General features: G+C 46.1%; 56 protein-coding genes and 2 pseudogenes (1 of these 58 running past the window's edge). 53 read left to right on the forward strand and 5 right to left on the reverse strand.

The window, feature by feature from the left end; genetic code table 11:
* Positions 1-577: 577 nt before the first annotated feature.
* Together KGF34_RS02370 and KGF34_RS02375 are read left to right on the forward strand one after the other, a co-directional pair.
* Positions 578-1,087, forward strand: a complete 510-nt coding sequence (locus KGF34_RS02370) for a carboxymuconolactone decarboxylase family protein (RefSeq protein WP_354667450.1) — start codon at positions 578-580, stop codon at positions 1,085-1,087.
* Positions 1,088-1,359: 272 nt separating this feature from the next.
* Positions 1,360-1,968 carry a hypothetical protein gene (locus tag KGF34_RS02375; RefSeq protein ID WP_055147690.1) on the forward strand — a complete coding sequence of 203 codons (609 nt, stop codon included), beginning with the start codon at positions 1,360-1,362 and terminating at the stop codon, positions 1,966-1,968.
* A gap of 54 nt (positions 1,969-2,022) precedes the next feature.
* Here KGF34_RS02375 and KGF34_RS02380 read toward each other — a convergent pair whose 3' ends face one another.
* Positions 2,023-2,274 carry a helix-turn-helix transcriptional regulator gene (locus KGF34_RS02380; protein ID WP_015513363.1) on the reverse strand — a complete coding sequence of 84 codons (252 nt, stop codon included), beginning with the start codon at positions 2,272-2,274 and terminating at the stop codon, positions 2,023-2,025.
* A 72-nt stretch (positions 2,275-2,346) separates the two neighbouring features.
* On the opposite strand from KGF34_RS02380, the gene KGF34_RS02385 reads away from it, so the two are divergent.
* The 30 genes from KGF34_RS02385 to KGF34_RS02530 all read left to right on the forward strand — a co-directional run bounded on the left by KGF34_RS02385 (position 2,347) and on the right by KGF34_RS02530 (position 34,211).
* Positions 2,347-2,757: a hypothetical protein gene (locus KGF34_RS02385; protein WP_252559696.1), complete on the forward strand. Its 411-nt coding sequence runs from the start codon at positions 2,347-2,349 to the stop codon at positions 2,755-2,757.
* Positions 2,758-2,875: 118 nt separating this feature from the next.
* Entirely contained in the window at positions 2,876-3,646 is a 771-nt protein-coding gene (locus tag KGF34_RS02390; protein ID WP_015513364.1) for a phospholipase D-like domain-containing protein, read from the forward strand.
* A 13-nt stretch (positions 3,647-3,659) separates the two neighbouring features.
* On the forward strand, positions 3,660-4,439 hold the full coding sequence (locus KGF34_RS02395; protein WP_015513365.1) for a hypothetical protein: 780 nt from the start codon (positions 3,660-3,662) through the stop codon (positions 4,437-4,439).
* A 257-nt stretch (positions 4,440-4,696) separates the two neighbouring features.
* Positions 4,697-5,605, forward strand: a complete 909-nt coding sequence (locus KGF34_RS02400; protein ID WP_161208660.1) for a ParM/StbA family protein — start codon at positions 4,697-4,699, stop codon at positions 5,603-5,605.
* Positions 5,593-5,886: a hypothetical protein gene (locus KGF34_RS02405; RefSeq protein WP_006428275.1), complete on the forward strand. Its 294-nt coding sequence runs from the start codon at positions 5,593-5,595 to the stop codon at positions 5,884-5,886. The genes KGF34_RS02400 and KGF34_RS02405 overlap by 13 nt, the downstream gene beginning before the upstream one ends.
* A gap of 218 nt (positions 5,887-6,104) precedes the next feature.
* Positions 6,105-6,677 (forward strand): hypothetical protein, encoded by a 573-nt coding sequence (locus KGF34_RS02410; RefSeq protein ID WP_252559697.1) that lies wholly within the window; start codon positions 6,105-6,107, stop codon positions 6,675-6,677.
* A 33-nt stretch (positions 6,678-6,710) separates the two neighbouring features.
* The gene (gene dcm / locus KGF34_RS02415) at positions 6,711-8,054 is read left to right on the forward strand and encodes a DNA (cytosine-5-)-methyltransferase (RefSeq protein WP_008400060.1); all 1,344 of its coding nucleotides are present in this window, start codon (positions 6,711-6,713) and stop codon (positions 8,052-8,054) included.
* Entirely contained in the window at positions 8,051-9,010 is a 960-nt protein-coding gene (locus KGF34_RS02420; RefSeq protein ID WP_008400058.1) for an amidoligase family protein, read from the forward strand. Before dcm ends, KGF34_RS02420 begins: the two co-directional genes overlap by 4 nt.
* A gap of 55 nt (positions 9,011-9,065) precedes the next feature.
* Positions 9,066-15,425: a SpaA isopeptide-forming pilin-related protein gene (locus KGF34_RS02425; RefSeq protein ID WP_354667451.1), complete on the forward strand. Its 6,360-nt coding sequence runs from the start codon at positions 9,066-9,068 to the stop codon at positions 15,423-15,425.
* Position 15,426: 1 nt separating this feature from the next.
* A complete protein-coding gene (locus KGF34_RS02430; protein WP_279369976.1) occupies positions 15,427-15,924 on the forward strand; it encodes a gamma-glutamylcyclotransferase family protein in 498 nt (165 codons plus the stop codon).
* Positions 15,921-16,736 carry a class B sortase gene (locus KGF34_RS02435; RefSeq protein ID WP_252559698.1) on the forward strand — a complete coding sequence of 272 codons (816 nt, stop codon included), beginning with the start codon at positions 15,921-15,923 and terminating at the stop codon, positions 16,734-16,736. Before KGF34_RS02430 ends, KGF34_RS02435 begins: the two co-directional genes overlap by 4 nt.
* 255 nt (positions 16,737-16,991) lie before the next feature.
* On the forward strand, positions 16,992-18,152 hold the full coding sequence (gene metK, locus KGF34_RS02440) for a methionine adenosyltransferase (protein ID WP_252559699.1): 1,161 nt from the start codon (positions 16,992-16,994) through the stop codon (positions 18,150-18,152).
* Positions 18,152-19,123, forward strand: a complete 972-nt coding sequence (locus KGF34_RS02445) for a DUF3991 domain-containing protein (protein WP_252559700.1) — start codon at positions 18,152-18,154, stop codon at positions 19,121-19,123. The genes metK and KGF34_RS02445 overlap by 1 nt, the downstream gene beginning before the upstream one ends.
* A gap of 4 nt (positions 19,124-19,127) precedes the next feature.
* Entirely contained in the window at positions 19,128-19,901 is a 774-nt protein-coding gene (locus tag KGF34_RS02450; RefSeq protein WP_252559701.1) for a hypothetical protein, read from the forward strand.
* Positions 19,902-19,958: 57 nt separating this feature from the next.
* Positions 19,959-20,780, forward strand: coding sequence for a site-specific DNA-methyltransferase (locus tag KGF34_RS02455; protein WP_173706283.1), 822 nt, complete (start codon positions 19,959-19,961; stop codon positions 20,778-20,780).
* Between the two features lie 137 nt (positions 20,781-20,917).
* Positions 20,918-21,250 carry a hypothetical protein gene (locus KGF34_RS02460; protein WP_330597499.1) on the forward strand — a complete coding sequence of 111 codons (333 nt, stop codon included), beginning with the start codon at positions 20,918-20,920 and terminating at the stop codon, positions 21,248-21,250.
* A gap of 142 nt (positions 21,251-21,392) precedes the next feature.
* Positions 21,393-21,770 (forward strand): DUF3789 domain-containing protein, encoded by a 378-nt coding sequence (locus tag KGF34_RS02465; RefSeq protein WP_025577043.1) that lies wholly within the window; start codon positions 21,393-21,395, stop codon positions 21,768-21,770.
* Positions 21,771-21,896: 126 nt separating this feature from the next.
* On the forward strand, positions 21,897-22,202 hold the full coding sequence (gene mobC / locus KGF34_RS02470) for a plasmid mobilization relaxosome protein MobC (RefSeq protein WP_252559702.1): 306 nt from the start codon (positions 21,897-21,899) through the stop codon (positions 22,200-22,202).
* 6 nt (positions 22,203-22,208) lie between these two features.
* Positions 22,209-23,498, forward strand: coding sequence for a relaxase/mobilization nuclease domain-containing protein (locus tag KGF34_RS02475; protein ID WP_252559703.1), 1,290 nt, complete (start codon positions 22,209-22,211; stop codon positions 23,496-23,498).
* A 5-nt stretch (positions 23,499-23,503) separates the two neighbouring features.
* A complete protein-coding gene (locus KGF34_RS02480) occupies positions 23,504-24,340 on the forward strand; it encodes a PcfB family protein (protein WP_117638845.1) in 837 nt (278 codons plus the stop codon).
* Between the two features lie 3 nt (positions 24,341-24,343).
* Complete coding sequence (locus tag KGF34_RS02485; RefSeq protein ID WP_015513375.1) at positions 24,344-25,282, forward strand: ArdC-like ssDNA-binding domain-containing protein; 939 nt, start codon at positions 24,344-24,346, stop codon at positions 25,280-25,282.
* A gap of 96 nt (positions 25,283-25,378) precedes the next feature.
* On the forward strand, positions 25,379-25,693 hold the full coding sequence (locus KGF34_RS02490) for a hypothetical protein (RefSeq protein WP_015513376.1): 315 nt from the start codon (positions 25,379-25,381) through the stop codon (positions 25,691-25,693).
* A 30-nt stretch (positions 25,694-25,723) separates the two neighbouring features.
* Positions 25,724-25,975, forward strand: a complete 252-nt coding sequence (locus KGF34_RS02495) for a DUF4314 domain-containing protein (RefSeq protein ID WP_015513377.1) — start codon at positions 25,724-25,726, stop codon at positions 25,973-25,975.
* A 23-nt stretch (positions 25,976-25,998) separates the two neighbouring features.
* A complete protein-coding gene (locus KGF34_RS02500; protein ID WP_055159567.1) occupies positions 25,999-27,732 on the forward strand; it encodes a VirD4-like conjugal transfer protein, CD1115 family in 1,734 nt (577 codons plus the stop codon).
* Complete coding sequence (locus tag KGF34_RS02505) at positions 27,732-28,106, forward strand: glutamyl-tRNA amidotransferase (protein WP_252559704.1); 375 nt, start codon at positions 27,732-27,734, stop codon at positions 28,104-28,106. Before KGF34_RS02500 ends, KGF34_RS02505 begins: the two co-directional genes overlap by 1 nt.
* Before the next feature lie 74 nt (positions 28,107-28,180).
* The gene (locus KGF34_RS02510) at positions 28,181-29,020 is read left to right on the forward strand and encodes a hypothetical protein (RefSeq protein ID WP_252559705.1); all 840 of its coding nucleotides are present in this window, start codon (positions 28,181-28,183) and stop codon (positions 29,018-29,020) included.
* 12 nt (positions 29,021-29,032) lie between these two features.
* Complete coding sequence (locus tag KGF34_RS02515) at positions 29,033-29,470, forward strand: DUF4313 domain-containing protein (RefSeq protein ID WP_015513380.1); 438 nt, start codon at positions 29,033-29,035, stop codon at positions 29,468-29,470.
* 8 nt (positions 29,471-29,478) lie between these two features.
* A complete protein-coding gene (locus KGF34_RS02520; protein WP_015535752.1) occupies positions 29,479-29,913 on the forward strand; it encodes a PrgI family protein in 435 nt (144 codons plus the stop codon).
* A complete protein-coding gene (locus tag KGF34_RS02525) occupies positions 29,900-32,236 on the forward strand; it encodes a VirB4-like conjugal transfer ATPase, CD1110 family (RefSeq protein WP_008400035.1) in 2,337 nt (778 codons plus the stop codon). The genes KGF34_RS02520 and KGF34_RS02525 overlap by 14 nt, the downstream gene beginning before the upstream one ends.
* 31 nt (positions 32,237-32,267) lie before the next feature.
* Positions 32,268-34,211 (forward strand): lysozyme family protein, encoded by a 1,944-nt coding sequence (locus KGF34_RS02530; protein ID WP_252559706.1) that lies wholly within the window; start codon positions 32,268-32,270, stop codon positions 34,209-34,211.
* Between the two features lie 134 nt (positions 34,212-34,345).
* Here KGF34_RS02530 and KGF34_RS02535 read toward each other — a convergent pair whose 3' ends face one another.
* On the reverse strand, positions 34,346-34,702 hold the full coding sequence (locus KGF34_RS02535) for a helix-turn-helix transcriptional regulator (RefSeq protein ID WP_252559707.1): 357 nt from the start codon (positions 34,700-34,702) through the stop codon (positions 34,346-34,348).
* A 259-nt stretch (positions 34,703-34,961) separates the two neighbouring features.
* Positions 34,962-35,930 (reverse strand): AraC family transcriptional regulator, encoded by a 969-nt coding sequence (locus tag KGF34_RS02540; RefSeq protein WP_015513384.1) that lies wholly within the window; start codon positions 35,928-35,930, stop codon positions 34,962-34,964.
* A gap of 186 nt (positions 35,931-36,116) precedes the next feature.
* On the opposite strand from KGF34_RS02540, the gene KGF34_RS02545 reads away from it, so the two are divergent.
* The 16 genes and pseudogenes from KGF34_RS02545 to KGF34_RS02620 all read left to right on the forward strand — a co-directional run.
* The gene (locus KGF34_RS02545) at positions 36,117-36,728 is read left to right on the forward strand and encodes an MptD family putative ECF transporter S component (RefSeq protein WP_015513385.1); all 612 of its coding nucleotides are present in this window, start codon (positions 36,117-36,119) and stop codon (positions 36,726-36,728) included.
* A complete protein-coding gene (locus tag KGF34_RS02550) occupies positions 36,725-37,450 on the forward strand; it encodes an energy-coupling factor transporter transmembrane component T (protein WP_015513386.1) in 726 nt (241 codons plus the stop codon). The genes KGF34_RS02545 and KGF34_RS02550 overlap by 4 nt, the downstream gene beginning before the upstream one ends.
* Positions 37,447-38,919, forward strand: coding sequence for an energy-coupling factor ABC transporter ATP-binding protein (locus KGF34_RS02555; protein WP_252559708.1), 1,473 nt, complete (start codon positions 37,447-37,449; stop codon positions 38,917-38,919). Before KGF34_RS02550 ends, KGF34_RS02555 begins: the two co-directional genes overlap by 4 nt.
* A 3-nt stretch (positions 38,920-38,922) precedes the next feature.
* The gene (locus KGF34_RS02560; protein WP_015513387.1) at positions 38,923-40,686 is read left to right on the forward strand and encodes an ABC transporter ATP-binding protein; all 1,764 of its coding nucleotides are present in this window, start codon (positions 38,923-38,925) and stop codon (positions 40,684-40,686) included.
* Positions 40,679-42,388, forward strand: a complete 1,710-nt coding sequence (locus KGF34_RS02565) for an ABC transporter ATP-binding protein (protein ID WP_015513388.1) — start codon at positions 40,679-40,681, stop codon at positions 42,386-42,388. The genes KGF34_RS02560 and KGF34_RS02565 overlap by 8 nt, the downstream gene beginning before the upstream one ends.
* Before the next feature lie 548 nt (positions 42,389-42,936).
* Positions 42,937-43,377, forward strand: a complete 441-nt coding sequence (locus KGF34_RS02570) for an ECF-type sigma factor (protein WP_252559709.1) — start codon at positions 42,937-42,939, stop codon at positions 43,375-43,377.
* Positions 43,378-43,433: 56 nt separating this feature from the next.
* Positions 43,434-43,934 (forward strand): DUF3846 domain-containing protein, encoded by a 501-nt coding sequence (locus tag KGF34_RS02575; protein ID WP_252559710.1) that lies wholly within the window; start codon positions 43,434-43,436, stop codon positions 43,932-43,934.
* Positions 43,935-44,459: 525 nt separating this feature from the next.
* Complete coding sequence (locus tag KGF34_RS02580; RefSeq protein ID WP_147567601.1) at positions 44,460-45,185, forward strand: DUF4240 domain-containing protein; 726 nt, start codon at positions 44,460-44,462, stop codon at positions 45,183-45,185.
* Between the two features lie 21 nt (positions 45,186-45,206).
* Positions 45,207-47,183: an ATP-dependent DNA helicase gene (locus KGF34_RS02585; protein WP_055147730.1), complete on the forward strand. Its 1,977-nt coding sequence runs from the start codon at positions 45,207-45,209 to the stop codon at positions 47,181-47,183.
* A gap of 169 nt (positions 47,184-47,352) precedes the next feature.
* The gene (locus KGF34_RS02590) at positions 47,353-48,471 is read left to right on the forward strand and encodes a tyrosine-type recombinase/integrase (RefSeq protein ID WP_252559711.1); all 1,119 of its coding nucleotides are present in this window, start codon (positions 47,353-47,355) and stop codon (positions 48,469-48,471) included.
* 12 nt (positions 48,472-48,483) lie between these two features.
* A complete protein-coding gene (locus KGF34_RS02595) occupies positions 48,484-50,235 on the forward strand; it encodes a tyrosine-type recombinase/integrase (RefSeq protein ID WP_006428320.1) in 1,752 nt (583 codons plus the stop codon).
* Complete coding sequence (locus tag KGF34_RS02600; RefSeq protein ID WP_252559712.1) at positions 50,228-51,745, forward strand: tyrosine-type recombinase/integrase; 1,518 nt, start codon at positions 50,228-50,230, stop codon at positions 51,743-51,745. The genes KGF34_RS02595 and KGF34_RS02600 overlap by 8 nt, the downstream gene beginning before the upstream one ends.
* Positions 51,711-52,094: a DUF6262 family protein gene (locus KGF34_RS02605; protein ID WP_015533403.1), complete on the forward strand. Its 384-nt coding sequence runs from the start codon at positions 51,711-51,713 to the stop codon at positions 52,092-52,094. The genes KGF34_RS02600 and KGF34_RS02605 overlap by 35 nt, the downstream gene beginning before the upstream one ends.
* 286 nt (positions 52,095-52,380) lie before the next feature.
* Positions 52,381-52,803, forward strand: a complete 423-nt coding sequence (locus KGF34_RS02610; protein ID WP_015535738.1) for a cupin domain-containing protein — start codon at positions 52,381-52,383, stop codon at positions 52,801-52,803.
* A 24-nt stretch (positions 52,804-52,827) separates the two neighbouring features.
* Positions 52,828-53,154, forward strand: a pseudogene (locus KGF34_RS02615) (carboxymuconolactone decarboxylase family protein); the annotation flags it as partial.
* Positions 53,155-53,269: 115 nt separating this feature from the next.
* A pseudogene (locus KGF34_RS02620) lies at positions 53,270-53,542 on the forward strand (cupin domain-containing protein); the annotation flags it as partial.
* Positions 53,543-53,674: 132 nt separating this feature from the next.
* On the opposite strand, the gene KGF34_RS02625 reads toward KGF34_RS02620, so the two are convergent.
* Together KGF34_RS02625 and KGF34_RS02630 are read right to left on the reverse strand one after the other, a co-directional pair.
* Positions 53,675-54,124: a nucleoside deaminase gene (locus tag KGF34_RS02625; protein WP_195410262.1), complete on the reverse strand. Its 450-nt coding sequence runs from the start codon at positions 54,122-54,124 to the stop codon at positions 53,675-53,677.
* Positions 54,121-55,194 (reverse strand): type II CAAX endopeptidase family protein, encoded by a 1,074-nt coding sequence (locus KGF34_RS02630; protein ID WP_252559713.1) that lies wholly within the window; start codon positions 55,192-55,194, stop codon positions 54,121-54,123. The genes KGF34_RS02625 and KGF34_RS02630 overlap by 4 nt, the downstream gene beginning before the upstream one ends.
* A gap of 276 nt (positions 55,195-55,470) precedes the next feature.
* On the opposite strand from KGF34_RS02630, the gene infC reads away from it, so the two are divergent.
* The 5 genes in view from infC to dprA are tightly spaced (at most 60 nt apart) and all read left to right on the forward strand, a layout consistent with a single transcriptional unit that may run on beyond the window.
* Positions 55,471-55,989 (forward strand): translation initiation factor IF-3, encoded by a 519-nt coding sequence (infC, locus tag KGF34_RS02635; protein ID WP_252560198.1) that lies wholly within the window; start codon positions 55,471-55,473, stop codon positions 55,987-55,989.
* Positions 55,990-56,013: 24 nt separating this feature from the next.
* The gene (gene rpmI, locus KGF34_RS02640; protein ID WP_022234890.1) at positions 56,014-56,211 is read left to right on the forward strand and encodes a 50S ribosomal protein L35; all 198 of its coding nucleotides are present in this window, start codon (positions 56,014-56,016) and stop codon (positions 56,209-56,211) included.
* Between the two features lie 51 nt (positions 56,212-56,262).
* Positions 56,263-56,613 (forward strand): 50S ribosomal protein L20, encoded by a 351-nt coding sequence (rplT, locus tag KGF34_RS02645; protein ID WP_195410260.1) that lies wholly within the window; start codon positions 56,263-56,265, stop codon positions 56,611-56,613.
* A 60-nt stretch (positions 56,614-56,673) separates the two neighbouring features.
* The gene (locus tag KGF34_RS02650; RefSeq protein ID WP_252559714.1) at positions 56,674-57,456 is read left to right on the forward strand and encodes an RNA methyltransferase; all 783 of its coding nucleotides are present in this window, start codon (positions 56,674-56,676) and stop codon (positions 57,454-57,456) included.
* Positions 57,438-57,671: the beginning of a DNA-processing protein DprA gene (gene dprA / locus KGF34_RS02655; protein ID WP_252559715.1), read on the forward strand. It continues 1,131 nt past the right edge of the window; only the first 234 of its 1,365 coding nucleotides appear in the window; the start codon lies at positions 57,438-57,440; the stop codon falls past the right edge of the window. Before KGF34_RS02650 ends, dprA begins: the two co-directional genes overlap by 19 nt.

Here is a 57,671-nt window from a genome sequence, read left to right on the forward strand (position 1 = left end):
ATTGTTCGGCTGATTGCTTTATCAAGCAATTATAAAAGTTTGGTCGACCTTTTCAAAGGTCGTGGGTGTGGGCAAAGTCCACAAATACTTTCCGCTTACGCAATCTGACGATAGCCAAACAGCTTGCTGTTTGGCGGCTTGAACGCAACGGCATTAGCCTTTAAAAATGCGATAGCAACAAGAAAGCCATTCAATAAACAATAAATAAGCAAATTTTTTTCTAAAAGGCTACCGCCTGTTTTTTTAAACTCGGTGCAAGCACGCAAACAGCGTGGCTGTTTGCGCCTGATAAATTGTTATATCGGAAGACTTTTATGCGCACTGCCCAAACCCGCAATTTTTGAAAAAATTGAGTAAACTTTTTTGCTTTTGGGAGGATAATTTAGCGTTAGCTAAATTTCAATCCCCGACCGACACTCCGCTAAACCATAATTTCCCAATATTAAAAAACAGACCAAAAATTTTTATTTATCTCTTGACTTAAAGTCAGCTTTAAGTATTATAATACTGATAAAGAAGTGATAATTTTATATCGCTGTAAAATAATACTTTTTATTTTAAACTTGGAGGTATGATTATGGCTGTAAAACAAACCGCAGGCAGAGATTCGCTCGGAGAATTTGCACCTAAATTTGCAGAACTTAATGACGATGTACTTTTCGGTGAAGTATGGTCAAGAGAAGATAAACTTTCACTTCGTGACCGCTCACTCGTAACAGTAACCGCACTTATGGCACAGGGATTAACCGACTCATCCTTTAAATATCACCTTATGTCAGCAAAAAAGAACGGTATTACAAAAACGGAAATTGCAGAAATTCTCACACACGCCGCATTCTATGCCGGCTGGCCAAAGGCTTGGGCAGCATTCAGAATGGCTACCGAAGTATGGGCTGATGATGCGGAAGATTTGAGCGAAAAGGAAAAATATCAGCAGTCAATTCTTTTCCCGATTGGCGCACCTAATGACGCATTTGCAAAATATTTTATCGGTCAGAGCTATCTTGCACCGTTGTCTACAGCACAGGTCGGTATTTATAATGTAACTTTCGAGCCGAAGTGCCGTAAACTGGATTATGTAGCATAAGAGTGTATAGCGTGTCTGTAGTCTGATTTTTGCCATAAATAAGTACAGGATACACAGAGAATAGAAAAGAATGTGTATTCAGTTAAATAAGAAATAGATAGCTGGTATGAGAGAACAAGGAGTCTTTCATACCAGTTTTTTTGTGGGAAAAGGGATAGGTTGCACAGGATCTGCCAGGAGATTTCAGTAGGTTTGGTGAATAGCTTTCTCCCAGAAGTGTGGTATAGTCTTGTGCTTGGAACAGGAAAACTACACAGAAGGGAGACACCGATATGACAGCACAGCCAGATATCATCTGGAATGAGCAATGTTTGGGGATACGGATAGGAGAACAGGTTTGCACCTATCTGAAAAAGCATGATGCGGAATACCAGAGACTGCAAAATAAAATACTGGAACTTACAGAGAGGTATCCAGTAATAGAAACATTTATGGAGTCGAATCAGGCAATCAGTCTAACGACAGAAGAGCATAAGGCAGTGCATCAATATTTCCGACTGGAAAGCGAAAAGGAAATGATAGAAGAACAGTACCATTTTTATATGGGACAGGCTCAAATGATCTCCTATGGAGCAATGCTTGGAAAAATTAAAAAAGCAATATTGGGAAATGATGACGGTGACACAAAGAAACTGCTGGAGTTGCTGCTGGATACCTGGATTGATGAGGTTGAAGATCAGCTGAAAGAAAATACAGTGTACCAGGGAATGCTTGAAAAAATATCGAAATATGAAGAACAGGTTCAGACAATGGGATTATCAAAAGAAAAGCGAAAAACAATAGACAAATACGTTACTGAAGTTAGTGAGAGATGGATATTATATGCGGAATCTTTATATCAGGCTGGCATGCAGAAAATTCTGGAACTATTAAATTTGTAAAAAAGGGACGGATAAAATGGGGAAGCACGAAAGGAACTTCCCCATTTGTCACTTCTATTCATCTTTGCCATCAATGAGAAATATGTATGAAACCTGAAAGATTTCAGCAATGGCTTTTAATTCAAGATCAGTGACATAACGCTTGTTTGTTTCGATTCTGGTGATTACATTTTTATCCATATCGTAACCAGCTAACTGGAGTTTATAGGCAAGATCACGCTGAGACATATTGTGGGTCTTGCGAAGTTCAATCAATCGCTGGCTAATCAGATTCTTCTCACCAGACTGTGTCCTTGGCTTTGGCATCTTAAATCTCTTCCTCTCTGGTAAAAGGATGGCTTGTCTCACTTTTTGCACCATCTGTATTGATTTTAACGATTGGACAAGGTAGAATCGGTTGTAAAAGTGAGACAAGGAAAGAAGAGAAGGGAGAAATATATGGAGCAGGCAAAAATAGAGCAGCTTGCATTTTTATATCTATGCAGCGAGCATGATAAAAGGTTATTGCTGAAAAAAGAAAAAATGCCGTTAGCTGATTTTGACAGGTTGACCTACTTGATTTACCATTTAGGTTTTAAGGAATATCATATAAAAGTATGGATGGAATTTGCTGGGGACTTCCAAAAGGAATGGGATTGCCTGGAAGCACTTCAGGAAACAGGTGGGTGTGTTGGAAACATAGATAGTACAGAATCAGAAGTTAAACTCCATGAGATGTGGATTCAGGATTTTTGCAAAAGCACACCAAAAGAGATCGGAGAGTGGATACAAGACCTAGATTATAAATAAAAAATATGATATCATTAGTGGTAGAAATCGAATTTTGTTAGGAAATGATACAATAATGAGTAGTGATAAAGAAATTGCTCATAGCATTGCGATATATATAAAGCTATAGGGGGATGTTATGACAGAACAGCAGTATAAGGATTTATTGATAGCAACAGCAAAGATGAGTGATTATGAACATAAAGATGAGGTGGTGGAGGCGCTTAAAGTTGCTTCTGTTTCATTTCAAAAGGAATGGGCTTTTACATATCATTTGCCAGATCATCGTCAAGAGTATATTATTATTAGCGTTGTTCCAGATAAATTAATTGTCTTGAAAGAACATGAAGATTTTGTTGATGATTTGTGCAAACAGGTTTATGAACCAAACGATTATAATGAGTATAGCGGATTGGTATTAAAACCCGGAATACTTAATATTGCACCAGAAGAAGTAAGCCAAGAGATACTTTTTGATGATATACAAAATCGGATAATTGATGAAATTCGAGAAGCAAAGTTCTCAATTTGGATAGCAATGGCATGGTTCACCAATAAAAAAATATTTGATGAATTATTGAAAAAAAGAAATGAAGGGTTAGATGTAAAAATTATTATTGATAATAATCGTGTTAATAAGGAGAAACCTTCGTTCACTTTGGAAGATCACTTTGAGGTTTATCGGGTGGATGTGATGTCAGAGCGGTACAAAAATATAATGCATAGGAAGTTTTGTGTGATCGATTTAGAAGTTGCAATGCACGGTACTTTCAATTGGACAAACGCTGCAAACTATAATAAGGAACATTGGGATGTAGATCATAATAGAGAAACAGCAAAAACATTTGCAGAAGAATTTGTGAAAATGAGAAGAGATGCTGAATTGTCGATGTTGTGGCTTGATTTTTGAATGGAGTATGTTCATGGATTTAAAAGAATTTTATTTTCAAAATATAAAGGAATCCGAATACCATTATCGTTTTCTGGAATCTGTTAAAAAGGTAAATTATACATATAATATTTTTTGTGGTGAAGAGGAAACTCAGAATTATCAATTTGAGATTTATGATGTTGAAGAAGCAATAACTAAATTTAAAGAACTGTGTCAGCCAGATGTTGATTTTTCAGGTGAAAATAAATGTTGGTTTTATCTAATAACATATTATCTACATATGCTCGGTTATGAGATAAAAGAGTTTCCTAGAATACTAGCAAGACCCCCTGTTGATCCAACAGACTTTACATATAGAGATATTAGAAATCGAATTATTGCTCTAGGTGGAGATGATAATGGAACTGTTCGTTATGCGACTAGAAGAACCTTTGTAGCAGATCTGACATTTGAGCAAAAGTCTTGTAATATTGAGGTGAACGATTCTATAAATCAGAAATTTATTGAAATTTCTACTAGACAGGCATCTTTCAATAGTATGCATATAGATGAAAAAATTGCTGAGATTGCAAACCTTATTGAAAACCTGTTGAAACAAGATGGAAAATTTATCACACCAGAATATGAAGATGTATGTTGTGGCTTCATTGACGATACGATAGTAAAGAATTATAGAAAGAAAATGCAGTGCTTTAGACATTGCACAGATGAAGCAATAGAGGAAAGAAAGACATACTCCGAAGAACAAAAAAATTTCCTTGTTGATTATGGACTTACAATGGTAAAAGCTATTCATGAATTGGTGAAATAAAGAATAGTAACATAGGCAGCTAGTAGGAACATTTTAAAGCAGTATTTATGTGCTACAAGAACAGAAATAGAGAATCCAAATTATAAATTAATTAAAAGTGATAGCATACAGTTATGCATATTTGTTTGTAAATATACATAACTGTATTTTTTATTACGGGCAGGGCTCTTCGGGGTTCTGCCCTTTTTCTCTTTTTCCAGACCAAAAGACCACCTGCTGGAAAAGAACAAGAAAAACCAGAAAGGATGTGGTGACTTATCATTATAGGAATTGACCATGGATATTATGCCATAAAAACTCCCCATGTATGTTTCCCGACCGGACTGACCGGATACGATTACGAGCCGTATACCATGCAGAATGTCCTGCAGTACAATGGGAAATTTTATGTGTGTGGAACCGGGCGGCAGACGCTGGTGAGAAGTAAGACTTCCAATGACAATTATTATCTTTTGACAATGGCAGCCATTGCCCAGGAAATCCGCTATCGCCGGGGAGAGCGGAAAACAGATGTAGTTCTGGCAGCCGGTCTTCCACTGGCAAGTTTTGGCAGGGAGAAAAAAGGCTTCCGGGAATATCTGTTTCGGAAAGAGCAGCCTCTGCGTTTCCGGTACGAGGATGAGAGCTATGAGATCCGGATTCAGGATGTAAAACTGTTCCCACAGGGATACTCAGCCCTGGCTCTCCACCCGGAATGTGTTCGGGACGAGCCTTCTGTTCTTCTCGCAGATATCGGTGGCTGGACCGTAGACCTGATGCGGCTGGACAACAGTGTTCCAAATGCCGCTACCTGCCGCAGCCTGGAACTTGGTGTGATCCGGTGTGTGGATGAGATCACCGAGCAGGTACGCAGAAATACCGGACTGTCTGTAACGGATATTCAGATCGAACGTGTTCTGAACGGCCAGAGCTGCAGCATGGACCCGGCCGCAAAAGAAATCATTGTCCGGCAGGGAAGGCTCTACACGGAGAAAATACTGTCTGCAATTATGGAAGCCGGGTTCGATCTGAAGGCAATTCCGTCCGTGATCATGGGCGGCGGAGCCAGCATTCTGAAACGGCACGTGACACCGCAGGACGGGCTGTGTCGGCAGATTTACCTGACAGACGTACACGCCAATGCTTCCGGCTATGAGCGGATTGTGGGGCAGATGTGCGCGAAGTAAAGAGACCCGTTTTCTCGTTCCGCCTGAACCTTGATAACCCAGATCACAAAAAGGCATGGGAGATCCTGCAAAGTGTTCCAGATGGACAGAAGAGCAGCTATCTGGTTCAGGTGATCTTAAAAGATCAGGAAAACAATCAGCTGGAGAAAAGCATCCGGCAGGCAATCCGGGAAGAACTGGCAGGTGTTTCCATTTCTGGCTCCGGGGAGAGTGTTTCAAAAAAGGAAGAAATCCCGTCCCAGATGCTGGATTTTCTCTCCGGGCTTGAGGATGCATTCTGAAAAAGTCAAGTCTTTCCTGGTGATAAAATAGCCAAATTTCAAGCAGTCAAATTAGTATAAATCACGGATTTTTGAAAGGGGTGATGCCTATTGAATGTTATTGGATCTGCATCCTTTGGGAGCTTTTGAGAGCCTCATATTCGTTGGGTATTGTGAATAGCTTTCTGTCACGTTTTAGGGTATGTTGTATGTAGAAAAAAGAAAGGAGAACGAACACAATGGAGATGAAAAACATATGCGGAAAAATCCCGGTAGAGCTGCATGAAAAGCTAAAACTGGAAGTCGAAGAGTTAGGAATCAGCATACCAAAATACCTTGAAATGGTAATCGAAGAACACATGACAAGAAAAGGAGAAAAGACGAACATGGCAGATTTAAGAACAGTAGCAGTACAGGTAACCGAGGATTTATTTTCCAGACTGAAAGCAGTCCTCGCCAGGAATGGCATGAAACAGAAAGACTTCTTAATCGGGCTTATCGAAGATGCAATCGAAAAAGAAGAAGTCAAATGGAAAGCAGAGTCAGAGGAAGCCGAAGAAACAGAAATGGAAGATCCTGAGACTGCGAAATCAGAACCGGATGAAGAGTCAGTAGAACCTGAAGCAGAAGAGCCTGAGACAGAAGCACTGGAAGCTGAAGCAGACGGAGAAATGACAGAACCGGACGAAGCTGAAGCAGATGAAGAGCCGACAGAGCCAGAAAACGAAGAGCCAGCGGAAGCAGAGCCAACAGAACTGGAAACCGAAGAAGCAGAAGAATCTGAGCCAGAGGAAGCGGAATCAGAAGAATAGACATCACAAAACAGAAACCAAGAGACGGAAACGGTGCAGAGAAATCTGCACTGTTTTTTTCGCAGCGAAGGGAGGCTGATAGCCGGAACAATTCGATTTTTTGACCTGTTCAGTGGAATCGGAGGATTCCGAGAAGGGCTGCACAGGGCAGGGGGCTTCACCTGTGTCGGACACTGTGAAGCAGATGCATATGCAGACCACAACTACCGGGTGCTGTTTGATACGGAAGGAGAGTGGTTCTGCAATGACGCAAGAAATATTGAAACAGAACGAATGCCGGACTTTGATCTTTTATGTGCGGGATTTCCTTGCCAGGCATTCTCAATCGCTGGACGAAGGGAAGGATTTGCCGATGCAAGAGGAACCCTTTTCTTTGAAGTTGCCAGACTGGTTGCAGACAAACGACCTGCGTATTTTCTCCTTGAAAACGTACCCGGTCTGCTTTCGCATGACAAAGGGCGGACGTTTCACACCATCCTCAGTACGCTATCTGAACTGGGGTATCATGTCGAATGGAAAGTGCTTAACAGCAAGGATTTCGGAGTCCCCCAGTCAAGGAAGCGGGTGTATATTGTCGGATATCTTGATGGAAGATGTGCCGGAAAAATATTACCTTTCCCAAAAGCAAATGGAACAGCTCTTATACAAGTCCATGCTGGCAAACAGGGAGAAAGAGTCTACGCAGAAGAAGGACTGAGCTGCACGCTGACCAGCGGGGCTGGTGGTATGGGCGGCAAGACCGGATTATACGAAGTTGGTATCCCAATCAAGGAAAACACCCGAAAAGGATACAAGATGGCCTACGAGGGGGACAGCATCGATCTCGGATATCCGGGAATCAACAGTCGCAGGGGGAGAGTCGGGCATGAGATCGCCCATACCCTGACGACCGGAAACCAGCAGGGAACACTGCATTTTGTAGATATCTCCCCTCCGCCGCTGGTGACAGACGTTGCAAGATGTCTGAATACCAGACAGGATTCCAGCATCCATAACCACAGAGGCGAAAGTTCCGGGGTGCTGGTGGAAGAACCGCCAAGGGCAGTACTGACACCGGCCAAGGAAAAAGTCCGCCAGAATGGAAGAAGGATGAAAGAACCGGAAGAGCCAATGTTCACCATTACGGCAACTGACCGTCATGGAGTGATTTACCACGGCAGAATCCGCAGGCTGACGCCAAGGGAGTGTCTGCGGCTGCAGGGATATCGGGATGGTCAGATTTCCAAGATGGAAAAAGAAACATCGGATAACCAGCTTTACAAGCAGGCCGGTAATGGTGTCACTGTCAATGTCATTGAAGCAATAGGCAGAAATTTGAAAGCAGTAGATGAAGAGATCCAAAGCGGCTCACCTGTTCCAGAAGCGAAGGGTGGGTGAAGCAGATCGACCTAAAAGACCAGTATTTTGGTACAGAGATTGAGATGACAGGTATCAGCCGCTATGATGCGGCTGTTGCGATTGGAAGAATGTTCGGAACAGAGCCATATCATATCCGTTCTTACGATTCCTGGTGTGTAAAAGATTCAGATGGAAAAACGTGGAAATTTTCAAGAGACAGCAGTATCGACTGTGAAAGGCTGGCAAATGGTACTGTAATAGATGCCGATGGAGATTATTCGACAGAAATGGTATCCCCGAAATTGGAATATTCGGAAATGGGGAAACTCCAGGAAGTGGTGCGGTGTGTCAAAAACGCAGGTGCTTTTGTCAATTCATCCTGTGGCATGCATGTCCATGTGGACGCATCCAATCATACACCAAGGAGTCTGAAAAATGCACTGACGATCATGTACTGCAAAGAGGATATTCTGTTCAAAGCCTTAAATGTACAGACGAGAAGGGAAGATGAGTATTGCCAGAAAGTCCGTCCTATGGTATTGGAGAAGATCCGCCGGATGCCAAACAGCACCATCACGATGGAAAAATTCAAAAGGGCATGGTATGAGGGAAATGACGGAAGCTCCGAGCATTACAACTGGACAAGGTATTATGCCTTAAACCTACATGCTGTTTTTTCCAAGGGAACACTGGAATGGCGTTGTTTTGAAAGCACCCTCCATGCAGGAAAAGTCCGGTCGAATATCACACTGGCACTTGCCATATCCGCACAGGCGATCAACCAATCTTGTACCCATGCAAAAAAGACGGAGATCGGGGATAACCCGGCATTTACGTTCCGCACCTTTCTGCTCCGCCTCGGATTGATCGGGGACGAATACAAAAATGTGCGGAAGCATCTGCTTGCCAATCTGGACGGGGATAAGGCATGGCGGTATGACAAAAGTACCTATGCCTGTCTGCAGAATCCAAGACGGACAGATGATGCGAGATAACAGAATAATGAGAACAGACAGGCCGGGTGGAAACATCCGGCTGTTCTTATGCAAAATGAAGAAAAAGAAGAAAGAGGTAGAAAACATGAAGAGTAAATATCGATTCAGGCGAATCCTTTCAGGGGTGATGGCGGCAGTCACCATCTTATCCACGGTCATTTCACCGCTGACGGTGTATGCTTCGGAAGAGCCGAAAGCGGCGGAACCGCCAGCGTATGAATCCGTAAAGGATCAGCTGGATGAAAACGAAGTGGTAAAAGCCACCGATCTGGAGCTGGAAGTCGGACAGGACTTTGATGTTTCCACGGATTTTACAAATTTGGAAATCAAGGACGAAAGCAAAGTCAAAGTGACATTCCAGAAAGCAGAGAATGACGCCGGGGAGAACTTCAGCACCAGCCATGCAGACACTTACCATGCCGTTTATTATGTGGAGCCAGTCAACCAGAACCACCCGGTTTATCAGATTGGGAGAAACCTGATCGTAAAAGAGCCTGTGACAGCAGCTCAGAGTGAACCGCAGACAGAACAGGCAGTTACCGAAGAGGATACAGGTTCTGATGATGAGGAAGCTGCCTCGCAGGAAGAAACTGAGACAGTGCCTGTAGAGACAGAAATTGTTGAGCCGGAGACAGCTGAATCTGAAACAGAAGAACCGGAAGAAACAGAACCCGAATTTCAGGACGGACTTTCCGAATCCGAGTTTGATGCTGCATTAGAGGAATCCGAAACGGAAAATACAACCGATGAAGAATCCGGGCTGACACTCAGCGATGTTCTGGAGCAGGCAGGGGAACAGGATATTGACCTGATGGCAATGGAAGATGGGGAAACCGTTTCATTCAGCGCAGTCAATACCAGTACAAGAGCAACACAGGACGTAGATGTGACAAGAGGGGCTGCATACTATTATGCAGACTACGGTCTGGGTTCCTATGTAACTTATAAATATACCGTAAAATTTGGAAACGTGTCTGCAACTGCCTACTGTGTGCAGCCGTCCAAGGCAGGACCTGGGGATGGTGTCTATAAGATCACCAAACTGGGTGACAGCAAAGCACTGGCAAAAGTATGCTACTACGGCACAAAAGCATCCGGCGAAAATGGATTTTTCTCAGAGAAACATCCTGATTTTTCCGCTGGAAAACAGTTTATCATTGTCCATCTGGCTGCGTCTTATGCCAATAACAGTAGTGACGCTTTTTCCGGTACGAATGCAACCGGACAGGCTCTGGCAATGGAACTCTACAATTATTGCATGAGCCAGCCGGAGATACCGGAAGTGGACATGAGTTTCTCCAATGCAAATGTTACCGCATATATCAGCGGCAACAGCCAGAGAACAGAAGAGATCACCTTCAAGGCATCCGAACTGCAGACCATCACCATGAAGCTGCCGTCCGGTGTCAAACTGCATAATGTGACAACGGGAAAAACAAGCAGTGCAGGTGCATCCGTGGAGATCTGCGGCGGTACCAAATTCTACTTATCTGCACCGCTGACACAGGCAGTGAATGTCAAAGGGGAATGGTCTGTCACCATGAAGGGAAGCATCATCAAAGATTATTCCGCTTATAAGATCACAACCGGAAGCGAGACACAGGACCTTGCCCTGGTATTTGGCGAGGGTGTGACCGATGAGAAATATGTAGATTTTAAAGTATCATGGGTAAAACAGGCAACTCTGGAGATCGTAAAGAAAGACCGTAAGAGCAACAAAGCCATCGCAGGTGCAGTTTATGGCGTTTATAGTGACAAGGATGGAAAGAACCTGATCACAAAGATGCCGGCCACAGATGCCAACGGAGCTTCCAGCGTTACGATCACCAAAACACAGGATACCGTATACCTGAAAGAGATCTCCGTACCAAACGGATATCTGCTGGATACCAAAGCCTACGATGTGAAACTGGTCATCGGGGATACCGTAAAACAGACCGTTACCGATGCAGAGCAGATGGCAAGCCTGACCGTTTACAAATTAGGCGAAGTCCTGACCGGAGCAAAGGTGACCGATGATGGTGTTTCCTTTGTTTATACAGAGCAGAAACAAAAAGGCGCGGTTTACAACGTTTATGCTGCAGAGGAAATTGTATCCGCAGACGGAACAATCATCTACAAAAAAGATGCACTGGTTAAAGCCGGACTCACCACCGGGGATGACGGAAGTGCCACACTGGATAAGCTATATCTGGGGAAATATGTGGTAAAAGAAATGCAGGCACCACAAAATCTGGTATGCACTGGTGAAAGCCAGGAGATCACCCTTTCCTATGCCGGAAGTAATGTGGAAAAGGTCATGGGAAGCGTGACATTCAAAAATGACCGCCAGAAAGCAAGCGTGAGTGTATACAAACAGGATAAAGAAACCAGGAAATATCTTCCGGGCGGCACTTATGGTCTGTATGCCGGAAATGACATCAAAGCAGCGGACGGAACCATTGTGGTCAAGAAAGATACTCTCATTGAGAAAGCAGTGACCGGAACAGACGGAAAAGCCGTATATCAGGCAGACCTGCCAATCGCCAACAGCTACTACATGAAAGAGCTGGGTGCACCAGCTGGATATGTGAGAAACGGCGAGGATGTGTACTCCTTTACCTTCCAGTACACAACAGACAAAGAGGCAACGGTTTCTTTCAACCATACGTTCCAGAATGAGCGGATCAATGCGAAGATCAAACTGGTAAAAGAGGATTCCGAAACCGGAAAGACCGCACAGGGAGATGCAACACTTGAGGGTGCTGTTTACGGATTGTATGCCCGTGAAGATATCGTACATCCAGATGGACAGACAGGTGTTCTTTACCCGGCAGGAACACAGATTGCAACCCTGACTACGGATACAGAGGGAAATGCAGAAGTCGCAGACCTCTATCTCGGAAAGTATTACGTTAAAGAACTGACTCCGCCTGTCGGATATCTGGCAGACACGGAAGAACATGATCTGGAGTGTAATGACGAGGGAGATCTGGTTCAGACGGTAGAACGTACCGCAACTTCTCTGGAAGATGTGATCAAACAGCCGTTCCAGGTCATTAAAGCAGCCAACAATGGTAAGACCGATGCCGATCTGTTAAAAGGTGTGGGATTCAGTGCATATCTGGAGAGCAGCCTGAAGAAAAATAAGGACGGTTCCTATGACTTTGCATCTGCTACTCCGGTCGTGCTGACCGCAGACGGACAGACAGAAATGTTCACGGATGAGCGTGGATATGCATGCTCCATTCCGCTTGCATACGGAACCTACATTGTAAGGGAGACCACCACACCGCACAACTTCAAACCAGTCGATGACTTTAAGGTTGTGATCTCGGAAAACAATCCGGATCAGCCGCAGGTATGGCGTGTGCTTCTGGACGAAGAGTTTGAAGCAAAATTAAAGATCGTCAAAAAAGATGACGAGACAAAGAAATCGGTCCTGGTTCCGAATACCGAGTTTAAAGTATACAATCTGGATAACAAGAAATATGTGGAACAGGTGACCACCTACCCATCTACTACGGTACATAAATCTTATTTTACGGATGAGAATGGATACCTGATCCTGCCACAGAATCTGGCTTGTGGAAATTACCGCATCGAAGAAGTGATTGCACCGGATGGATACACCCACAGTGCCAATACCGTGGAAATCAAGGTAGACAGCGATACCGCATACCAGGAAGATCCGGTCAGCGGTGACCTGATCATCGAGGTGGAATTCGAGAACCACCCGGCAAAAGGCAGACTGACCATCCACAAGGAAGGAGAAGTAGTCAAAGGTTTTGACAAGGATTTCACCTATGAGGAAGCCAGCCTTGCAGGAGCCGTGTTTGAGGTTTATGCCGCAGAAGATATCTATACCGCAGACCATCAGAAAGATGAGAACGGCAACCGTTATCTGGAATATGCCAAAGACACACTGGTGGCAACGGTGACAACTGATGAAACCGGAAGTGCCGTAATCGAGAATCTTCCGCTCGGAACATACCGGGTAGAAGAGAAAAAAGCACCGGAAGGCTACACCTGGAATGCCAAAGGGGAAGAGGTAACCTTTACCTATGCCGGACAGGATACCCCGGTCGTAGACGAAGAAGTGACATTTAAAAATGAACGCCAGAAAGTAAGCATCACCGTGGAAAAACAGGACGCAGAAACCGGAAGCGTGGTAGCCGGAGCTGTATTTGGACTTTACAATAAGAAGGAAATCAAATCAGGCAACAAGGTCATCGTGAAAGCAGATACCTTATTACAGGAGATCACAAGCGATGAAAAAGGACAGGCACACTTTACCCTGGACCTGCCGCTTGGAACTTATTATGTAAAAGAGATTTCCGCACCGGACGGTTTTGTATCCTCTGATGAGGTACTGGAATTTGATGCCACCTATCAGGGACAAGACATCCAGACCATTAAACTGAAATCGATTAAGAAGAACCAGCCGACGACCATCGAGGTGACAAAATCCGATCTGACCACAGGCGTGGAGTTGAACGGAGCATCCCTTTCTGTTCTGGATGAGGATGGAAACGTGATCGACAGCTGGACTTCCGTAAAGGATGAGCCTCATGTGATCAAATATCTGACTGTTGGAAAAACCTATATCCTCCGTGAATCCCTTGCACCGCATGGTTATTTAAAGACTACGGATGTGAAATTCACCATCGAGGATACCGCAGAAATACAGAAAGTGGAAATGCAGGACCATGTACCGAAAGCACTGCTGATCGTAAACAAGAAGGGCGAATTCCTCGATAAGATCACCCTGCTGGATAACGTCAAAGGTGTTGTGGAACATTTCTTTGAGTACATTACAGGAAGCCTGACAGACGTTACCTTCGAAATCCGTGCTGCCGAAGATATCAAAGCAGCTGATGGCGTAAGCCCGGACTATTATTCCAAGGACGAACTGGTAGCAACTGTAACTACCGATACAAACGGTGTTGCAGAAGTATCTGACCTTCCGGTTGGAAAATATTATGTCAAAGAGGTAGGCACAGCATATGGTTATATCCTGGATGAAGAACCACGATATGTAGATCTTTCCTACCGCGATCAGGATACCCCGGTTGTCGTATACGATGAGGACTGGCAGAACAACCGCCAGAAGGTGAAAGTGAACGTCCTGAAGAAAGAAAAGGATACCGACCGTGTATTAAAAGGCGGCATCTTTGGATTGTACACTAGGAACGACATCCTGTCCGCATCTGGAAAGGTGCTGATGGAAGCAGATACCCTGATCGAGTTAAAAACAACAGATGTAGATGGAAAGATTTCCTTTATTGCAGACCTGCCGATTGACGGAACCTATTATGTGAAGGAGCTGTATGCACCGGATGGATTTGTCACCACCGGAGAAGAACAGGAATTTGTTTTTGAGTACCAGGGAGACAAAGAAGCAGAAGTGTCCTATGAGTTCGTATTTGAAGATGAGCCGACAACCGTGGAACTTTCCAAAACCGATCTGACCACAGGCGAGGAACTGCCGGGAGCCAGATTACAGCTGACGGATGAAAACGGGGCTGTTGTTGAGGAATGGACATCCACCAAGGAGCCGCACATCATCAAAGAACTGATTGTAGGAAAATCGTACACCCTGACAGAAACCAAGCCGGCCGATGGATATGCCACTGCGGAAAGCATCACATTCACCGTGGAGAATACTGTAGAGATCCAGAAACAGGTAATGGAAGATGATGTGACCAAAGTGGAGATCAGCAAAACGGATATTACCGGAGATACTGAGATCGAAGGAGCCAAACTGACCATCACAGATGAAAATGGCAATATCGTAGAAACCTGGACTTCCGGTAAAGAGCCGCATTATATCGAAAAACTTCCAATCGGTAAATACACCCTGAAAGAAGAGCAGGCTCCAAACGGTTATGTCGTTTCGGAAGAGATCACCTTCGAGGTGGCAGACACCACAGAGATCCAGAAGGTAGCCATGAAAGATGATACCGCAAAGGGACGTCTGATCATTGAGAAAACGGACAAGGATACCGGAGCTGCACTGAAAGGTGCGGAATTTGAATTGAGGGATGCCGATGGCAAAGTGGTAGAAACCCTGACCACTGATGAAAACGGTCATGCAACCAGCGGACTGCTTGCAATCGGAACTTATAAGGATGGCAAATTTGATAAGGCAGCCACTTATTATCTGGTTGAGACCAAAGCACCGGAAGGATATCAGCTGGATGAGACCAAGCATGAAGTGACATTTACTTATGTAGATGACAAAACCCCAGTGATTGAAGTCATCCAGAAAGTGACGAACGAGAAGCTGCCGGAGGACACCCCGTCTGTAAGTAACCCGAAAACAGGCGATGACACCAACCTCTGGATTCCGGCCCTGTGCCTGATCCTTTCCACAGGCGGTCTGATCGGCATGGGTGTGGCATCCAGAAGAAAGAAGAAAAAAGGGGGCAGATAGGCTGAAACAATTATATTTTGCGTATGGAAGCAACATGGATCTGGACCAGATGGCATATCGGTGCCCAAAGGCGGAGGTGGTAGAAACCGTCCGCCTGGAGGGGTATCGGCTGACCTTTGCAGCCGCAGGAAGCGGTCTTGCCACCATCTTCCCGGAAGAGGGAAGCCATGTGGACGGCGTCCTCTGGTCACTGACCGGGGACTGCGAAAAGAGCCTGGATCTTTATGAAGGCTATCCTGATTTTTACGACAAACAGGAAATCACCGTCAAGAATAAAGGCGGAAGAGAGATCAAAGCCATTGTCTATATCATGACAAAAGATTACATGCAGAACTTTAATCCGCCCGGACGGTCGTACCTGACTGGGATCTTAAAGGGCTGCAGACAGAACCAAATCCCGACAGAGCCGATCCTGAAAGCAGCAAGGAAACCGCCTGTGCCGGGAAAGACGCAGAAGAGTCAGCCAAAGAAGCAGAGAAAAGCCGGACAGGAACGATGAAGAAAAAACCAAAGACAGGAATCTTACAGAGGTTTTTCAAGATCATCTGCCTTGCAGTGACGCTGACAAGTGCCGGGTTTCTGATTTACCACATGGTATATCTTCCAATGGAGAACAAAAAGCTGGTGGCAGAGCTGAAAGGGAATTTCCCGGAGCCGGAAGCTCCGGGAGCCTCAGGCTCTGAAAAGAAAGACCAACCAGCTGGAAGAAAATGCCCGGTGGCTGCGGTAGACCTTGTTTCTCTTCGGGAACAATATCTGGATGTGCAGGGATGGCTGACAATACCGGACACCGGGATTGATTACCCAGTGCTTCAGTCCGAACAGGAGAATGGGGAGTTTTACCTGAAACGGAATTACAAAAAGGAATATGACATCAACGGAAGCCTGTTTTTACAGGCAGACTGCAAAGTGTCTGAAAGTCGGAACCTTATCATTTACGGTCACAACATGAACAGTGGGGCGATGTTCGGAAATCTGGACTTATATACAGATGAAACATATTATCAGGAGCATCCCTTTGCTTATCTTCAGACAGAGGATAGCATTCAGGAATACCAAATCGTCACAGTGCAGAAAGCAGACCGGGATCTGTTCCCGTTCCAGCAGCAACTCCCTGATGCGGAGGCCGTGCAGGAATACTTAAAAGCCGCCAAGCGGAGGGAAGTGTTCGAAACGGGGGATGATTACCTGAAGGGTATATGTGATAAGGTCTTAACGCTCATATCGTGTTCGTATGAATGGAGCGGTGCCAGGAACATCGTCCTTGCCGTGCCGGTTTCCGGGGCAGTGTGGAGTCAGAAGTGTTCGTAAGTACCCGAAAAGTGCAGAAAATGAGACAAATAATGACCGCACGGGCAGGGATGTGTTCAAAACAGAGAGATTATGTGAGGTTATGTATTGGGAGTATTTCAGCGAAAAGTGTCTGAAAGCCCCCGAAAAGTGCAGAATGTGAGACAGCTCACAACCAAGATCCGGCAGGAAGTGTTCCAAAAGGAGTGCTTTCTGCTGGATCTATTTACTTATGTGATAACGAGCTTTGACTCGTTAGAAAGGATGGTAACGATTATGAAACGATTTTATACAGCAGAATCCGTAACGGAAGGACATCCGGATAAGCTCTGCGACCTGATCGCAGACAGTATTCTGGATGCGTGTCTGAAAGAGGACGAAAATTCCAGGGTGGCCTGCGAGGTGCTGGCGACCAAAGGGAACATCATTGTGGCAGGAGAGATCACCAGTCGATATGAGCCACAGGTGTTTGAAATCGTCAGAAAAGTGCTGGAAAGTGCAGGCTATGAAGCGGAAGGAATCCACATGGATGCCCTCATTCACAAGCAGAGTCCCGACATTGCCGGGGCGGTGGAGCGATCCAGAGAACGAAGGGCAGGGACTGTTTCTGTTCAGAGCGGACTTGCCAGCGGAGCCGGGGATCAGGGCATCATGGTGGGATACGCCTGCGATGAGACACCGCAGCTCATGCCGATGCCAGTGGTTCTGGCGAACCGCATTGTGAGGGAACTGTCTGCAAGCCGCAGAAGCGGTTATATCATGGGAATCCTGCCAGACGGAAAGGCACAGGTGATCGTGGAATACGAAGATGACAGACCTGTCCGTCTGGATACGGTCGTTGTGTCCTGTCAGCATGAAAAGGAAAAATCTCTTCGGAAGCTGGAGCATGAGATCCGGGAGAAAGTGTTACGTCCGGCACTCCGTATGCTGCCACCGGATGAGGATACCAAGATCCTGATTAACCCATCGGGCAGATTTGTGTGCGGAGGTCTGGATGCAGACACCGGACTGACCGGAAGGAAACTAATGGTGGATACCTACGGCAGCTTGGTACCGCATGGCGGCGGTGCATTCTCCGGGAAGGATTGTTCCAAAGTTGACCGTTCCGGGGCATACATGGCCCGTTACATCGCCAAAAACATGGTAGCTGCCGGACTTGCCAGCCGATGCCAGGTGTCCCTTGCCTATGCCATCGGGGTTGCCCAGCCAGTCATGGTGCAGGTGGATACCTTTGGAACGGGAAAGATCTGTGCGGATGACTGCCTCGCCGCAGCGATCCCTCTGGTGTTCGGGCTTACCCCAAGCCAGATCTGTGACACCCTGCACCTGAAGCGGCCGATCTACCGACAGAGTGCGGTGTTCGGGCATTTTGGAAGAAAGGAATTCCCGTGGGAGAAAACGGATAAGGCAGAGCAGCTCCGGGATACCGTGATGTAATGCCGTGGATTCCGGAAGAAGAGATCAAACGGGCAAGGGAGATCACCGCCATTGAGTACCTGAAGAAATACCAGCCGAACCGCCTGAAAAAATCTTCAGCCAGAAATGAATGGGAGCTGACAGACCACGACAGCTTTAAAATCAACGAGCTCACCAGCCAGTGGCACTGGAAATCCAGAGATATCGGGGGCACCAGTGCTTTAAATTTCCTGATTCATGTAGACGGGTGTTCTTTTCTGGAGGCAGTGCAAATGCTGAAAGATGAGTATCCCACCTATATCCCTCCTCCAGTGGAAGCAAAGCCAAAGAAGCCATTTGTCCTGCCTACGGCCAGCCCGGACTGCCGCAGGGTGTTCCGCTATCTGAAAGAGCGGGGCATCAGTGGCGAGGTCTTACAGCGGTGTGTTCATTTGGGAATCTTATATGAGAGTCTGCCCTACCACAATGCCGTGTTTATAGGCCGGGATGAAAACCAGGTGGCAAGATATGCTTTCCTGCGTGGGATTTACGATGCCAGCGGAAAGTCTTTTAAGATGGAACAGGCCGGAAGTGAAAAGGCATACGCTTTTTGTGTTCCGGCGAAACCGGGATGCAGACGGGTTGCTGTTTATGAAGCCTGTGTGGATGTGCTTGCCCACATGACATTGGAACAGAGACAGGGAAGCCAGGATAAGTACCGTCTGGAGCTTGGCGGGATCAGCGCACCAAAAGAAGGGCAGAGCCAGCGGAGCATGAAAAAGCCGCAGGCATTGGAACATTTTCTGTCCCAGCACCCGGAGATCACCGAGATCGAAGTGTGTACCGACAATGACTTTGCCGGACGGTGGGCGTGTGAACATATCCGAAAAGCCTACGAGGGAAACTATCAGATCATCGAGAACCTGCCGGAGATCGAAGGGGCAGACTGGGCAGACATGGCAAAGATGGCTGCCCGTACACCAGAGAAACGGCAGAACAGAGAAGCGAGGTGATGCCTTGAAAGATAAAATAGAAGTGGAAATGCTGTCACCTCTGATGGCAGAGTTTATTCCGGACTATTCAGACATTGTGAATCTGGATGATGCGGAGCCATTGGAAGGACCTGACCTGGTGCAGTATCAGACATCCATAGCAGAAAAGGTTGACGAGATCAACCGGCTCGGTATGCCTGACAACCAGCCATGCAACCTGATCGATTATTTTGACCGAAACAAGGACATTAAGGAAAAAGTGGAACGCATTACAATGGCGGTAAAAGAACAGGAGGGTGTTTTATATGGCTGTGCAAACCTGACAATCCGGGAGAATCTGACCCCAGAGGAATACCGTGTGGTGGGGCAGTATCTGAGAGGCCAGTACAGCGATGGCTGGGGAGAAAGTCTGGAACAACGGGAGATAAAAGTAGACGGCGGCGAATTGTATCTGCATTTTTATGTTGGTGCCGGCTCGGATTTTCTGATTCAGATGAAAGCACCGGAAAACGGTGTGCAGGAAAAGCAGCCGGAACAAAAGCCGTCCCATCCGAAGCTGAAACTCTTAGGGCATGACGGAAATATTTTCTCAATCCTTGGCGATGCCTCAAGATTGCTCAGATGTGCCGGGATGTCCGAACAGGCCAACGAGATGGCAGACCGTGTCCACAAGAGTGGCAATTATTATGAAGCACTGGGAATCATCAGCGAATATGTGGAAACCGAACTGTCGGATCACCGTGAACAGCCCAGAACACAGAGAAAAGAAACACCGAAAAAAGAGGATACCTGCCGATGAGCAGTTCCATAAAGAAAAGCACTTCCAGAGAAATCTGGAAAATAAGCGACCGAAAGGATGATGCCTATGGGAAATACCCTGAAACTTGAAGATCTTTTAAAACCGGACTGTGTGCCGGATGAGTCTGCCGGAGGGGAGAACTGGCGTATCCTGCATGGAGATACCTTAAAACTGGTCAAAGGATTCCAGCCGGGGATCTTTGATGCAGTTATAACCGATCCGCCCTATGCGTCCGGGGGAACCAAGCAGAACGAACGCAACCGCACTACCAACCAGAAATACAGCAGCATGAAAGCAGAAAATGCCCTGCCGGATTTTGATGGGGATAATAAAGACCAGCGTTCCTGGACCCACTGGATGGCAGAATGGCTGTATGATGTGCGGAAAGCCTGCAAGAGAGGGGCTCCGATCTGCCTCTTTATTGACTGGAGACAGTACCCGTCCATCACCGATGCCCTTCAGTGGGCAGGCTGGATCTGGAGAGGAACCGCAGTCTGGGATAAGGGAAACTCCCGTCCGCAGAAAGGCAGGTTCCGCCAGCAGGCAGAGTATATTGTATGGGGGAGCAACGGCCCGATGCCGATCAACCGCCCGGTGTCCTGCCTTCCGGGTGTGTTCCGTTATGGGAATCCCCAGAACCGCATCCATGTGACAGAGAAGCCTCTCCAGCTGATGAAAGATGTCATCCAGATTTGCGAGCCGGGCGGTCTGATCTTAGATCCGTTTGCCGGAGCTGGTACTACCATCCTTGCGGCGGCAGAGTCGGGCTATCAGGCGGTCGGCATTGAAGTGACGGATGCGTATTATAAGCTGGGAAGCGACCGCGTCCGCATCGCACTGGAAACATTGGAAGAAGCGGAAAACGAAGAATCGCAGTAACCGGATGTCTGCCAGACATCTGAAAAAAGAAAGAAAAGAATCCAGATGTCCACAAGACATCCACAGAGCCGGAATGTTTTGTGGGTGTTTTTTTAGATCATGCCGGGCAGAGGAAACCTGTCCGGTCAGGAAAGGAGATGGTCGTATTGGAACAGGCACTTGCTTATGTCTGCTGTTCTGCAGAAGAGGGAAAGGCCAAAGTACAGCGGTACTGTCGGAAGATCTACGAACTGGGATATGTGCCGATCTGCCCGCAGTACAGCTTTTCCCCATTCCTTGATGATGGGGATGCAGAAGATATGCAGGCCATGCGGAGAATGTCCCACCAGATCTTAAGGCGGTGCAGGATGGTGGTCGTCTGCGGAAAAGAGACCACCGGGACGATGAACACGGAGATCAGCATGGCTGACAGACTCCATATCATCTGTACCACGCTGGATGGGTTAAGCAAAATTAAAGAAAACGAATAATTCCGAAAAACGACAGGTTCAGAGGGGACGAAGCAAAATGCGACTGGTTTTGCAAGCATAGCGTTTGGATATCCAAACGCACTTTGGGGAGAACCCCAATCCCCCATACCGAGCCGTAAACAGACGAAAGGAGAACGAAAAAATGTTGGGATTTATACTTGGCACAATGACCGGAGGAGTAATGGGCGTTTTTGCAATGTGTCTTTTCATAGCTGGAAAGCGTGAGGATGAGGCACTGGAGCGGTGCAGGATGAAACCAAAGGAGATCATTGACCACGGCGTGTGCATCTGTTTTGTAAACAGCCAGGGAGAGGAACTGTTCCGTCTGGCAGACGGGGAAAGCCTTGTGCAGAATGCCCCAAATGGAGAGCGGAACGTATCCACCTGCCACTATCTGGATGCCGATTCTGCTATGATTGATGGGAAAAAATGGAACCTCCTGGAATTCGCAAAAGAGATGGAAAAGAGAGGGATCATGTTCGCCCCGATGGAACTGTGCCAGGTATCGGAAAGGGGGTGAGGCCTATATGAAGAAAAAGATCATTGCTGCAGCCGTAGCCATTGGCGTGCTGACAGGATTCCTGATCTGGAAAAACCGTGAAATGTAAGGAAACGATCAATAACCCGTTGGAAAGCAGGTGAAGAGATGAGAAAAAGAAACCATGTGATACCAGTCCGCCTCAATACAAAGGAGCTGCGTTTTCTGGAAGAGCAGGTAGAAAAAAGCGGCCTGTCCCGTGAGGAATACATCCGTTCCATTGTCATGGGCGGCGAAGTCCGGGCAAGACCCTGTGAGCATCATACGGAGCTTTTGCGGAAAATATCCGGTCTGTGCAACAACGCCAATCAGCTTGCCCATGTAGCCAACGGCTGTGGGATGGCCGGGGAAGAGAGTATCCGGGAAATGCTCCGCATGACGAAAGAGACATGGAGGCTGGTCAAAGAGGAATAGTAGCCGATGGCATACACCAGTATCATCCCGGTCAGCCGTCTGGACAATTCCATCACGTACATCCGAAACAAGGATAAGACCATCAAGAAAGGGCAGAGTGCCGGCTCTCTGGAAGAAGCCATCGATTACGCCATGAATCGGGACAAGACGGAGCGTTCCGTTTTTGAGGATGCCATCGGCTGCGTCTGTGAGACTGCCTATCAAGATATGGTAGCTACGAAGAAACGATACCACAAGATGGACGGAGTACAGGGGTACCATCTGGTGCAGAGCTTTGTCAAAGGGGAAGTCACCCCGGAGCTTGCTCACCAGATCGGCATGGAAATGGCAGAAAGGCTCCTTCAGGGAAAATACGAAGCAGTCATCACCACCCATCTGAATACGGAGCATTACCACAACCACATCGTGTTTAATTCCGTGAGCATGGAAGATGGGAAAAAGTACCACAGCAACAGCAGGAGTTACTATGAGGATGTGCGGAAAGCTTCGGATGCCTTATGCCTGAAATACGGCTTATCTGTCATCGAACCGAAAAACGGCAAAGGGAAATCCTATGCACAGTGGATGGCAGAACAGGACGGAAAGCCGACCTGGAGAACCTCGATCCGTCTGGACATCCGGGATGCTGTGGCAGAGAGCTTCACATGGAAACAGTTTCTGGAACAGATGAAGCAGAGGGGATACCAGTGGAAGCTGAACCGGAAGTACATTGCATTAAAAGCACCGGGGATGGAACGGTATATCCGTCTGCGGAGCCTTGGGAAGCATTACTCGGAAGAGAGCATCCGGCAGTGGATCTTGCAGCCCAAGAGCAGGATACCTGCTGGAAAAGAAGGAGATTCCAGATCCCCGAAAAAGAAGTTAAAAGGGATACAGGCCCTGTACTATTCCTATCTGTACCAGATGGGTGCCCTAAAGCAGAAGCCGAAAAGGATCTCCCCGGTGCTCCGGGCAGACATCCGAAAACTGGATGCCAGGATCGAGCAGATGGAATTTCTACAGAAGCATCAGATCACTACCCGTGAAGAGCTACTCGCCTACCGCACATCGTTGGAAGAGAGGGTACAGGCACTCACGAAAGAGCGGAAGCGGCTCTACCGGAGCGAACCGGACAGTGTCAGGATCGGTCAGATCACCGAAGAACTGAAGCCGCTTCGAAAGGATATCCGCATTTGTATCCGGATCGAACAGCAGTCCCAGGAGATGGAAGAAAAGATGCGTCTGGCAGAGCAGATCCAGAGACAGGAAGAAGAACAGACGGAGAAAAACAGAAAACCAAGAACAGAAAGCAGGTGAACAACATGAATTATGGAGGCGATGCGGCGGACCAGATCGTCCGGTATTCCCTGGACGGCGTGGACCACGGGCTCAGGCTTTCGGGTACGCTGGCAAAGCATCTGGCGGTGTTTGTTGCCGCCGTATTAAAAGACCAGAAGAAAACGAGGGGCAAGACCAGAATGGTGCGGATGTTAAAGGAGAACAAGCCATTGAAGTTCTTCACTGTGCCATCTGACCGCCTGCGTGAATTCTGCAGTGAGGGCAGGAAACGAGGACTGCTCTATGTGATCATCCGGGATAAAAAGAACCCGGAGATGAGCGAGGTCATGGTCTTTGCCGATGATGCAGCCAAAGTCAACCGTGTCATGGATAAGATGAACCTTGATTTTGTAAGGAGCGAAGTCGGGGAAGCTGTCCATGAGGTAACCGCCGGAATGGAAGCACCGGAAACCGAAGCAGTACAGGAAACTGTGCAGATGCCAGAGGGCGAGGTGCAGTTTGAAATCAGCGATCTGGACGAAGCATTCCAGGTCGGTGACATGGACTTTTCTGAAGAGGAAAAGAACCAGAATCATCCCGAAAAGGAGTTTTCCGAACCGGAAAATTTTATCCCGGTGCAGGAAGAGGGGGAAGAGAATCTGTCCGGCTCTTCCTTGCACAGCAGAAATATTTCTACCGGGCAGGAAAAAGGGACTGATGCAGGGCAGAGGGAACAGGAGCGTCCCAGTGTCCGCCGGGAGCTGGAGAACATCAAACGGGAGAAAGCAGAGGAATCCCAGAAGCGGAGCCGGGAAAAGAACCGTGGACCAAGGAAAACGCAGAAGAAAGCAAGAAATAAACGAAAGGTGAAAGCGAGGTAGGAGATGGACCTGACAAAATTTTTAGGGCAGGACTCGCAGGAGCAGTCCGCCCAGCGGTTATCGAAAGAAGAATATGCCGCACAGAAAAAGCAGGAGAGGGAAGAAATCTGGGGTATGATCGATGGAAAGGCACAGGAGGTCTTCCAGAATGGGAACTCCTTAAAAGGATTCCTTGATTTTATGGGACAGTGCAAGCCGCAGAGGACAGACAACCTGTTCCTGCTTTATGCACAGAATCCGGAGATCCGGCAGGTCAAGACCTTTGAAAAATGGAAGGAAGAAGGCAAGGTAGTCAAGACCGGAAGCAAGGGATACAACTTCATTGTCGGACAGGAATATGAAAAGGACGGTGTCATCCAGCAGGGGTACTCCATCCAGAAAGCCTATGACATCAGCCAGATCCGTACCAAGCAGCCGGAAGAGGCAGAGCCAAAGCCGATGGACCAGATGATGGAAGCACTGCTGACCGACAGCGAGGTACGGATTCAGATCGCAGACAATCTGCCGGATAAGGTACAGGCACAGTACATCCCGAACAAGCGGACGATCTATGTCCGAAATGGCATGAGCGAAAATGCAACGTTCCATTCCATCAGCCGGGAGCTGGCCTGTGCATCCCTTGACCATCACGATGGAAGCTACAGCCGGGCAGGGGTATCGGCACAGGCCTATTGTGCGGCGTATGTGACAGCACAGAAATACGGCGTGGATGTCTCCGGTTTTTCCTTTGACAAGGTATGCCAGATGCAGGCATTCGGACAGAAAGATCCGAAAGAACTCCGCTCCTTTATCCAGGATGTAAAGAGTGCAGCCTATTCCATTGGCAAGCAGGTAGACCGCAACCTTGGCAAAAGCGAGCAGGAATTTATGACCGATGAATTTGCCATCCCGGAGGAAAAAACGGAGAAACCTGCCAAGAGTAAAAAGTCTCCGGAACGCTGATAAAAAGGGGCTTTTCCGGCTCTTTTGCAGTAGCTTTCCGGGAGGAAGTGTGGTATGTTGTGGTTGAGAAAAAAGAGGAAAAAAGGAGGCTCGCCTATGACAAGAATGCGATATGTAAAGATGGACCGGATCATGAACCACATGCTGATCCATGCACTCCGGGAAGTGTTCCGGCAGGAAAAAGAACAGGGGCTTCCGGTGGATACCACACGGGATCTGGTTCTGAAGCTGGCAGAGCAGGAAGAGGGAAAGCTCTACCTGACAGAAGCCGAACACAGCAAATCCGTGGAAGCCTTAAACCAGCTCCGGGACACATACCTGAAAAACGGACGCTATTCCGATGGGATCGACAGCGTCCTGTTAAAGATCATGAAATCCAGATACCGCCCATACCGTGGAAGGGGAAGATGAAGAAAGGATGTGGTACAAATATACAGAAATATGACACAAGAAAGAATAGAAGCCATGCGGAGAAGATATCCGCCGGGAACCGAGGTCACGCTTAACAGCATGGAGGGGGAGAGCCACATGCCACCCGGCTTAAAAGGTAAGGTGGATATGGTAGACGATGCGGGGCAGATCCACGTAAACTGGGAGAATGGAAGCAGCCTTGCCCTCGTTCCGGGAGTGGACAGCTTCCACATTACGGACCTGCCAAGAGCAGAGAGGCCCAAACAGCAGCCATCCCGGTAACAAACAGCCGGAAGTCAGACTGGATGATCTGGCTTGCCGGACTGCCTGTCATCTGGTGGGTAGCAATCCTGCTTGCGGATGCCATCCAGCCGGGCAGGAATCTTTTCGAGCTGATGGAGGTTCTCACAGAAAAGCTGAACCATCCCTTCCAGTTTCATTATACGGAATATACCATCAAGTCGATGCTGGTCTGCACGTTACTTTACGCAGCTGGGATCGGCATTTTTTATTCCAGTCAGAAGAACTACCGCAGAGGGGAAGAACATGGCTCTGCCAGATGGGGCGATGCCCGGCAGATCTGTAAGAAATATAGCCAGAAGCCGTACTCCCAGAACATCCTGCTGACACAGAACTTCCGCATTAGCCTTGACACCCACAAGCACCGCAGATGTCTCAACATTCTCGTAGTGGGAGGCTCCGGTGCAGGAAAATCCAGAGGCTTTGCCCTGCCAAACATCATGCAGTGCTGCTGTTCGATGGTCATCACCGATCCGAAAGCCGAGCTGCTCCGAAAGACAGGCGGTCTGCTGGAAAAGAAAGGATATGAGGTGCGTGTCTTTGACCTCATCAATCCCGACACATCTTTTTGCTACAATCCATTCGAGTATGTCCACGATGACAAAGACGTGCTCCGTCTTATTTCCAATCTGATACAAAACACCACACCCAAAGGTTCCCAGTCCTCTGATCCCTTCTGGGAGAAGAGCGAAACCGCACTGCTTCAGGCACTGATGCTGTATCTGCTCCACGAAGCTCCGCCGGAAGAACAGAACTTCGCCATGATCATGGAGATGTTAGGCTCGGCACAGGTAAAAGAAGAGGACGAGGACTACGAGTCCCCTCTGGACATTTTGTTTGACCGTCTGGAGATGCGGGACCCGGACAGCATTGCCGTCAAGCAGTATCACATTTACAAGCAGGCGGCAGGAAAGACCGCCAAGTCCATCCTGATCAGTGTAGGTGTCCGGCTGGCAGCCTTCAATCTGCCGCAGATTGCCAAGCTGACCAATACTGATGAACTGGATCTTTCCAACATGGGAGAAAGAAAAGTTGCCCTTTTCTGCTGTATCCCGGATGCAGACACCTCTTTGAATTATCTGGTAGGCATGATCTACAGCCAGCTTTTCCAGACGCTTTATTACATGGCAGACCGTGTGCATGGCGGTGCCCTCCCGGTTCCGGTCAACTGCATCATGGATGAGTTTCCAAACGTATCCCTGCCAAATGAGTTTGAGAAGATCCTGGCAACCTGCCGTTCCCGTTCCATTTACTGCAGCATCATCATCCAGAACATGAGCCAGCTAAAGGCTCTGTTCAAGGACTCCTGGGAAAGTCTGGTGGGCAACTGCGATGAGTTTTTGTACCTGGGCGGCAATGAAAAAGAGACACACAAATATGTATCAGAATTACTGGGGAAAGAAACCATAGACACCAACACCTACGGGCAGACCAAAGGAAAATCCGGCAGCTACTCCACCAACTTCCAGCAGAGCGGAAGGGAGCTGTTACAGCCGGATGAAGTCCGTATGCTGGATAACCAGAATGCACTTCTGTTTATCCGCGGGGAGCGGCCCATACTGGATGCCAAGTATGACCTGATGAAGCATCCCAACATCCGGTATACCGAGGACGGAGGTGCCGGCCCGTTCAATTATGCGAAAGCACCGCTGGCGCATGACGATTTTACATTTGACGAAACAAGATATGACGATTACGAACTGCTTCTGGATGAGGACATCATCGGGGAGCTTTTTTGATGGGAGGAATGCCAATGAATTTACTGAAAAATAAGAAACACACAGAAATCAGGAAAGAGACCGCACCGCTGAAGATGAAGAGAGGGCAGAAGAAACTGTTTGCTCTGTATGCAGTCATGGTACTGTCGATCTGCATTGGGGCGACCTGCGTTTATGCCGCAGGCGATCCGCTGGCAGTCGTCAATAACCTGTCCACGTTTATCTTTTCCCTGATCCGCGCCATTGGCCTGATCCTGCTGGGATTTGGTATCGTGCAGGTCGGTCTGTCCTTAAAGAGCCACGATCCAAGCCAGAGGGCAAACGGATTTCTGACACTGGCAGGCGGTATCATCATTACCTTTGCAAAAGAGATCCTGGACCTGATCATGGGATAGTAGAAGAGTCCAGAAGGGGAGCCATGCGAAATGCCGGCTCCCTGCTCACTTTTGAGGATGGGAGGTGAAACTGTTTGAGTGATAACTGGATCGTACAGAATCTAAATTCTGCCTTGCAGACCTGGAGCGACAAGCTGGCTGAGATCTGGACACTGCTGACGCAAAGCCCGGAGAATTTCAAGGGCGGGGCGATCTGGAGCGTGATGACGAACATCAACGGTGGACTGAAAGCCATCGGGTACGGCCTGCTGGTTCTGTTCTTTGCGGCGGGGCTTGTGAAAACCTGTGGGAGCTTCACGGATATGAAAAAGCCGGAACATGTAGTGAAAGCCTTTATCCGTTTTGCACTGGCACAGGGAGCCGTCATGTCCGGCATGGAGCTTTTGACTGCGATCTTTTCCATTGTGCAGGGCATCGTAACAAATATCATGTCCCACTCCGGGATGGCGGGTGGAACTGTAACGGAGCTGCCCTCGGAGATCGTGGACAAGATCGAAGCGGTGGGGATGCTGGAATCTATCCCTTTGTGGATCGTAACTTTATTAGGAAGCCTGCTGATTACGGTATTGTCATTTGTCATGATTCTGACTGTATACGGGAGAATGTTTAAGCTGTATATGTACACAGCCATCGCACCGATTCCATTGGCAACCTTTGCCGGGGAGCCAACCCAGTCTGTAGGAAAGAACTTTATCCGTTCCTACGCCGGGGTATGTCTGGAAGGAGCCATCATCGCACTGGCCTGCATCATCTTTTCGGTGTTTGCATCAAGTCCGCCGGCCATCGGGGACGCCAGCCTGTCCGCCGTGACCATTGTCTGGAATTACGTCGGGGAACTGGTATTTAACCTGCTGGTACTGGTCGGGGCAGTCAAGGCATCCGACCGTATCGTAAAAGAAATCATGGGATTATAGGAGGCGAAAAAAATGGAAGAACCAAAGACACTGAGCTACGACTGGCAGTATGGCCGGGAGGAATTATTTCTCAGGGTAGACAGTTACATGAGCGATGACAATCTCTATATCGGGCTTTACCATATGGAAGATGGATACCCGGAAAGCTTTGCAGACCTTACGGTAAACCTGCCTTTTGCTCCGCTGGGCGGTATCAATGAAGCCTATATCGACCACAATTTCAGCAAAGAAAAGCTTCGTTTTATAAAGCAGCATAAGCTGGGAACGATACAGCCGGATACCGCATCCTCCGGTTACTGCATCTTCCAGAGGGTTGCATTCGACCTGAAAAAACTGGCAGAGCTTGATCCGGAAGGAACAAAAAGATTTATGGAAAGAAATGGCATCCGGCAAAGGGATGTACCAAAACAGAAACAAAAGAAAAAACAGAGATTACAAAGAGAAAGGTAGAAAACAACATGGAAGTGAAAATGAATAAAGAAATCCGAGACTATCAGGAGTCAATGTTCTGGGGCTTAAGCTTCCGGCAGTGCTTATTTTCGGTACTGGCGATCCTGGCAGCCCTTGGAATCTATTTTGTCACCCGGAAATATGCCGGGGAACAGGTAACCGGATGGCTGTGCATCCTTGGGGCGGCTCCCTTTGCAGCCTGCGGCTTTTTTCGTTACCACGGCATGACGGCAGAACAGTTTGCATGGGTAGTCATTAAATCCGAACTGCTGTACCCGAAGCGGCTGGTATTTAAGTCGGAGAACCTGTACTTTTCCTGCATGGAAGAGAGCCTGCGGCTGGGTGAGAAAATGATGGGAAACGGAGCGGAACTTCTGGAAAAGAAGCGGACGAAACAGAAGAAACCAAAGAAGCGAAGAGGAAGGGGTGATGCCTTTGATTAAAACCCTGAGTCAGACACTGAAACAGGACAAGGAAAAATTTAAAGTACCGAAGTCTGTCCAGCAGGCCATCCCGATTCGCAAGATCTGGCCAGATGGTATTTTTCAGGTGGAGAGCAAGTATTCTAGGACATTCCGGTTTACGGATATCAACTATTCCATTGCCAGTAAAGCGGACAAGACGGAAATGTTCCTGGACTACTCTGAACTTTTAAATGCACTGGATTCTGGCTGTACGGCGAAGATCACCCTGAACAATCGTAAGATCAACAAGGAAGAGTTTGAGCAGTCCCTGCTGATCCCGATGAAAGGGGACGGTCTGGACGAGTACCGGAAAGAGTACAATGACATGCTCCTTTCCAAGATCTCCGGTACCAACAACAGTATCTACCAGGAACGCTATCTGACCATCAGCGTCCACAAGAAAAACATTGATGAAGCCAGAACCTATTTCGCACGTGTGGGAACGGACATCATCACCCATCTGGCCAAGCTGTCCTCTATTGGGGAAGAGCTGGATGCAGAGCAGAGGCTACAGATCTTCCGGGACTTTTTCAAGGCAGACGTTCCACAGAGTTTTCCATTTGACATGAAAGCCTTTGCGAAAAAAGGACACAGCTTCAAAGACTGGATCTGCCCGGACACGATGGAATTCCATAACGACCATTTCAAGCTGGGCGAGCAGTACGGCAGAGTCCTTTTTATGGAAGATTACGCCAGCTATGTAAAGGATGAGATGATCTCCGAACTGTGCAGCCTTGGCAGGAACCTGATGCTGTCCATTGATATCATCCCCGTACCGACAGACGAAGCGGTGCGTGAGATCCAGAACCGACTGCTGGGCGTGGAGACAAACGTCACCAACTGGCAGAGACGCCAGAATGCCAACAATAACTTTTCAGCCGTAGTTCCCTATGACATGGAGCTGCAGAGAAAAGAGACCAAGGAAATGCTGGACGATCTGACCACCAGGGATCAGAGGATGATGTTCGGCATCCTGACAATGGTACATATGGCAGACAGCAAGAAACAACTGGACTCCGATACGGAAACCCTGTATTCCATTGCGAGAAAACACCTCTGCCAGATGGCAACTTTGAAGTGGCAACAGGTCGATGGACTGAATACCGTCCTGCCGTATGGCCTGCGGAAAATCGATGCAGTGCGTACCCTTACTACAGAATCCACCGCCGTCCTGATCCCGTTCCATACGCAGGAAATCATGCAGCCGGGAGGCATCTATTATGGGCAGAATGCCGTCAGCAAAAATATGCTGGTGGCAGACCGAAGGAAGCTGTTAAACGGCAACTCTTTCCGACTGGGTGTCAGCGGCTCCGGCAAGAGCTTCTCGGCAAAAGAGGAGATCGTAGACCTTGCCCTTTCCACGGAAGATGACATCCTCATCCTCGATCCGGAGTCGGAGTTTGCTTCTCTGGTGGAAGCCTTAAACGGAGAGGTCATCCGGATCTCGGCAACCTCGGATACCCATCTGAATGCACTGGATATGGATTCTGCCTATGGCAATGACCGAAATCCTCTGATTGAGAAGTCAGAATTTATCCTTTCCCTGTTTGAGCAGCTCGTAGGAGCCGGAAACCTTTCGGCAAAGGAGAAATCCATCCTTGACCGCTGCACCGCAGATGTGTACCGGGATTATATGAGGGGCGGTTACAAAGGGCAGGTGCCGACCTTAAAGGACCTGTACCGACAACTCATGCTCCAGCCGGAGGAAGAAGCCAGAGGGCTGGCTCTGTCTTCGGAACTGTTTATCAATGGCAGTTTGAACACCTTTGCCCAAGAAACCAATGTCAACACGAAGAGCCGTATCATCGACTATGACATCCGGGAGCTGGGCGAACAGCTGATGCCTCTTGGCATGCTGGTCACACTGGATTCGATTTTTAACCGTGTGATCCAGAACTGGAAGAAGGGAAAAACGACATGGATCTTTGCGGATGAGTTTTATCTGCTGTTCCGCTATGAATACAGTGCGGACTTTTTCTACCGCCTGTACAAGCGTATCCGTAAGTATTCCGGATTTGTAACCGGACTTACCCAGAACGTTGAGGAACTTCTGAAATCCGATACCGCCCGCCTGATGCTGGCGAACAGTGAGTTCCTGATCCTTTTGAATCAGGCTACCACCGACCGGGATGAGCTGGCGGCACTTCTGAATATTTCAGACAACCAGTTATCCTACATCACCAATGTGGGTGCCGGCCATGGTCTGATCCGCTGTTCCGGAAATCTGGTGCCGTTTGAAAATTCGTTTCCAAGAAATACAAAACTGTACCGCCTGATGACGACCAAGCCGGGCGAAGCGTAAGAGCGGGACAAGCCGGGACTGGAGGTGAGAGATGAAGGATATCAAAACCAAAGAAGTTACAACAAAACCAAAGACCAAAAATCCTGCCTCCAGAATCCCCAAGGAGCTGATGCGGACGGCCATACTGGAGAGCAAGGAAAAATCCCAGACCATCGCAAATGCCAGGGACAATGACATGGGAGAACAGTCCCCATCCGAATATGCCAGTGGGAAAGTCACATCCGCAGAGGAATGGGCTGCAAGAAAGACAGGCAGAACTGTAACCAGAGCCGGAAAGACAGCCGCACAGACTTCCTACGAGAAGATCAAACAGAGAGCCGCTGGCAAAAAAGAAGCAGAAAAAGAAGTGGAGAAAGAAACCGCCAGAGGAACAGGGGACACACAGACCGCCGATCCTGCTAGCCGGGAAACACCCGAGCAGAAGAGCCGGGAAGTACAGATTCAGAAAGCCCAGCGGCAAAAGGCGGTTTCAGATGCCGTCAAAACGAAAGAGCAGAAGATCCGGGCTGCCAGGGAGACACCAAGAATCCAGAACGGACAGGAGATAGCAGAAATGAAGCAACTCTCCATCCGAGAACAGAGTCGGAAGAAGGAAGCAAAAGATACAGTAAGGCAGACCGCCATCCGTCAGAAACAGCCGGAAACCATTCGGATCAAGGAAAAACCAAGGAAACAGCCGGAGCCGAAAACCATACAGAAGCGTACCATCAAGACGGCTCCCCAGTCTGCGAAGATCAGCGTCCAGCCAGAGCAGAAGCTCCGTGCGACCAGTTCCAACGCCCTGACGGTCCGGATGCAGAAGCAGATGGAACGAAGGGCAGCGAAGCAGGCGGCAAAGAAAGCTGCCATGCAGACTTCCAACAGCGTCCGCCGGATGCAGAAAACGGCAAGGGCAGGGCAGAATAGCTTCAAGGCAGCCAAGGCCGCCGTGGAAGCGGCAGCGAAAACCGTGCAGTCCATGATGGCTGCACTGGGAGCCGCCGGAGCAGTTATCGTTCTTCTCTTGGTCATCATGGTTGGAATCGTTGGCGGTGCGGCATTTTCTGGAAGCTCGGAGAGCAGCGAAGCACTCAGCCAGGAAGTCCTTTCCTATACGGCAACCATACAGAAATATGCCAACCAGTACGGAATCCCCGAATATGTCTCCGTGATACAGGCGATCATGATGCAGGAATCTGGCGGCCGGGGGACCGATCCCATGCAGAGCAGTGAGTGCCCATACAACACCCGGTATTCCAACAGCCCGAATGCCATCCAGGATGCCGACTATTCCATACATGTAGGAATCCAGTATTATGCGGACTGCCTGAAGGAAGCCGGATGCACCAGCCCCCAGGACATGGATAAGCTGAAGCTGTCCCTGCAAGGGTATAACTACGGCAACGGATACATAACGTGGGCGCTCCGAAACTACGGGGGCTACAGTGCAGAAAATGCTCTGCAGTTTTCCAATGATCAGGCTGCTTCGCATGGCTGGAGTGCCTATGGCGATCCAGAATACGTCCCTCACGTCCTGAGGTATTATTCCAGCGGCGGATTGTTTGCCGGCCTGTTTGGAGGCAACGGCCAGATCGTATCCGTGGCACTTACCCAGCTTGGAAATGAAGGAGGCCAGAAGTTCTGGTCATGGTATGGATTTGACAGCCATGTGGCGTGGTGTGCCTGCTTTGCCAGCTGGTGTGGGGATCAGGCAGGACTGATCGAGAGCGGCAAGATGCCGAAGTTCTCCCTATGCGATGATGGGATCGCGTGGTTTCAGGGCAAGGGAAAATGGAAGAGCAGAGGATATTCGCCAGCACCTGGAACCCTAATCTTTTTTGACTGGAACGGAGATGGAACCTCAGACCATGTAGGAATCGTAGAGAAAACCGAGGGCAGTACCGTATACACGGTAGAAGGAAACTCCAGTGATGCCGTGAATAAGAGAAGCTATGATATCAATAACGGAACGATCATGGGATACGGCATACTTTGAAAATTAAAATATAAGTTATAACCTATGAAGAGAAATTTAATATGTGTAAGTTGATTTTTTTATTTGATTGAAATTTTAATTTTATATGAAATGAAAAGAACCAGTGAGAGAATCGTTAAATTTCACTCACTGGCTCAATTTGTTTCAAATTTCTCGGACAACTCTGTAAGTTCTTTCACCGTTTCCTGGGTGTGATGCAACAGGGTGTCACGCATTTCTGGCGGACAGCTGGAATAAAGTATTTTCATCTGATTGACACCCTCATCCTCCAGAGAAATATCTGGATTTATAAGCGTATCTAAAGAGATGTGTAGGACCTTTGCCAATGCTCTCAAAATCAAATAGGAAGGATTCATTTTCCCTTTTTCGATATTGGCGATTTGCTTTACAGAAACATGGCTCAGATCAGAAAGTTCTTGTTGTGTCAGTTCTTTATTCTTTCGGGCTTCCCGCATTTTCTGCCCTAAAGCAGTTAAATCATCAATCGGCATAATCGTTCACCTCAAGAATATTGTATCGTTCCGGTTTGTACAAAGGAATAACCTTATTGTGCTTGCTAAGAGGTATGATTATGCTGATTATGTGAATGAAAAACTTCTGTTCAGATGAAGTTACACTATCTTAGTGACAAACGCAAAGTGCAGGGAGATATTTGATGGCGCATTCCGTAGATGTTTTACACCTAATCAAATGTGGCGAGGATATGGCTGAAAAAAATTACGAGCGCCAGAGTTCCCTCTGGCGCTCATTTTACTTTCGCTGTGCGTTTTTTCTGTACTCTAATGGCAACAATCCCGTGCTTTTTCGGAATAATTCTGCAAATCGGCTTGAAGTGGAATAGCCTACTGTTTGGGCAACTTGCCCGACTGTCAGCTCTGTATATGCCAGCAGATATTCTGCTTGGCTCATGCGCCGCTGTTGAACATATTCCGTGATGGTGCAGTCGTAGTATTTCTTAAAACAGCTTTTGAGCTTTGTTGTTCCCATGCAGGCAATCTGTGTTAGCCGTTCCAGAGGAATATCAAAAGCATAGTGATCGCTAAGATAAGCGGCAACTATTTGGAGATTTTCAATATCCTGTTGAGAGAGCTTATGGGCTGGTTTATCAGGATGTTTCTTCTGATATTCCACCACCATTGAAACAGCTTCTGCGACTTTACCCTCATAAAAAAGTTTTGCTGCAATCCCTTCCCCGCGATAGTCTTTGATTTCTGTGAGTAACCGTGACATTTCTGGAAAGTCGGATGTTTGGTCGATCTTCCGAAATGCATCCACAGGATTGATCTGTGCCTCCGGGTACAGTTTTTTCAGGTAGTCCTCATAATATGCCGGTGCAATCTCAATCCCAACCGAACGGATTGGAATATTTTTATGTATCAAAGCCTTGTATGGAGCGTAGCCTCCAATAAATGTTTTGATACAACCGGCAGACAGTCTACGGTATGGAGATAATTCCTCCCCGGAAATAGAGTCATACCGAGTGATACTCAGACATTCCGGCATGGAGCATTCCAACATGAAATCTTCGTGGAAGGAAAAGTTATGGATTTTAATATCATATAAGTCTTTCTGTCCATAAGTCCAGTAGGTGCCTTCTCCAACTTCGGGAGAAAGTTTCCAGCAGTCACCTAATGCCCCATATTGCTGGTTGTCTGGGTCACGGATAAAACCGTGTTCTATCAGTAACGGTGTATAAAACTGGTCAATAATTTCAGACATGAAAACAGGCCGCCTCCTTTTTGCAACGATTAGACGAACTTTTGAAAGGAACGGACGAACATCGCCGGAGCCTATTGAATGTTGTTCGATAAATGAGTATTGTATTAGATGATGGTTAGAGCTATCTAACTTGAGAATATCACAAACCATTTGTCAAGTCAAGACAATGAAAGGTAGGAGGTCAAAATGAGTAATCAAGTAAATTCTATGAACAAAGGTCTGACAGTGAAAGACCTTGTAACAACAGGTATTTTTACTGCACTATTATTTGTTTTTGTATTGGTGGGCGGCGTCTTTTTTGCAACGAATCCTGTACTTACTTTTTTCATGCCGGCAGGAGGTGGGCTGCTTGCTGGCCCCATTTATCTTTTGCTGATTGCAAAAGTACATAAGCGTTGGAGTCTTTCTATAATGGGCGTTATCATGGGTATTATTTGGTTCGTGACCGGTATGCACTGGGCCTTTGCGCTGGGCTATCTGATTATGGCGATTGTCGCTGACTTTGTTGCGGGTGCAGGGCAATACAAAAGCAAGAAACTCAACAGTCTGTCTTACGTCCTGTTTTCCCTCGGCGGTACTGGATCGTATATCGTTTTCTTTGCTGACCCCAACGGCTGGGCGCAGACAATGCTGGGTAATGGAACCGAACAGAGCTACATCGACACCATGCAGGCAACCGCTAACACCGGCATTCTGATTGCCATGTTTGCCGCTGCTATCATTACATCTGCGATCAGCGCCTTTGTAGGCTGCAAAATGCTGAAAAAGCAGTTTGAAAAAGCAGGTATTACAGCATGAGCGGTAACCGCCACAAGAAAGGGCTTTGGCTCGACCCACGGGCCAAGCTCTTTCTTATTCTTATGTGTGTTTTATCGTCCATGTTTGCTCCTTCACTTGCATATCAATTTGTCCTTGTTATGCTGATTGCGGTATTGGGGGCTTTCTTTGGAAAGTGGAAATATGTCATTAAGGCTGTATGCTTTTATGCGGTCATCTGTGCCCTGACAGTTTGGATCATGGCAGAAATGACAGGCACGCTGCGGACAATGTTTATTGCCTTTTTAGGATTGTTTCATAAGGTATATGCGTGCGGAACCTTGGCCGGGATTGTTCTGACTACTACAAAAGTCAATGAGTTCCTGTCTGCTATGAACCGTGTCCACGCACCCAAAAAGTTAGTAATTCCTATGGCAGTTATGCTACGGTACATTCCAACTATTCAAGAGGACTGGCGCTATATCACAGACGCTATGCGAATGAGAGATGTTTCACCATCTCTGGCGGGCTTTTTAACACATCCGGGCATGACGGTTGAGTGTATTTATGTGCCTTTATTGATGGCAGCTTCAAAAGCGGCGGATGATCTTTCTGTTGCTTCTGTCACTCGTGGAATTGAAAATCCCAATCCACGCACCTGTCTTGTCCAGATAAAATGCGGAATTTCCGATTGGGGCGTCATGGCCGTTGCCGTAGCTTATCTGATTTTTGAATTATGTGTGCGAGGAGGTGTGATCGGTTGATTGAGTTTGAAAATGTATCGTTTTCCTATACGGGGCAGGAACATGGTGGGCTGCGCGACATCAATTTGAAAATTTCGGACGGAGAATTCGTCCTGTTCTGTGGCCGCAGCGGGTGCGGAAAAACAACGATTACAAGGCTGGTGAATGGACTGATCCCTCAGTTTTATCAGGGGGAGCTTCATGGCCGTGTGCTGGTAGATGGTCAGGAAATCAGCAATATCCCCATGTATCAGATTGCCGCTAAGGTTGGCTCCGTTTTCCAAAATCCACGGACGCAGTTTTTCAATGTTGATACAGACAGTGAGATTGCCTTTGGAATTGAAAATGAAGCTCGCCCTCCTGAGAAATTGGCTGAGCGAGTAGAGCAGACAACTGAAGATTTGCATATTCAAAAGCTGCGAAACAGAAATATTTTTGAGTTGTCCGGCGGAGAAAAGCAGAAAATCGCCTTTGCTTCTGTTTATGCCATGAACCCACATATTTATCTATTGGATGAACCATCCTCTAATCTGGATATGACTTCGATCCAGGAACTAAAGAAACATTTGCGGCTGATAAAAAAACAGGGCAAAACAGTTTTGATAGCGGAACATCGTCTGTACTACCTGATGGAGTTGGCTGACCGAATTGTTTATCTGGAAAAAGGAGAAATTAAAGGAATATACACCCCGGAAGAATTTTGGCAGCTATCTGAACCTGATCGTGAACACATGGGGCTGCGAGCTGTTGATCTACAGGCGGTATTCCCGCAAAAAGCCCACTTGCCTGCGCCTACCCCTGTATTGGAGCTGCGGAATGTGACGCTCCGTTACAAGAAGCAAACAATTTTGCATGACATTGAGCTATCCGCCGGAAAGGGCGAAGTGATTGGTGTTGTCGGCCACAACGGAGCTGGAAAGACTACATTTTCCCGCGCTCTCTGTGGGCTTCACAAAGACTGCGATGGACAATTTTTGTGGGAAAGCGAGCCGATTGAGCGTAAGGAAAGGCTGAAACGCTCTTACATGGTTATGCAGGATGTGAATTATGAACTTTTCGCTGACAGCGTGGAGGCAGAGTGCTCCTTTGGTATACGCAATCCAGATCAAACACTGGTAAATGCAACTTTGGAGGAATTAGGTCTTACCCAATATCGGGAGCGCCATCCAAACACGCTTTCTGGCGGTCAAAAGCAACGAGTAGCTGTAGCTGTTAGCATGATTTGTGGGAAAGATCTGCTGGTATTCGATGAACCGACCAGCGGCCTTGATTTTGACAGTATGACGCAGGTGGCGGGACTGATCCGCCGGTTGTCCAATATGGGAAAGGTTATTTTCATTGTCACCCACGATTTTGAATTTGTCTGCCGTACCTGCTCCCGTGTCCTGCATTTTGACGAAGGCGAAATGCCCGATGATGTACCAGTTACAATGGATGCCCTCCCGAAATTGAGAGAGCTGTTCTCTGTTTCAGATGGAAAGGAGAGGTGATCTATGAAACAGAAAAAAGAAAACAGAGTAGCTTTGCTGCTCCACTGGGCCGGTGAGCAAAAAATCTGGCTGTTCCTGGCAATTTTTCTATCGGCGGTCAGCGGCCTTTGCATTATCGTCCCTTACATTGGAATTTACCGGCTGATGGACGCCACCTTCAATCATACCTGCACGCAGGAACTTGTTGTACATACCGTGGTAATGATTGCAGTGGCGGTAACTTTGCGGTTTGTCCTGTTTGGCTGTTCCGGCGTAGCAGCCCACAAAGGGGCCTATGGCGCTCTTTTCAAAGTGCGCTGCATGGTTGCAGAACACATGGCCAGAGCGCCTTTAGGGGCCTTGAATGAACGGCGCACCGGGGACATAAAAACGGTTCTGAATGAAGATATTGAAAAGTTGGAGCTGTTTCTGGCCCATAACCTTCCTGACCTTGTGTGCTATCTGGTGGGGCCGGTAGTCATCTTTATTTATCTGATGACCGTCAATATTCCTCTGGCATTGATTTCCCTGGTTCCGCTAATCCTTGCTGTTGTTGTAATGGGGATGATGTTCCGCAATACGGATGACCTGATGGAACGGGCCAATCACTCCATTACCACACTGAACTCGGTTATGATTGAGTACATCAGCGGCATGAAATTGATTAAAGCCTATAACATGGGGAGCAAATCGTTTCAAAAGTTTTCAGACGCTATCCAGGAAGAAAACGCCATGTGGAATGAAACTTCCCGGCGCATGGGGCCACCTTATGCGGCCTTTGTTGTTATCATCGAATGTGGGATGTTGATGATGGTTCCAATCGGCGGAATGTTTTTCCTGAAAGGCTCACTGGCTGCCAGCGCATTTTTGCTGTTCGTCTATGTAGGTTCCATGTATTTGACGGAAATACGCCCCCTACAGGAACTGGGGACTAATTTTGCCAATGTGCTGAACGCTGTTACTAAGACCAAAGAGATACTGGATATTCCAATTTATGAGGGTGGAGCGGACTTTCCCCAAAATCACGATATTGAACTTCGGAATGTTCGGTTTTCCTATGATGGCAAGACCGATGTACTGCAAGGCGTTAATCTCAAAATTAAAGATGGTGAACGCATGGCCCTTGTGGGACAGTCTGGTGCCGGTAAAAGTACCGTGATTGAGCTGATCTCTCGGTTCTATGATGTGCAGGAGGGCGAAGTGCTGATTGGCGGGAAAAATGTAAAGGAACTCAATTATGATAATATCCTAAAAAATGTCGCCATTGTGTTCCAAAAGACCTTCCTGACCCGTGACAGCGTTTTAGAAAATATCCGCATGGGCAGTAACGCCACTCTGGAAAAAGTACGGACCGCCGCAAAAGAGGCGCAGATTGATGATTTCATCATGTCTTTGCCGGATGGATATGACACGAAGGTGGGCAGCTTCGGCTCTCGCTTCTCCGGCGGTGAAAAACAGCGGATTGCCATTGCCCGCGCTATCCTGAAGAATGCCCCCATTTTGATCTTAGACGAGGCCACAAGCGCCTCTGACCCGGAAAATCAGATGGAGATTGACAAAGCCATTCAAAATCTCTGTAAGGGAAAGACTGTCATTGTGGTAGCCCATCGTTTGAGCGCGTTGAAGATGTGCGAGCGTGTAGCAGTGGTTGAAAATCACACAATTACCTATGTCGGAACCCATGAGGAAGTCCGAAAGAACAATGCTTACTATCGGAAGGCGTGGGAGGACTACGAAACAGCCCGGAATATTACTTATCAGTTGGAGGGAGGCGAGCAGCATGAGTGAGCATGATGTATTGAAAAAGAACCGTAATTTTTATATTGGCGTTGGCGGGACTGTTCTGGAAGGGCTTCTCTCCGGCAGCCTGTTTATGCTGCTTTACTCTGTCATGCAGTTTTTGTGGTCGGGACAATTTGACATGAACCGTGTCCTGGTTCTGACCTGTGTGATCGCGGTGGTTTTTCTTCTTCGTATCCTGATTTACAGCTATGGCTATACCAAAGCGCAGATTGGCGGTGCAGCGGTCAGCAAAAATATTCGGCTTTTTATGGGCAACCATTTGAAGCGCATCCCACTGTCTCGATTTTCGCAGGGGCAGACCGGCGATTATATCAACACCATTACAAGCGACGTAAACAACTACGAAAAAATCCTGACCCATAAAGTCGGAGATTTCGCAAAGAATTTTGCCCTGTCATTGATGTTGATTGTCTTTGTTATGACGCTCTATGTTCCGGCAGGAATTATCCTGCTGATAGCCGATCTTCTTTTAATCCCCGGCCTATGGCTTTCTTTCCGCATGGTACGGAAATATGGAAAAGAAAAGAACGATATTTGTGCGGAGAACGTCAGCAGCATTGTTGAGTATGTTTCTGGTATTCAGACTTTCCGAGCTTATGGTGTAGGCGGTATGAAGAACAAAACTGTTATCAACGCCATGCGGGAGTTTTCCCGGATCAGCTTTGTGTACGAATCAAAAGTGCTTCCTATTGGTGCGGTCTTTGGTATTTTGAGTTGGCTGTCCTGCCCGCTGGTTATCTTGCTGGCCTATGCACCCTGGGTCGCAGGGACACTGAACACGGTGGACTACCTTTTGATTTGTATGCTGCCCCTGTTCTGTGCAAAGCTGGCTAACTCGATTTTTGTAGACCTTACCAGTTATAAGAACCTGATGATCTCGAAAAACAAAATCTTGAGTGTAATGAATGAGCCGGAGGAAACTGGCAGCATGGAGCCGCTTCACACAGCTACCCATGAAATCACATTTGACAATGTAGATTTTGCATATGTTCCCGGTGAACCGGTACTAAAACACGCCACCTTTACGGTGCCAGATCAAAAGCTCACGGCCATTGTCGGAGACTCTGGCTCCGGCAAATCTACTATTTTTAACCTGATTGCAAAATATTATGAAGCAACGGGCGGGACGATTTCTATTGGCGGTAAACCCATTAACCATGTTGCCGCAGAGCGTGTACTGGAGCAAGTTTCTATGGTAGACCAGAACATATTTCTTTTTGACGATACCATCCGGGATAATATCCGACACGCTCGTCCTAATGCTACGGACACGGAAATCGAGACTGCCTGCCGGGAGGCTAACTGTGACAGCTTCATCCGTAAGATGGAAAAGGGATACGATACGCCGACTGGCGAGAATGGAAATCTTCTCTCTGGCGGTGAGCGTCAGCGAATTTCAATAGCCCGCGCCATCCTGAAAAATAGCCCCATCCTGCTTTTGGATGAAGCAACAGCATCTCTTGACATTGAAAATGAGCTTGCCGTAAAGCAGGCCATCGCCAATCTGCTAAAAGAAAAAAAGACAGTGGTAATGATTGCTCATACCCTTTCCATTGTCAAAAATGCAGATCAAATCCTTGTAATGGGTGATGGCAGGATTGCTGAATCTGGAACCCATGAGGAATTGCTTGCGAAAGGCGAAAAATATGCTGCTATGTGGAACGCAGAGCAAAAAATATTAGCTTGATGGGAAATAAGATGTCTGTCGGATCGAATATGATATTAGCACAGAAACCTATGAACAGCTGAAAGAATCAGTCACGAAAGAATAATTACATAGCGCATGAATCTGCCCCGATTAAGGGGAAAGAAAAAACCGTTGGTTGGGGCAGGTAATTTTGCACACTCATTTTAAGTTATTACCATAACGGCGGTTTTGAGAAATCAGAGCCGCCGTTTCTTTGTTTTTACACAAACCAATGACGACTTCCAGGGACACGGTAGCCGATTGGAGGTTAATTTATCGTGCCCCGTTTACTTTTTCAAAGCTCACATGATCTGCATCAGTTAAAAAAATTATTGTTCTTCGTTCGGGCAAGTATAATATTGCATCGGCATTATCGTTCTATGTAATTCAGTATAATAATGGCTGTTTTTGGAATGCCAGTTTTCCATTGCGGAAATTTGGCGTTTTTGATAGCCGTTTTTATGATGATGCTTTTAGAGTATATCGCTGTCGATCACCGCCACACTCCGATTTGATTTCGTAAAAATTCAGATCGGAGGAAAAGACAAGTGGCTTATAACAAAGCAAAAGAAGAATATAGATGGAACCAGTGGAAAGCAGAGGAAGAGAAGATCCTGCGCGAGCAGGGCGTGGATGAAGAGACGATCCAGAAGCTACGGGAGTATGACTGGGACGATTTTAATGCAGAGAGGAGATTCCGGGAACATCAGACCTCACTTCTGGACTGTATGGAACTGCTTCTGGAAGAAAAAGAATCAGGAGAGTCTCAGCCAGAGAGTGTGGAAGCCCTGCTCGATACCGTGGAGAATGAAGAACTACTCCAGATCCTGTTATCGACTGACAAGAAAACTCTTCAGATGGTTGTTCTGAAGATGATGGGATATGCACCAAAGGAGATCAGCCATCACATGGAACTGCCGGAGCAGACTGTTTATACAAGACTGCGGAGGTTACGGGAGAAAATCAAAAAGTCCATGAAATTTGAATAAAACAAAAGGCTCTCATCGGCTGATTATCAGAACGAACAGACAGGAGGATTGATACGATGAATGAGAAAGAAGTGTCCGAAATGCAGGAAGAAATGATGACGGTGCTGGTAGTCGAGTCGATGAAAGCACCTTATGTCAAGATCATCCCCAATGAACTGGAGGATCTGCAGCAGGCGGTAGGTGGTGACATTGAGATGACCTATCCGTTTGAGGATGAGGTTGGAATTCTTTTAAACGGCAATGGAAAATTTGAGGGGCTGCCGTTAAATCGGGCATTGTACGATGATCGAGGACAGGTCTATGATGCCATTGCCGGAACATTCCTTGTAGTAGGACTGACAGAAGACGATTTTACTTCGCTGACACCGGAGCAGATTGAAAAGTTTAAAGAAAAATATCAGTCACCGGAAGTTTTTACCCTGTTTAACGGGGAACTTCATGTGATGAAGATGCCGCTGGAAGAAGCCAAAGAGCAGAAAGAAAAGCAGAAGAAAGATGCACAGCAGAAGAATCCGGCAAAAGGAAAAAAGAAAAACAGATCCGGGGAATCACGATAAAAAATTTTTTTGTGAAGTGAATAAAAAAATACACTGCCATCGGCTAGTAAGCAGAGGGACATCCCTCGGCTGTTCTTTGGCAAGTGAATATCGGCACTACAGGTACGTTCCCAACCGTAGAAGCGTGACAGTATGAGCGCCATGATTAAGTATAGGGTAAAGATTCTTAGACTTGGAGCGAGAAAGCATAGCTGTGAATAAGGCGGTGGCAGCCTTTCGCCAGGATCACGGACGGGGGATAATGATACACGTTACCAGCCAGAGAGCGGAAGATGTACTCCGGGTTGTAATCAGAAAGACCCCCAGGACATCTGTGAGCGGCGGCAGGCCAGCCGCCCGCCTGTAGTGTCCCCTTTCCCAGAAGAAATACAGGGATAGTTCCGGGGGTGCGAGGTCAAATGCGGAACAGCAAGATAAAAAAGAAATCAATGAAGAAGTGTGTCGTTGATATCAGATACCATGCGGCTGTGGGAGACTACAGCCGTATTCTTGTGGTATTAACGTCACATCAAGGGGAGAGAACAGATGGAAGAAACAAAAAGAAGTGGAATGAGCAAGGATCAATTCTGGAATCTGATTGAAAAAGCAAAGGAAGTGTGCGGCACCGATCTGGATGCTTCGGCAGTGTGGATCAAGCAGCAGCTCTTCTATATGACACCGGAGGATGTCCTCCAATTCCACAATCTTGTTTACAGTTACCGGGATGCGGCTTATAAGTACGGCTTATGGACAGCGGCAGGTATTATGATGGAAGCAGGGTGCAGTGATGACAGTTTTTCCGATTTTCGGATGTGGCTGATCGCCCAGGGAAAAGAAGTTTATCTGAATGCCTTAAAAGATCCGGATTCCCTTTCCGGCGTGACTCCGTATGGGTACTGTAGTTTTGAAGCGTTGGGATACATCTCATCGCAGGTCTACAGTGCCATGAAAGGGAAAAATATCTATCAGGACAGTACGGCAAGAATGCAGATGGAATGTTATGAGCAGGTGATCCGGGATATTGTGTACCATCCCATGATCGAGTATCCGCTGGAATTACCGGAAGCAATGGTGGTATATCCGAAACTCTGTGAATGCCATTTGTCCGAGCAGGTAAGGAAAGCTCCTCAGAAAGTAAGGACATGGAATGTTTCCCGGACGGATATCCGAAGGATGATGGCAAGAGGGAATGCTGCCATAAAGAAAATGCAGGAGCAGGGAGCAAAAGCACCGGAAGCAGTCAGATCCGTCCGTAAGGGTACGGTAAGATAAGCTTCCCGGCAAGGAGAAGTAATGTGTTATAAAAATGAATATCAAAAAAGGGCGCATGGCGAAGTGGAAAGAATCTTTCGGGAACTTCTACCGGAAGCCGGGCTTCACGTAAGAGAAGAACAGATCCGTCTCTGCCATGAAATGCTGGATGCCCTTATGAAAAATGAGATCACGCTCTGTGATGCAGGAGTGGGCATTGGAAAAACCTATGCCTATCTGACTGCCTGCATCCTGATGCGGAAATATAGTGTACTGCATTCCGGTTATTCGGGATGTGACAGGCGGCCTGTGGTGGTATCCACTTCCAGCATTGCCTTACAGAAAGCTATCATAGAGGAATATGTTCCTTTTTTATCGGATGTACTGTTAAAAGCAGATCTGCTTCAGGGAGAATTAAAGGCAGTTGTCCGCAAGGGAAAGGAACATTTTGTGTGCGATTACAGGCTGGCCCAAAGACTGGAGGCAGTCCGGGATAAGAATAAAAATCAGGCACAGATGGAGGCATTGAAGTCCCTCCGGCATAACTTTGATTTAGATTCCGTACATAACCTGAGCGGTTTTGACCGCAGGCTGGTGTGCGTACCGAAATTCTGCCCCAGGGAGTGTCCGGGGAAAGCAGGATGCCGTTATCAGAAATATTTGGATGTTTCCAAAAAAGAGGAAGTTTTTATACAGATATGCAATCACAATTATCTTCTGGCAGACGCCATGCACCGGATGAATGAATACCGGCCTCTGCTGGCAGATTACAGAGCATTGGTAGTAGATGAAGCACATAAGCTCCCAGAAGCTGCCAGCCAGATGGATGGGAGAAGTATTGGAAGAGAGGATGTGCAGGAAATCTCGTATTTCTTAAACAGGGAGCATAAAAGTTCGGAAGGTAAGAGACTACAGGATTGGTTTAATACACTTTCAATGGAAATCCGTAAGGATCAGGCCGGGATGGGAGATGACATAGCTGGAAAAGAAAATTTCTATTTTCCGGCAAAGTGCCGATCTTCTCTGGAGCAGGTAAGGGGGAATCTCAGTCTTATGCTTAAAAGACTTGCTGGAAATGTCCCTTACTGGATCTTCCGGCGGCTGGAAGAGATGGAAGAGCTGTTCGGCTGGTTTCTGAAGAAGGATACCAGATACGTTTTATTTCTTCAGCCAGACGGCAGGGGAGATCCTGTGTTTATGGCTGTTAGCAGAGAGATTCCAAGGTTTCTCCATGATTCCTTATGGGACAGGGGATTTCCCTCGATTCTCACCAGTGGAACTTTAAAAGCCGGAAATGGGTTTGTAAGGACCAGACAGATGACCGGGCTGGAAAAGAAAAGCAGAGTCCGGGAGTGTGTAGCAGAATCCCCATTTTGTTACAGAGAGAACTGTCTGCTTTATATTCCTGAGAATTTAAAAGCGACGCTCAAGGGAAGCCGGGAAGAGGCCGAGCAACTTGCAGGCCAGATCCGTGATCTGGTGTGTTCCACTTACGGGCATACACTGGTACTGTTTACATCTTATACCCTGATGGGAAATGTGCAGCAGCTCCTGCGGGATCAGATCCCGTTCCCGATGGTGCAGGTATGGAGAAACTCACAGGAAGAAATCGCACGGTTTAAGAAGATGGAAAATGCCGTTCTGTTTGCAGCCGGCTCCTGTTGGGAAGGTGTGGATTTTCCGGGGGATATGGTATCGTCCCTGATCATTGTAAAATTGCCGTTTGCTGTACCGGACCCCATCCATGAAGCACAAAGGGAACAATACCGATCACTGGAATCCTACATTCAAAATGTTGTTGTTCCAGATATGCAGAAGAAACTGCGCCAGGGATTCGGACGGGCGATCCGGACGGAGCAGGACACCTGTGTAGTGTCCATTTTAGACCACCGAGCGGCAAAGAAAGGAAAGTACCGGGGAGATGTTCTGGACGCCCTGCCAAAGTGCCAGATGGCAGAAAAAATCGATGAAGTAGAGGACTTTATCCGAAGCCGGAAAGTGGAGCGTTACTACAGCTGATAACATCCGTGGTGTTGTTGGTTCTGCCCAGATCTGGACAGAAAATAAGACAAAAAGTTTAGTGGTATTTCAGGAGCGGTTTTGACCGAATTGGTGGTATTTGTGATAGCTTTATCGGCATGAGTTGGGTATACTGTGTATAGCGTTAGAGGAAAGGAAGTGAGCAGGAATGAGACGATATGAACTGGAAAAAGAAAGAGAGGGTTCCACCGTTTATTTCTTTATCAGAGATGTGGAAACACTGGATATCGTCCTGCTTCCAACCAAATATCTGATGCACAAGATACGGAGTAAATGTTCACCGAATACGGTGCGGCGCTCCGCACTTGCAATCCTGTACTATCTGGAATACATCCATGAAAAGAAAAAGGAATTGACAGACGTATATCAAATGCCTTATGTTGAACAGACAAATCACTTTGTGGAATTTTTATACTGGCTGAAAGCCGGGAAGCATACCAGAGATAAAAATCACAGATCTCCAAACAATGGAACCTGCAACGCATACTTAAGAGATGTGTTCAGGTTCTATCTTTTTATAGAAGAAGAGTACCAGCAGTTCGGGGAGCTGAAAGTCCTGTCCTATAATTATTTTGTAGCCGTGGATACAGTAGGCGTAAAGAAAAGCATACGATCAAAGAGTTTCAAAGGCTATTTAAAAGAGGAAGAGCATAAGGCGAGAGCAGCAAAGAAAGATGAAATTGTGGAAATCTTGAAAGCGTGTACCAATATAAGAGATCGGCTTCTCATGCTGCTTCTGGCAGAGACAGGCTACCGAATCGGTGAGATATTAGGAATTGATTACAGTAAGGACATTGATTATCAGAACCACATAATCCGGGTATATTTCCGTGAGGACAATGAAAATGGAGCGAGAGCAAAGAATGCAGAATACCGAAGTGCGAAGATCAGCAAAGATACCTTCGGCTTTTTAAATCTGTATATCGCAGAGTACCGAAAACTACTTCAGCACCAGACAAGCCTGTTTGTGAATATTTCCGGGGATAATATCGGAAAACCAATGAACGTGGAAGCAGTATACTCCATGCTAAAAAGAATGGATAAGAAAACAGGGATTAAGATCACGCCTCATATGCTCCGGCATTACTTTGGAAATGAGCGGAGAAAAGCAGGATGGTCGCTGGAACTGATACAGCTGGCCTATGGACACCGCCACATCCAGACAACCATCAATTATCTGGACATTGTGGATGATGAACTGCTGGATGCCAGCCAGGAATTCTACGAGAAACACTCCTCCCTGTATGGGATTGAGGAATTGCTATAGGAGGTGGTTTTTATGCCTGCGTTTTTACAGTCTTTTATAGAGGCAGAACAAGAACGGAGCAGGCGGATTGAGCAGCTACGAAAAGAAATCCGGGAGTTTGCAAAAGAGGAAGCAGGAAGTTCCATTACAGAACAGATTCTGCTGTTTCTGGCAGATGAGATGGTAGAACATCTTTCGGAAATAGATTATGAACTGCGAATGAAATTTGAATTATACATAACACCGCTGATAAAGCGAAATTACATTTACCGATATACCGGAACGTTCGACCGGATACGGCAGGCGTACATCCGGGAACGGATGAAAACTCCGGCTGGACAGAGGGAATGTGAATGGAAATATAAAAATGAAATACTTTTTGTTCCATACCACTCAGATCCTGTAATCGTAAAGAGTGTGGAAACGGTACGGTGTCGGAGCAACATGGTCTGGAATTTTAAAGCGGCAGCCAGTGAGAAACTGAAACGTCAGATTTTTACCGTGCTGGAATATATTCTGGAGAATTATGAAATTTCCAGACTGAGGGAATATAAACTGACCGGGCTACAGCTTTTTTACGAATTTTGCATCCGGGAGCAGATTACAGATATCCAGCTTCTGGAGCTGGAACAGGAAACAGCATTTCAGGACTACCTGAAGCAGAAAGTCGAGAAAGAGCAACGGCGAAAACGACTGAAGAGCATTGTGGAAACTGCCCGTAAAGTGATTTTTATAGAAACTGATGAAACAAGATGGGATGCTACCATCTGGTATTTAGAGCGGTTTCGTATTGCCAAAGAAAGAATAAACCAGAGTGACAGTATAGAAAAAATATCATTTCAGGAAGTTCTACAGCCCAAGAATCGATTGCTGCTTCAGGAATATATGAAGTACGAAATTGGAATCGGAGAACTGGCGCTCAGTACGGTGTACGAAAGATTCCGAACCATTCGAAATTTTTTGCAGGAGATCAGCGAACTGGAAGTTACCAAGTGTGATGCCAGCCTGATTGATGTATATTTAAAGAATTTGCAGAATGGTGCTATGGGAGCAAAGACATTTAATACCAATGTTTCGGGAATACAGTTTTTTATGAAATTTCTGGAAGTAAAGGGGTATATAAAAAAGGTTCCGTTTTATGCATCGTATTACTTGGAAAAACAGATCCCAGTCCACCATGACAGAAGTGTGGAAGAGGATGTGTATATGGAAATTATCCAAAACCTCTCACAGTTTCCTGAACACCTGAGAATGATGTTTTTACATCTCTGGTGTGTGGGACTCCGGATCAGTGAGGTCTGCACCTTAAAAGGGGATGCGTATTATATCCAGAATGGTGACTGCTGGATGAAGGTCTACCAGGTGAAAATGAAAAATTATAAAAGGGTTCCCATTCCGGTAACATTGTATCGTCTGATGCAGGTTTATCTGAAAAAGCACCCTACCGAAAAAGAAGCATACATTTTTCGGAATCGGAAAGGTGGAGCATTTTCCAAAAGCACCTTCATGGGGCAGATGAAAAAATACTGCTCCCAGATAGGCATACAGAATGGAGAATATATTTTTAAGTCTCATGATTACCGACATACCGTAGCAACCAATTTTTATGAGCATGGCGTATCAATCCAAAGCATCCGGGACTATCTGGGACATACGTTTGAGGAAATGACCATGCAGTATATAGATTATATGCCAAGAAAAATTGCTAAAGAAAATGACGCATACTTTGAGGAAGAGGAAAACAGCCTGCTTGCCTGTATGCAGAAAGGAGAGAAGCATGGATAATAAACTGAAATTCCAACAACTGGAATGTTATAAGCTGGCTACCGATGAGCAAAAGGAAAAGCTGAATAAGGAACAATATTTTGATCTGGATAAACTGCCGGGAAACCAGCTTCAGACAGAATTTGTCGAATACATTTACTACCGTGGAACGCAGGTATCCATCCTGACCATAAAAAGGGAAAGGCATTATTTTAACAGCTTATGTGAATTTTTTCAGAAGTCATCCCATCAGGAAAACAGCCTGCTTGACAGAGAAAAAGACTTCTGGATAAAGCAGTTGAAAATGTGGATGATACAAAACGGTAGGGCTTTGACGAAGCATAAAGTGACGAACATTCAGACTGAATCGGTGGAAAAAGCTGCCCTGATTCGGTATTTTGAAAGCCTTCTGGAATTTACACTGGACCGATCAGAAACCAATGAGCTGGCAAAGGATATCTGGCATCTGGAAAGGCTTCCGCTTATCCTGCGGACAAATCCGATTGTCAACCATAAGACACTAAATTTCAGAGGAATCCGGCAACCAGATATTCGGGAAGAAGTAAAAAAAGCAATTTACCATCATCTGAAAACCGAAGCCCTTGGCAGTATAAAACGTGAACTGTCCGCAATGAATAAATTTTCAAAGTATTTGGATGAAAAGCATTCCAAGATCACCACCTGCGAAGAGATTGACCGGGAGATCATAGAACAATTTTTAATCAACATCAAGGTAGAATCAAACGGAGGGAATGGCATCCGGGATGACCTGCTAAAGCTTCGAAATGTGCTGGAAACAATCGGAAAAATTTATGATTTTCCACATCTTACAAAACTGTTTTTAAAATCTGATTTTCCGCCAGAACGGAAAGCAGAATTCAAATCTTATTCGGACAGTGAGCTGAAAAGACTGAATGCCCAGATTGTAAAAATGGAAGAGCAGATAGCAAGGGCAATGATCATCCACCAGATGCTTGGAACCAGAATTTCCGACACGCTGACCTTGCGGAAAGACTGCCTTTATAAACATGACCGTCAGGATATGATTATCATATACCAGCCGAAAACAAGAAGATATGAAAAACCGATCAGCCGGGAGCTGGCACAGCTGATTGGAAAGGCAGTCAGTTATGCAAATGAGCATTATCCTGAAAGCATTTATATCTTTGCGGACGAGAACAAACCGGAGAGACCAATCAGTTACCAAACCTTGCAGGATAAAGTGCTTCGAATGATCTATGAAAAAGATATCCGGGATGACAGCGGAAACTTATTCGGATTTGGAACGCATATGTTCCGGCACTGCTATGGGGTAAAATTAACGGAACTCCATGTGGATGACTGGACGATAGCGAAGCTCCTGGGACATAAGGGAGTACGAAGTGTCCAATATTACCGAAAAATGAGCAATCAGCGGATGGCAGATGAAACAAGAGAAGTTAGAAATTTTATGTCACAGATTATACTGGCAAGTCTGGACGGATGGGGAGAAGAATATGAGCAAATACGACAAGATGCTGGAATTGAATAAAAGAAAGAGCGAAGAAAAAGTGGAACGGGCAGTCCTGACAATACGGACAATGGTGTTGGAGAGAGAAAAGGTGTCCGTACCAGCACTGATGCAAAAGACTGGTTTATCTAGAGGATTCTTTTACAAGAATCCGATTGTAAGAGGTGAGATTGATGCAGCAATGGAACAGCAGGCTGGTATGGTGGATCCAAGGAGAAACATTATCAGTCAGGCGATGGAAGCGGAAATGAATCTGCTCCGGCAACAGCTACAGAAACTGAAAAGCGAAAATGAGAATCTAATAAAGGAAAACCAGAAGTTAAAAAAAGCACTATCCAAGAAAGAGTTGAATCTTATCAAACAGATTTAAGCTATATCATAATGCAAAGTAGGTCTGCCAGAATACAGCAGATCTGTTTTGCATTGTGATATAGAAACAGATTATGCTTAAAAGGCATTAAGCAACCCATAATAATGGGTATTGGACATAGAAAGCAATATGGGTGTATGATAAAAAACGATAAGAAATAAAGTGAATCTGAAATGCAAACTGTCACAGGAAAAATGTGAACTTTATGTAAAAAGTTGCAAAACCTATTGACCTAAAGCTTGCTTCAGGTTGTACCATAAAATAAAAACGCAAGGAGGAGATTTTCATGGATATCGAACAGATGAAAAAAGACTTAGGCGGTGGCAACGTATTTCCAATCGGTGAGGAAAATGTAGCATTTGCAAAGTATTTTACAGGTGAATGTTATCTGAATATGCTTACAACAGAGCGAGTACCTGTTGGTCTGGTTACTTTCGCTCCAAAAACAATCAATGCATACCACGTCCATCACAAGGGTGGCCAGATCCTTATGGTTACTGGTGGAAGAGGATGGTATCAGGAAGAAGGAAAACCGGCTCGTGAACTGAAAGCTGGAGATGTGGTAAACATTCCACCGGAAGTAAAACACTGGCATGGAGCAGCGAAAGACAGCTGGTTCCAGCATCTGGCAGTTGAGGTTCCGGCAGAAGGAGCTTCCAATGAGTGGCTGGAGTTCTTACCAGAAGAAGAGTACAACAAATTACCATAAATAAAAAGACGGAGGTTTGATGTCATGACAAAGATTACACAGACAGCAGGAAGAAATGCTCTGGGAACATTTGCACCGGAGTTTGCACATTTCAACGATGATGTTCTGTTCGGAGAGAACTGGAACAATGAAGATATTGATTTAAAGACAAGAAGCATTATCACAGTCGTAGCACTGATGGCACAGGGAATCACAGATTCCTCTTTGAAATTCCATTTACAGAATGCAAAGGATCATGGGGTAACACAGAAAGAGATCGCAGCAATCATCACTCACGTAGCATTCTATGCAGGCTGGCCAAAAGGCTGGGCAGTCTTTAATCTTGCAAAAGAGGTTTGGAATGAGGACGAAGCAGAGAAATAACCTGGCAGAAACTGCTCGTCATGAAAGGGTCGCACAAAACACAGACGTGTATGCCGTTAAAGCCCGTAACTATAAGGGATTGCGGAGGGGTAGTCCAGTTTTTTGCCGTAATAATTGGCATATTCATAATGCTGAAAATGGCGGCGGACAGATACTTGTTTGCGTAGGCGGCAGAGGATATTATCAGGAATGGGGCAAAGAGGCTGTTGAGTTAAACCCGGGTGATGTAATAAATATTCCTACAGGCATTAAGCATTGGCACGGTGCGGCACCCGACAGTTGGTTCTCACACCTTGCAGTAGAAGTTCCGGGTACAAATACATCAAACGAATGGCTTGAACCTGTAAGTGATGAAGATTATTCTAAATTAAAATAATTATTATTTAATTATGCTTTAGCAAACTGCTTTATCAAGTAATTAAAACCGTTTTACTAAAGAACATAAAAAACCGATAAGCTGAAAATCGCTTATCGGTTTTGCTTTTGTTATTATATTTTCCAAATAAAATTATCTCAATCGCTTGAAAAAACTTTTGAGAAGTTCGGCGCACTCTTCCTGCATAATACCGCCTTTACAATTCGGTTTGAAATTATACGGCATTTCAAAAAGATTTGTTATAGTACCGCAAGAACCGTTTTTGAAATCGTACGCACCGAAATACACATTCGGAATATGAGCGTTTATAATTGCGCCTGCGCACATCGGACAAGGTTCAAGGGTTACATATATATCGCAGTTCCAAAGCCGCCAACCGCCGAGCACTTTGCAGGCATTGTTAATTGCGTCGGTTTCTGCGTGTAAAAGTGCGTTCTTTTCTTTTTCTCGTCTGTTCCTGCCTGTAGCAACGATTTCGCCATTACGCACAATCACCGCACCGACAGGCACTTCGTCATCTTGAAAAGCCTCTCTTGCAAGCTCAAGCGCCTTTTCCATATACTTTATATTAAATTCACTCATAGCGCTACAGAAGCAATGATAGTTTCAAGAATGAAGATAACAACTATTGCAGCTGTACCTGCACTTGTAAAGAAACATTTTATCTTTTCTTTAAGTGAGAGAGAAACAACATTCGAGGTATCGCTTATGCTAAGAAAATTTTTATCCTTTTTCATTATATAAAGGAAAGCCAAAACTCCGAACACAAGCATTGCGGTAAATATTGAATAGTATATTATATAGAAAGAACGGGTAGTAACAATGTTCTGACTTTGCAAAATATCCATAATTACCGAGTAGAAGTTATTTATAAAGTGAATAATTATTGACGGAATAATTGAGTTTGCCTTGCAGTCAATATAAGCAAAAATAAGTCCGAGTATAAACGCAAACGGAATCTGAATAATATTTCCGTGCATTGCGCCGAACATAACGGCAGATACAATTATTGCAAATGAATTTCCGTATTTTCTAAGCGAACCCATTAAAATACCTCGAAAAGCAAATTCCTCGGCAAATGCAGGGGTAACGGCTATGGCAACAACATATAAAATATTTTCAAATACAGACCTTGATGACATATTCATATCCAGACTGTATTCAATGCCGATTAACGAAAAGTTGGAACTTACAAGATCGGCGGCAACATTTGAAACCATTGAAACGCCCATACCCATAAGTACGAGGGCGATAAGCATAGCGGGTTTTACGGATTTAACCGACAAGCAGTCTGAAATATGCGTTTTGCTTAGTTTTAAATATATCAGTCCGGTGATTGTCGCCGAGGCGGCTGCTGCGAAAATCTGCATATAATAAAAAACAGGACCGGAAGTCAATTTACTCACTATATACTGCGTTAAAGTTTCGGTATCGAAATTAGAAATATCCATATTCAGCATCGTAGACACGGTTAATAAAAATGTTATACCGACTACAATGATATTCATTGATAAAAAATAGGTAAGAATATAAAAGCCCAATCCGCTTGATTTTTTTTGCAAAGTCTTTAAATCGTGCGCTTTTTTGATTTCCTGCGGACTTTGCATATGATTTTGATAATAAGGATAGGGCTGATAATTTGCGTATTGCATTTTCATCACTCCAATGGTATAATTTTAGCATAGTAACACATATATTTCAAGAAATATTTTCCGATAATGAAAAAATAATGAAAAATCCCTTGACTTTTCAGGTAATCGGTTATATAATGTGTAAGTACAATAAAGCAAAGCAGAAATGCTTTCACCTGTGGGGTGTCGTCTGCACGGGTCAATACCTTAAACATAATAGTTTATTTGTATTGCAATGCGGACGGTGTATTTCTGTCCGCATTATTTTTTGAAAAGGTACTTTGGAGGTGCTTAACCATCAGCAAGAAAGATATTCAGATTAACGAGGAAATCCGTGATAAAGAGCTTAGAGTAATCAGCTCGGACGGAAAGCAGCTCGGTATTATGTCATCAAAGGAAGCTCTCGCACTTGCAGAACAAAAAAATCTTGACCTTGTTAAGATTGCTCCGCAGAGCGTTCCGCCTGTATGTAAAATTATGGACTACGGCAAATACCGTTTTGAGCAGGCTAAAAGGGAAAAGGAAGCAAGAAAAAATCAGCATGTTGTTGATATTAAGGAAGTTAGACTCTCTTTAAACATTGATACACACGACTTCAACACCAAACTTAACAACGCTGTTAAGTTTATTAAGCACGGAGATAAAGTTAAGGTATCTATCCGTTTTAGAGGAAGAGAAATGGGACATCCTGAAATCGGTCTTGAAACTATGAACCGCTTTGCTGAAGCTTGTGCAGAGTTTGCCTCGGTAGAAAAGCCTGCAAAGCTTGAAGGTCGCAATATGCTTATGTTTCTTGCACCAAAGTCCAATAAGTAATCACAGCTAAGGAGGATATTTATTATGCCTAAAATTAAAACTCACAGTGGTGCTAAAAAGCGTTTTAAACTTTCTAAGAACGGTAATGTAATCCGTGCACACGCAAACAAGAGCCACATTCTTAACAAGAAAACAACAAAGCGTAAGAGAGGTTTACGCCAGACTGCTGTTACAGATAAGACAAATGTAGCTCAGATCAAGCGTTTAATTCCTTATAAATAATTTATCGCTTGTACTGCTTTTTATTTAAATAATAATCGGAGGTAATATATAATGGCACGTGTAAAAGGTGCGATGATGACTCGCAAAAGAAGAAAAAAGGTATTAAAGCTTGCCAAGGGCTACTGGGGTTCTAAATCAAGACATTTCAAAATGGCTAAACAGGCTGTTATGAAGTCTGGCAACTATGCATATATCGGCCGTAAGCAGAGAAAGAGAGATTTCCGTCGTCTTTGGATTACTCGTATTTCTGCAGCTTGCAAGGCAAACGGCACAAACTATTCAACATTTATGAATGGTCTTAAAAAGGCCGGCATTACATTGAACCGTAAGATGCTTTCAGAGATTGCTATTGCTGATTCTAAGGCTTTTACAGCTCTTGTTGAGCAGGCTAAAAACGCTTAATTTAAACTGTAATTGCGTTTGGGTAACACCAAACGCAATTGGCATTTTAGGAGAAAAAAGATGCTGTTTGTTACAAGCAAAGACAATTCTAATGTAAAAAAAGCCGTAAAACTCAAGTCAAGTGCAAAAGAACGCCGCAAGAGCGGTCTTTTTTTAGCGGAAGGGCTAAGAATCTGTATGGACGCAGTTTTCAGCGGTGCGGAAATTCAGACATTATTTGTAACCGAAAAAGCTATGCAAAAGCACGGTGAGGACTTTGCTGTACTTGAAGAAAAAGCAAAGAATGTAATCTGTGTAAATGAAAACATTTTTGCCCTTATGAGTGATACTCAATCGCCACAGGGCTTTCTTTCGGTTATAAAAACACTTGACAAAACCAATGAGTTTGATACAATAAAGGGTGACAGTAAATATTTGGCGCTTGATAATGTGCAGGATCCAAGCAATCTCGGCACTGTTTTGCGCTCGGCAGAGGCATTTAATGTCAGCGGAGTTATACTTTCCTGTGACTGTTGCGATATTTACAATCCAAAGGTTGTAAGAGGCAGTATGGGCGCTGTGTTCAGAATACCTTTTATAATCAAAAGTTCAATTAAGGATTTCCTTAACGAAAATCCGCAGATTAATTCGTATGCTGCCGTTGTAAACAGCGACGCTGTCAGTCTTACGGATGTAAAATTTCAAACTCCGTGCGCAATCGTTGTAGGCAACGAGGGCAACGGAATAAAAGCAGAAACAGAAAAAGCCTGCCAAAACAAAATCACCATACACATGGAGGGCAAGGCAGAATCACTCAACGCATCTGTGGCTGCTGCAATACTGATGTGGGAAATGATGAAATGATTTCTGAAAATGCTCGTTACTGGATATGGATTTCAAAAGCACTCGGTTATAACAATATAAAGGTAAAGAGAATTTTTAAACTTTACAATGACATTACCGAGTTTGTTCACGGCGGAGAAAAAGAGTGGAAACACTGCGGTATCTTTACGCCGAACGAAATGCGAAAACTTAACAACACTAAGGTTTCGGTTGCGGATGAGATATTAAGCAAATGC

The sequence above is a fragment of the Ruminococcus sp. FMBCY1 genome (assembly GCF_023921805.1).
GTDB lineage: Bacteria > Bacillota > Clostridia > Oscillospirales > Acutalibacteraceae > Ruminococcoides > Ruminococcoides intestinale_A.

What these genes read in the sequence shown, in the direction of transcription:
- KGF34_RS02530 (WP_252559706.1), top strand. Translation starts at nt 32,268, where the DNA reads ATGAAGGATATCAAAACCAAAGAAGTTACAACAAAACCAAAGACCAAA.
- metK (WP_252559699.1), top strand. Translation starts at nt 16,992, where the DNA reads ATGAAACGATTTTATACAGCAGAATCCGTAACGGAAGGACATCCGGAT.
- KGF34_RS02490 (WP_015513376.1), top strand. Translation starts at nt 25,379, where the DNA reads ATGACAAGAATGCGATATGTAAAGATGGACCGGATCATGAACCACATG.
- KGF34_RS02475 (WP_252559703.1), top strand. Translation starts at nt 22,209, where the DNA reads ATGGCATACACCAGTATCATCCCGGTCAGCCGTCTGGACAATTCCATC.
- KGF34_RS02465 (WP_025577043.1), top strand. Translation starts at nt 21,393, where the DNA reads ATGTTGGGATTTATACTTGGCACAATGACCGGAGGAGTAATGGGCGTT.
- KGF34_RS02630 (WP_252559713.1), bottom strand. Translation starts at nt 55,194, where the DNA reads ATGCAATACGCAAATTATCAGCCCTATCCTTATTATCAAAATCATATG.
- KGF34_RS02500 (WP_055159567.1), top strand. Translation starts at nt 25,999, where the DNA reads ATGATCTGGCTTGCCGGACTGCCTGTCATCTGGTGGGTAGCAATCCTG.
- KGF34_RS02610 (WP_015535738.1), top strand. Translation starts at nt 52,381, where the DNA reads ATGGATATCGAACAGATGAAAAAAGACTTAGGCGGTGGCAACGTATTT.
- KGF34_RS02480 (WP_117638845.1), top strand. Translation starts at nt 23,504, where the DNA reads ATGAATTATGGAGGCGATGCGGCGGACCAGATCGTCCGGTATTCCCTG.
- KGF34_RS02575 (WP_252559710.1), top strand. Translation starts at nt 43,434, where the DNA reads ATGAATGAGAAAGAAGTGTCCGAAATGCAGGAAGAAATGATGACGGTG.
- KGF34_RS02565 (WP_015513388.1), top strand. Translation starts at nt 40,679, where the DNA reads ATGAGTGAGCATGATGTATTGAAAAAGAACCGTAATTTTTATATTGGC.
- KGF34_RS02625 (WP_195410262.1), bottom strand. Translation starts at nt 54,124, where the DNA reads ATGAGTGAATTTAATATAAAGTATATGGAAAAGGCGCTTGAGCTTGCA.
- KGF34_RS02525 (WP_008400035.1), top strand. Translation starts at nt 29,900, where the DNA reads ATGCCTTTGATTAAAACCCTGAGTCAGACACTGAAACAGGACAAGGAA.
- KGF34_RS02380 (WP_015513363.1), bottom strand. Translation starts at nt 2,274, where the DNA reads ATGCCAAAGCCAAGGACACAGTCTGGTGAGAAGAATCTGATTAGCCAG.
- KGF34_RS02580 (WP_147567601.1), top strand. Translation starts at nt 44,460, where the DNA reads ATGGAAGAAACAAAAAGAAGTGGAATGAGCAAGGATCAATTCTGGAAT.
- KGF34_RS02375 (WP_055147690.1), top strand. Translation starts at nt 1,360, where the DNA reads ATGACAGCACAGCCAGATATCATCTGGAATGAGCAATGTTTGGGGATA.
- KGF34_RS02395 (WP_015513365.1), top strand. Translation starts at nt 3,660, where the DNA reads ATGGATTTAAAAGAATTTTATTTTCAAAATATAAAGGAATCCGAATAC.
- KGF34_RS02495 (WP_015513377.1), top strand. Translation starts at nt 25,724, where the DNA reads ATGACACAAGAAAGAATAGAAGCCATGCGGAGAAGATATCCGCCGGGA.
- rpmI (WP_022234890.1), top strand. Translation starts at nt 56,014, where the DNA reads ATGCCTAAAATTAAAACTCACAGTGGTGCTAAAAAGCGTTTTAAACTT.
- KGF34_RS02650 (WP_252559714.1), top strand. Translation starts at nt 56,674, where the DNA reads ATGCTGTTTGTTACAAGCAAAGACAATTCTAATGTAAAAAAAGCCGTA.
- KGF34_RS02600 (WP_252559712.1), top strand. Translation starts at nt 50,228, where the DNA reads ATGGATAATAAACTGAAATTCCAACAACTGGAATGTTATAAGCTGGCT.
- KGF34_RS02505 (WP_252559704.1), top strand. Translation starts at nt 27,732, where the DNA reads ATGGGAGGAATGCCAATGAATTTACTGAAAAATAAGAAACACACAGAA.
- KGF34_RS02595 (WP_006428320.1), top strand. Translation starts at nt 48,484, where the DNA reads ATGCCTGCGTTTTTACAGTCTTTTATAGAGGCAGAACAAGAACGGAGC.
- KGF34_RS02485 (WP_015513375.1), top strand. Translation starts at nt 24,344, where the DNA reads ATGGACCTGACAAAATTTTTAGGGCAGGACTCGCAGGAGCAGTCCGCC.
- KGF34_RS02545 (WP_015513385.1), top strand. Translation starts at nt 36,117, where the DNA reads ATGAGTAATCAAGTAAATTCTATGAACAAAGGTCTGACAGTGAAAGAC.
- KGF34_RS02520 (WP_015535752.1), top strand. Translation starts at nt 29,479, where the DNA reads ATGGAAGTGAAAATGAATAAAGAAATCCGAGACTATCAGGAGTCAATG.
- KGF34_RS02445 (WP_252559700.1), top strand. Translation starts at nt 18,152, where the DNA reads ATGCCGTGGATTCCGGAAGAAGAGATCAAACGGGCAAGGGAGATCACC.
- KGF34_RS02410 (WP_252559697.1), top strand. Translation starts at nt 6,105, where the DNA reads ATGGAGATGAAAAACATATGCGGAAAAATCCCGGTAGAGCTGCATGAA.
- KGF34_RS02425 (WP_354667451.1), top strand. Translation starts at nt 9,066, where the DNA reads ATGAAGAAAAAGAAGAAAGAGGTAGAAAACATGAAGAGTAAATATCGA.
- KGF34_RS02370 (WP_354667450.1), top strand. Translation starts at nt 578, where the DNA reads ATGGCTGTAAAACAAACCGCAGGCAGAGATTCGCTCGGAGAATTTGCA.
- KGF34_RS02455 (WP_173706283.1), top strand. Translation starts at nt 19,959, where the DNA reads ATGATGCCTATGGGAAATACCCTGAAACTTGAAGATCTTTTAAAACCG.
- KGF34_RS02460 (WP_330597499.1), top strand. Translation starts at nt 20,918, where the DNA reads ATGGTCGTATTGGAACAGGCACTTGCTTATGTCTGCTGTTCTGCAGAA.
- KGF34_RS02550 (WP_015513386.1), top strand. Translation starts at nt 36,725, where the DNA reads ATGAGCGGTAACCGCCACAAGAAAGGGCTTTGGCTCGACCCACGGGCC.
- mobC (WP_252559702.1), top strand. Translation starts at nt 21,897, where the DNA reads ATGAGAAAAAGAAACCATGTGATACCAGTCCGCCTCAATACAAAGGAG.
- KGF34_RS02535 (WP_252559707.1), bottom strand. Translation starts at nt 34,702, where the DNA reads ATGCCGATTGATGATTTAACTGCTTTAGGGCAGAAAATGCGGGAAGCC.
- KGF34_RS02540 (WP_015513384.1), bottom strand. Translation starts at nt 35,930, where the DNA reads ATGTCTGAAATTATTGACCAGTTTTATACACCGTTACTGATAGAACAC.
- KGF34_RS02390 (WP_015513364.1), top strand. Translation starts at nt 2,876, where the DNA reads ATGACAGAACAGCAGTATAAGGATTTATTGATAGCAACAGCAAAGATG.
- KGF34_RS02590 (WP_252559711.1), top strand. Translation starts at nt 47,353, where the DNA reads ATGAGACGATATGAACTGGAAAAAGAAAGAGAGGGTTCCACCGTTTAT.
- rplT (WP_195410260.1), top strand. Translation starts at nt 56,263, where the DNA reads ATGGCACGTGTAAAAGGTGCGATGATGACTCGCAAAAGAAGAAAAAAG.
- KGF34_RS02560 (WP_015513387.1), top strand. Translation starts at nt 38,923, where the DNA reads ATGAAACAGAAAAAAGAAAACAGAGTAGCTTTGCTGCTCCACTGGGCC.
- KGF34_RS02605 (WP_015533403.1), top strand. Translation starts at nt 51,711, where the DNA reads ATGAGCAAATACGACAAGATGCTGGAATTGAATAAAAGAAAGAGCGAA.
- KGF34_RS02435 (WP_252559698.1), top strand. Translation starts at nt 15,921, where the DNA reads ATGAAGAAAAAACCAAAGACAGGAATCTTACAGAGGTTTTTCAAGATC.
- KGF34_RS02585 (WP_055147730.1), top strand. Translation starts at nt 45,207, where the DNA reads ATGTGTTATAAAAATGAATATCAAAAAAGGGCGCATGGCGAAGTGGAA.
- KGF34_RS02515 (WP_015513380.1), top strand. Translation starts at nt 29,033, where the DNA reads ATGGAAGAACCAAAGACACTGAGCTACGACTGGCAGTATGGCCGGGAG.